This is a genomic window from Paenibacillus sp. LS-5 (genome assembly GCF_056121505.1).
In genome coordinates, this window is the sequence record NZ_JBWAVA010000029.1 from 1 (window position 1) to 45,101 (window position 45,101).

The window sequence follows — 45,101 nt, forward strand, 5'->3', positions numbered from 1 at the left end:
TTGCTTAAAAATAGTATATCAAGATGGACGTTAATCTCCAATACAAAATCCTTGACAAGTATTAGCTGGTTTTTGTGCCTGCTTTATGACGCGGTCTCCATTATTTTTTTAACTTTCCCGCCGCTTTTCCCTTATTCTCGGCCGCTCTGAATTTCACTATCCGGCTGATCAAATCGAGTGGAAGCGGCTCGTCCAGCGGAAACTGCACAGAACCCTTTGCCCCTTTGTACTGTGCCAGCTCCTCCTGGAAAACCTCAATTCCGCGCGGAGTCGGGTAAAATCCGATATGCTTCTTGAAAGCCGCGAAATGCACCAGATTGCCATGCAAGAAGAAGGTTGGCATCTGGTAGCTTATCTTCTCCACAGCATCCGGGGCAGACTCATGAATAACCTTTCTTACCGCTTCAAGCTTCCCCCGCACTTCAAGTGGGGCCTTGGTAATATAATCGTCTATCGACTCATAGGTGATTTTAACGGGTTCCATTACCTGCTCCTTCCCGCTTCCCGAGTTTATACATTGCATATGGAATCTATATGACTCGTCACAACGCTAAGAATCCGCTGCTTGTCCAGCCGCTCAGGATCCAGCATCGCATGCAGAGCCAGTCCGTCAACCAGCGCATACAGCCGTTCAAGTTCATTGTCCTTATCCAGGTCCTGCCTCAGCAGTCCCTGCTCATGCAAATAATCCACAAACTTTTGGATACCGGAGTATACCCCATCGTCTACTTCAACATAGTGCTCCCCCGCATACTTGCGATGAAAGACAAAAGCAAACCATACCTCCATCTCAGCCAGGGTACTGTCATCTACAGGAATCAACTCCATCAGAGCCCTCGTAATCAGCTGTTTGGGCGGAAGATCAAGAGCAAGCAGGGCATTGATTCTGATATCGACCCGGTCCTTAACAAGATTCATGGCAAAAACAATCAGCTCATGCTGTGTTGAGAAGTAATGGCGCAGAGCGCCCAGAGAAACTCCGGCTTCCTGCGCAATATTCCGTACTGTCGCCCCTTTCATCCCCTGATTCATGATGACGCGCCAGGTTGCTTCTGCGATATGTGATTTTCTCTCCGAATGATCTACAATTTTTGGCATGTCCATATTGTAGCACGAGAAAAAATTAAGCGCAATTTAAATAATACATTTGTATTATTTAAATCCAGCTGATATAATCCAATGTGTTAAAACCATTATTTTACACAAGGGGTGGAATATGAATCTGGTTGCCTGGGCGATTGTCGCCTGCGAGGTTTTGTTCTGGGTTGTCATTCTTGCCGGTTTCTCGGCGCGTTATCTATTCAAGCGAAGAAAGCTGGGGCTGTTTTTCCTCGCCCTAACCCCGGTTCTGGACTTCATTCTGCTAGTTATTGCAGGAATTGATCTGTACAATGGTGTTTCTGCCACCACGGTCCATGCGATTGCAGCCATTTATATTTCCGTATCTATCGTGTTCGGCAAAAGTATGATTCGTTGGGCGGATGAACGCTTCCGCTATTATGTAAGCAAGCAGGGACCTGCTCCAGTCAAACGATATGGTATGGACCATGCCAGGCATTACTTCAAAGGCTGGGTGAAGCATGTGCTCTCTTTTCTGCTTGGGGCAGGGATTCTCTATGGTCTTATCCTCTGGATCGATGACCCCGCCCGTACAGAAGCATTCCTAAGCATCATTTCCATATGGTCTGTTGTCGTGGGCATTGATCTGATTATCACAAGCTCTTATTTCATTTGGCCAAGGAAAGCCAAGAGCTAAACCTCCAACCGCTTCAACAACCCAATCTCCGGACACTTACAAAAAAGAATAGACCCCACTTTAGATTGTTTAGTGTGGTCTGTTCCTCTGTTTCTCATAGGCTATTCAGCAAAGCTGCTCTCCATCATCCGTCTCAATACCGTAGCAACCTCGGCTCTGGTTGCCGTTCCTTTGGGATCAAAGAGATTACCCGCTTTGCCGCTGATGAAGCCATAGTCTTGAATCGTTGCGACAGCTTCCCTGGCCCAGGCTGAGATCTGACCTTCATCCGCAAAAGCAGAAGAAGTACTCAAATTCCCTACTGGCAGCTTCGAAAACTTCACATAATGATTCAGAATGACCGCCAGTTCTTCCCTCGTAACGGCCCGTTCCGGGTCAAAAGTATGGTTGCCTGTCCCCTGAACGATGCCTTTGGATGCAGCCCAGGCCACATAGGGTGAATAATATTTGGCTGACGCAACATCGGTGAAGGCCGCTCCGATAGACAGCTCCGCGCCGGACATTTTGCCCAGGATGGTGGCAAGCATTCCCCGGGTCACGGTCTGATTCGGTGCAAAGGAGTTACCTCCCACACCCGATAACCAGCCTCTCGCCGCACTATAATCAATACTGTCCTTCGCCCAGTGATTCAAGCTATCGCTGAACCCCTCAGCATGATAACCAACGGCAAAGGTCGAGAAGTGACGGGTTCTGAACTCAACCGTTTGTGTAGCCTCCCGATATGTGCTGTCTACAGGTACAGCATTTCCACTGCTGTCTATATACCACACTACGACTGCATTAGTGTTCTCTGCCGCTTGTCGTGCATAAGGGACTTGAATCTTAACCGATTCTTCTCCAAAGCTTGTAATGCCGGTTGTCCCGCTGGTGATGGTGAACGCATACGCGGGTCTGCTGCCTACCAGGTCCCGGGTATTGCTAGTCCAACCCGTCCCGGTAGCCTGTGCAACACTGAACTTAACCGATTGGCTTGAGGCCGCCTTGCTGATGGCTCCAATAACGTTGCTATTAAACGTAATGGAAGCAACCCCGGTGCTTAATTTCAGATCAGCCTGTGTGTCAGATGACAGCTTCGCCAAAAACGCGCTGCTGAGCTCGAGCGTTCCTTTTGAGGCTCCCGGTAAAGCTTCTCCGCGTATTTCCACCACCGCTGGATTCCCTACTTTTCCGCTTGTCTTCGCATTATCCAGCAGTTTCTGGGCAGCTTCATCTGTTAGTATGCCTGTTGCTTCCCCTGTCTCCGTATTCAACTTCATAGCTGCCACAGCTACCGTATCCGTAACGGATGCCCCGGCTTGCGGCGAAGCACTTGGGCTTGGGGGTAATGTAACCGGTATTGAAGCTGGGGCAGGTGTAGGTGCCGGCATTGCCGATACCACTGGTGATGTCGATACCGCCGGACTTGGAGATGCGGTTGCTCCCGGGTTTGGCGTAACCGGCGCTTCTGGTTCTTCCGGTGTGTACTTACCTTCTGGTATCTCTATGATAGAGACCGTTCCCGATACCTCATTGGCAACCAGCAACAGCGGATAACCTGTCGGGCTATATGCTGCCGCTATGAAATTCTGGCCTTCAGGAGAGACATCCCCGGCAACCTGGTAGACTGGTTTGGTTCCGGACACATCTACCGAGTGCTCCAAATCTCTTGTATTCAAGTAGTCGTAAAAGACAGGACTACTAATGTCGGACAGGTCAAACATCATATTGCCGCCGACCCGCTCCAGTCCAATAAATGCATACGGCGTACCGTCCACAATACCAACCTTGACATCCTCGGGCTCAGGGCCTTTTTTGGCGCTTCTTTTCTCAAAAACAAAGTCGTCATTGGACCAGTTAAACCCCTTTGGAAGCACAGTCGCCGTTATTTTCTCGAAGTCCGCTCCACTGTCGTAGACCAGAGACATATCCTCCGCATTCCAGACCGAGAAGGAACGTGCGCCAAAAAGATAAGTTTTCCCGCTTACAAATCCGGTTCCACCCGTTCCCACTTCATAACCGGAAGTATCAAAAGTGGTTACCTTCATGCTTTTGGTGGCATCACCATCCTGGCCTTTACCCAGCGTAACATCCTTCTCATTGGTATAACCTTTCCAGTCCCGGGAATCCCCTTCATTCGCCGTAATCACATAGGTTTTACCTCCAGTGGCATAGGTGGCAATTCCATCAGGATTGTACATGCCGAGAACATTGGCTTCGGCTTTGATATCGATTTTGCCGTCTCTGCGCATATCCAGCTCGTTGCCGGGAACACTGTGGTCCTTAAAACCTAGCCCCTTTATTCTTGTAAAAGCACCCGTCTCCAGATCCAGCGTGGCTAGGGAATTGGCTTCCTGCAAAGAAATAAATGCCTGCTTGCTGTCTGCAGACACGGCTATATATTCCGGCTCAAGATCTACAGAAGGGGCAGTCTGCTTTTTGAGAATCACGTTATCCGCTAAAAGCGCATTCCGCGCTTCGCTGCCGTCGAAGCCGGTGAAATCAATCACCTTGGCTGTTTTTGCCGCCAGATTGATAAGTGTTACAGAGCCTTTCGGGTCAACAGCAGGGGAAGTATAGCCTTCTCTGGGTTCCCCTTCATCAGCGGATAGCAGATAGTGGTGGTCCGGTGTGAAGGTGACCATATCCGGCTGAACACCTGCTGTATAGTGCGTAAGGTAATTCCCATCATAGTCGAGCAGCAAGACTGCGCCGGATTTCTTATAATCCGCTTCCTGGACAGCAATTGCAATCATGCCCAATTCTGTACTGATATCAATACTGGTAATATCTCCGAAGGTGAAACCGTTAATCATTGAACTGACGTCAATCCGTTTCTCCAGCACAAGCTGGGTTTCCTCTCCTGTCTTCAGAGGCTTCAGGCTGACAATATCAATCTGTTTCTCCTTGCCGTTAACCAGATAGAACTTCTGGTTATCGCTGTTGTATTTTACAATCTCCGCAACTCCGCCTTCCAAATCAGAAAAACCAGTAGAGTAGCTGCCGATTTTATTCATCGTCTTGCCATGCTCCCATACATAGGTAGCGGGTGTCACTGTAGCCGGGTCATACACTGCGCCTGTGGCAGTACGAGGGGATACATCTTGGAAAGAATCGGTTGTATAGATCACGGCCCCTTTTTCAATGGTTGCGGCAGATACAGCATGAACAGGATAGGATGCCGGTAGCGTCATCAGCATGACCGAACCCATGAATACGCTTAAAATCCGTTTTGGATGTTTGATTAACATATGTACCTCCCTAGTTTGTAATCTCTTTAACTTTAAGAGACATATGTAAAATCACGGGTAATACATTGTTAATTATCAATATATTTTATGTTAACAAAACCGTTGGCATTGCTTCCTGCAAGAATAAATGGCAACACAAAAACAGACCGCAACCCCTGAAAGGATACGGTCTGTTTCTTCAAATAGGATTCACTGGAATGAACCAGCGGGATTAATCCAACCCATGCTCTTTCCGGATGCTGTACAATCCCTGCAGCAGCAGTTCCGACGGATCGCGGTTCAACTGAAGATGGATTAAGAGCATATGCAGCGGAATGGCACAGACATTATTGCCTTCGGTTACCGCAGGGAATCCGGCTTCAAACACCGGACCGTGGGTCTCATTCCAGGCCAGTCCTGCGTGAACCTGCTCGGGAGCAAATTCTTCACGTACGGCTGCAATACAATGCGGCACAAGTAGGTTATCGATCATGGCCTTGGCCTCTTCTTCACTGGTTGGCGGCGGTATGAGGGCTTTGCCTCCCTTGACCTTCATCAAGTCGATGAAGAACGAAGCCATCCAAATATTCGGACTGTTGTTCGTCTGGAATCTGTTAATCAGCTCGCGCAGGAAAAACCCGCAAGAATAGACATCCTTCGCCTCGTCCATAACATGAAACACAAATATCGGGCCGTAAGCATCCAGATTCATTACCTGGCCCTGAACCTCATTGAAATGCATCTTCAGCGCAACAATGCCATTATGGTGAACAGCCTTTACAAGCTCAGCCATTTGTTCGTCAGTCATCGTTTGCTCTGTGCCGGTTGATTCTTCGCCTGTTTCTTCGTTGCTCATTGCTTCGTCAGTCGTTGACTTATTGTTCATTTCATATTCACCCCACTTCCTATCATACCATCCCAAGGCTGTAAGCGTCATCTTGTTATGGACAAGACATGTAATAGACAATATTGTAAATAAAAATGTAAATTTGTGCTTTACCACACTCATGCATCCAGTGTATTTTCAGACATCATTATAATTACTGTGTCTTACTGGTTGTCTGCTTCCCAGCGCGCCACTTCCTCACGCACCCGGGGAGCCACTTCCGTGCCAAACAACCTGATCGCTTCCATCACCTCGGCATGAGGCATCGAACCATGTGGTACATGCAGCAGAAACCTTGTAATCCCTACATGCTTCCGTAAATGAATGATTTTATCTGCTACAGTCACGGGGTCTCCCACATATAAAGCTCCTTCGAAGCTGCATGCCGCGTCATAATCTGAACGGTGATATGGCGGGAGGCCTTTCTCCACCGCTCTGACATTCGTACGGGCATGGGTAGATGGATAGAACTGTTCCATGGCTTTTTGCGTATTCTCGGCGATAAATCCATGCGCATGGGCCGCAACTGGCAGCCGCAGACTACCATGCCCTGCCCGGACTGCGGCTTCTTTATAAGCCTGGACTTGCGAAGCAAACTGTAAGGGACGGACAGGTCCGATCATCGCCAGCGCGAAAGGCAGCCCGAGTGCACCTGCACGAACCGCAGATTCGGGACTTCCTGCGCTGGCGATCCATACGGGCAAAGGCTGCTGCACCGGACGCGGATAAATCTCCAGATTATGTATGGCGGCTCTATGCTTACCTTCCCAGTTCACGCTCCCGGACTTCTGGAGCTTCATCAGTAAATCGAGCTTCTCCTCGAATAAGGTTTCATAGTCTTTCAGATCACAGCCGAATAAAGGAAAGGACTCTGTAAAAGAACCACGGCCGACCATAATCTCTGCGCGTCCGTTCGATAGACCGTCCAGCGTGGCGAAATCCTGAAAGACACGCACCGGGTCGGCCGACGACAGGATCATCACAGCACTGGTCAACCGGATCCTGGACGTGAGGGATGCCGCTGCGGCCATCACAACTGCAGGTGATGATGCGGCAAAATCCGGACGGTGATGCTCACCCACCCCGTATACATCCAATCCCACTTGATCCGCAAGTACAATCTCATCTACCACTTCACGCAGCCGCTCCGCGTGGCTCATGGTTTCCCCTGTGATCACATCAGGCGTTGTTTCGGCAAAAGTGCTGATTCCAAGTTCCACTTTTTTGTTCCCCCAAGCTATTCTCGAATTATAATCACTATATTGTATATCTTCATGTTTGAATATTCAAAATTTAAATTTCGCCAGACTCCTCCAGTTCCAAACTTCCCCTCCGTCACTCCCTCTTTATATTGGTTTGCACCTTCAGCTTAAGTAGACATACAGGCAACAAAAAAAGCAGAGTGGGCTATGTCGTGAGGACTGCCCACTCTGCTTCTATTATACTTCTGATCAGGTAGCCTTAAGGCTTGGCGACCAACTCGGTTGCCAATTTCTCAGCCCCGTCAAATATGGAGTAGCTGTAGCCCCAGAACTGGTTAAAATCGATCTTATAAATCGCCTTGTTCTTGATGGCTTTCAGACTTTGCAGTGACGGATCAGCGTAAAATGCCTTTAACGTCTGTTCCGGATCTACGCCTCCCGTATACACGGAGAGCAGAAGCACATCCGGGTTAGTGGCGATCAGCTGCTCTTTACTAATATCCCCGGTAACGGTACCGAAGCTGTTTTTGAGTCCCAGGAGACCTAAGACATCCCCTGCAAAAGTATCCACATTCCCGCTGTAAATGCCGATTGCCCCGTTTCCTGCGTCGTTCACATAAGCAAAGGTCTTCTCACCACTCGCTGCAGTATTATCCTTAAGTGTCTGTGCACGCTCCTTCAATTCATTGATATAGGCGGCTGCATTCTCCTGCACATCGAAGATTTGACCGATCTGTTCAATATCCTTGTACAAGCTGTCAAGTGTAGCACCCTTAACACTGGTGTTCTGCACGAACGTCTTAATACCTAGTTCGTTCAAACCCTCTACAGTCCCAACGCCCCAATCCGCATCCGCATAGAGGTCACTGCGCCCCAGTACGAGATCAGGACTTGCTCCAACGACGAGCTCTTTACTGGCATATTCCTTGGAGATCACTGGAATCTTCTTGAATTCCTCTTGTACCGCAGGATCACCCGCACCATAAAGGGCAGCCACACCGACCATTTTGTCGGTCAAGCCCAGCTTGATCAGCAGTTCAGCGGCTCCCTGGGTATTGGCTACCACTTTTTCAGGTGCCTTGTCAAAAGTCTGTGATTTGGCCTTCCATTCCGTTCCTTCACCATTATTGGTGTAGTTCTCAATGGTGATCGGGTAGACCGTCTTAGTGCTTGGAGCAGCTTCCTCTGTGCTTGTTGGACTGCTTGCGGGTGCAGCCGATTCCGAAGCTCCATTCGCATTCTTGGTGCCCGATGAACACGCAGCTACCATTACCGCCATTACCAATACCGCCAATAGCGGCACATATCTTTTGAATACATTCTTCATTTCCCTAGTCCCCTTTTCTGTATGTACATTTGTATATCCTGCAGGTTTATTTACCGAGCTGATATCTGGCAGGTAGTACAAACGTAGAATATAGAATATGAGAACCATTGTCAATGATAATAATTCTCATTGACAATGGTTCTCAATATGGCTTATATTTTAAATTAAATATATTCAATAAGGAGCCCTATGAATGCCATGCACACTGAAGTAGCTGCGCAGTTCGAACCCAAAAAATCCATTATCCACACCCGCTATGGCTTTATGACCGTTATTGGCATCCTGGTTATAATTACATTATTGTCAGCAGGCGCGGCCGTCTCCTTTGGACAGGTAGACATTCCTGTGTCCCAATCCTACCGGATTCTGCTCCAGCACCTTACAGGTATTCAAATCGGAGATGTACAGGAGCTGACCTCTGGTTCCTTTGTAGATATCATCTGGAAGATCCGCTTCCCCCGCGTCCTGATGGCTATGTTCATCGGAGCCGGACTCACGTTATGCGGTACCATCATGCAGGCGGCTGTTCAGAATCCGCTTGCTGATCCATATATTCTTGGTATTTCTTCCGGCGCTTCTCTCGGCGCAACCTTCGCCATCCTGATCGGCTTTGGTTCCATGGGATTGTTGGGTCAGACCGGGGTTGCCTTCTGGGCCTTCGCCGGTGCGGTCGGCGCTTCCCTTCTGGTCTTGATTCTGGCAAGCGCAGGCGGCAAAATGACCTCCGTCAAGCTCGTCCTGGCCGGCATGGTCATTAATGCGTTATGTACCGCCTTCGCCAATTTCATTGTTTATTTCGCCAATAATGCAGAAGGCATTAAGACCGTTACGTTCTGGACGATGGGCAGTCTGGCTGCGGCAAGCTGGGACAAACTCCCGCTCATCTCGATATCCGTCCTTCTTGCTGTTTTCTTCTTCCTCATGCAATTCCGCGTCCTGAACGCGATGATGCTGGGCGATGAGGCTGCGGTCACCCTGGGCATTCATCTGGGTGCATACCGCAAAGCCTATATGATGATTACTGCGCTGATTACAGGCGTGATGGTAGCAAGCTGCGGCATGATCGGATTCGTGGGACTCATCATCCCCCATTTGGTCAGAGGACTGGTTGGCTCAGATCACCGGAGACTGCTGCCTGCGTCCGTTCTGTTCGGAGCAATCTTCCTGATCTGGACAGATGTGATTGCCCGGACGATTGTACCCAATGTTGAACTCCCCATAGGGATCATCACCGCCTTAATCGGTGCACCGATGTTCATGTACATGCTGATCAAAAAAGGCTACGCGTTTGGAGGGAAAAGTTAATGAACTTGAGCGTTGATCACCTAAGCGTCTCTTTTGCCGATGCGAATATCGTAAAAGATGTATCCCTGAAGGTCAGAAACAAGCAATTTGTCGGGCTCATTGGTCCGAACGGCTGCGGCAAATCCACACTCCTCAAGAGTATTTATAAAGTGATCAAGCCGCGCCAGGGTGATGTATTCCTCTCTGATATGAATGTCATGAAATCAAGCCCCCGAATTGTGGCGCAAAAGCTGGGTGTCGTTGGCCAGTTCAACGAGCTCAGCTTTGACTTCACCGTGCGTGAAATGGTGGCAATGGGCAGAACCCCGCATAAAGGAATGCTGGAAACCGATAACCAAGAGGATTTCAACATTGTCTCAGGCGCTCTGCGCAAGGTCAATCTGGAAGGCCATGCAGGCCGCAGCTATAATTCACTATCCGGTGGCGAGAAACAGCGTGTCATCCTCGCCCGTGTTCTGGCCCAGCAGCCGGAATTCATGATTCTGGATGAGCCGACCAACCATCTCGATATTAAATACCAGCTGCAAATTCTGAATATCGTTAAAAAGCTCGACATCGGCATTCTCGCGGCGCTTCATGACCTCACCCTTGCAGCGGAATACTGCGATTATCTGTATGTCATGAAGAAGGGCCAAGTGGCCGCCTGCGGGAAGCCAGAGGATATATTGACGAAGGAATTAATCGGCCAGGTCTTTGATGTGGCCTGCGAAACTTACCGCAACCCTGTAACCGGGGCGCTTGGCATTGCTTATCTGGAGACACGGTAGTTGAAACAACCTTCTCAGCCCTTCAGCTTCCCAATCAGGAGCGGGAAGGGCTTATTCGTGTTTTGGGACAACCCTATCAGCATTAGAGCTGAATCTCCGTCTTAAATACAATAAGCGCTCTTCCCCCCAACTTTACCAGTGAAGGTTCTCCGTGCTCCATTTCTACAGTTACACTAACGATGCCGCTCCGACCGGTCGCTGACCCCTGTTCCCCCCGGAAAGAAAAGGAGGCACCATTGTGCTCAACCAATCCATGTTTGACCAGATATGCCCCAAGCGGACCATGGGCGTTACCTGTTACCGGATCCTCGTCGACCCCAACAGCGGGAGCAAACATTCTCCCATGCGTCAATATACCGTCCATTTCTGAATCCAGAGTGAACACAAAATATCCGTTGGAGCCCATCCTGCTGCTCAGTTCAGTAAGTGCACGCATATCCGGCTGCAAATGGTCCAAGGTCTTTCTGCTTTTGATTGCAACCATCACTTTGGAATGTCCCGTGGATACGATCTGCACCGGACACCTTGGGTCCATATCCTCTTCCCGCAAACCTAAGGCTTTCATTAACTGTTCACGGTCACCGTTTGTAAAAGGCCCCGAGAACTCAATGCTGCCTTGCGTCATAATGACAGAATAATCATTGTCTTCCTTGATAATCTCAACCGGTAACACTCCGATAGCAATCTTGTGTATGACCATGCCAGACTCCAGTTTCTTCTCCTTAGCCCGGACGTAATGAGCTGCAACGGTCGCATGTCCGCATACCGGAACTTCGATTCGGGGTGTAAAATAACGGATCCGCACCTCATGATCCGGCCCATCCGGCGCCATTACAAAAGCGGTTTCTGAATTGTTCAGCTCCCGGGCGATTTTTAGCATCTCCTGCTCCGAAAGTCCATCCGCGTCCAATACTACTCCCGCCGGATTACCTTTGAAAAGTTCAGTGGTAAACGAGTCTACTTGATATAGGTTGTAAGTTCTCAACTTTATCAGCCCCATTTCTGAAATATGGTAACAAAAAAAGAAACGGCATTTCTGCCGTTTCTCCAGTGATGGACTCTCAGGGGCTCGAACCCTGGACAAATAGATTAAGAGTCTACTGCTCTACCAACTGAGCTAAGAGTCCTCATTATTGGTCGAATCATATCGCCTTCAGGTAACCCGGGGAAGACTTGAATAATTCTCTCGTATAAAAGATTATATCACTTTATAAAAAACAATACAAGGTTTATTTATTCGATTTTTCCGAAAAGAATCATTCAAGGTTTCGTAGTCCTCACTTTTATAGTCGAAATAACATCAAGATTGTCTGTTGCTGGCTCTGTAATTGGATCTGTGGCTGTAATAATAGCCGTATGTGGTTTGAAATCTAAACTTATCAAAAAGTTATTTATATCTTATCATCAATTCCTGTTATCGTTTCGGAAGAAGTGGTTTCGTTCCCATTATCATTTGAAGATACGTCATTCTCCTTATTCGATATTTCAGAATGTGTGGTTATAGGTTTGGCTCCGCCAGCATTTGTTGAACAAGCAGTGACGATTAGTAGAAGCATCAGTATAAACAGATAAATGATCACTTTACCTTTCTTCATGATTTACTCCTTTTAGGCTCACAGAACCGAACGCAAAAACCTGCCCGTATGAGAAGCTTCGACTTCAGCCACCTGCTCCGGTGTGCCTTCAGCAACAACATACCCTCCGTCATGTCCGCCTTCAGGGCCCATATCAATGATATAATCTGCAGACTTCATAACGTCCAGATGATGTTCAACAACGATAACGGTATGCCCATTATCCACCAGCTTGCCCAGAGACAGCAGCAGCTTTTGAATATCCGACAGATGCAGCCCTGTGGTAGGCTCGTCAAGGATATACAGATTACGGGCGCCCCGCTTGATTTTGGACAGCTCATACACCAGCTTGACACGCTGCGCTTCTCCGCCGGACAAGGTCGTCGAGCTTTGACCTAGCCGCATATAGCCAAGTCCGAGCTCATCCATAATCTCCAGCTTATGCTTCAGGTATTTGTGACCGCTGAAGAATTCACGGGCTTCCTCCACCGTCATCTCCAGGACATCGGCGATGCTTTTACCATGGACCTTAATCTCAAGCCCCTCTTCCGAGAACCGCTGCCCCTTGCACACCGGACAGATGGTCTCAATATCAGCCATGAACTGCAGATTGGTAACGATCACACCGTCTCCGGCGCATTGCTCACAACGGGTTCCGCCTGCATGGGTCAGACTGAAGTCAATTGGCTGGTATCCCCTGTCCACCGCCTCCGGCTGCATAGCAAAGAGATCCCGGATTTTATCATAGATGCCGATATAGGTTGCCGGGTTCGATTTGCTGTTTCTTCCGATAGGGGTCTGGTCAATGTTAATGACATTGTTCAGCAGATCCGCACCGAACAGAAAATCATGCTCACCCGCCACAATCCGCGCTGCAGTCTTGTCGATCTTCAGTTGCTTGAACAGAATCTCGTTAATCAGCGAGCTTTTCCCTGAACCGGATACCCCGGTAACGCAGATGAACACACCCAGTGGAATATCCAGATCCACATTCTTCAGGTTGTTCTCCCGGGCACCTTGAATGCTGAGGAAATCATCTCCCAGGCTTCTACGCTTCCCGGGGACGGGAATGCAGGCTTTTCCCGATAGATATCGGCCTGTCACGGACTGGGGCTCATTCATAATATCTTCGATGGTCCCGCAAGCCACGACCTGGCCGCCATGAATTCCCGGACCGGGGCCGATCTCGATAATATGATCCGCACTTTGTATGGTATCCATATCATGCTCAACCACAATTACGGTGTTGCCGATATCCCGCAGCTTCTTCATAGTGTCAATGACGCGGCTGGAATCGCGGGGGTGCAGGCCTATGCTTGGCTCGTCCATAACGTATAGCATCCCCATCAGCTCACTGCTGATCTGGGTCGACATTTTGATCCGCTGCATCTCGCCGCCCGAAATACTGTCGCTTCTCCGGCTAAGGCTGATATAGTGCAGTCCGATATCAATGAGCAGGGACACCCTGGTGCGGATCTCATGAATAATCGAAGTGGCCACATCCTGAATCTCTGCTCCAAACGTTAACCCTTCCAGCGAATGGAGCAGCTCCGGCAGCTGTTTGCGGCTTAACTGGTCGATATTTTCTTCTCCAAGGGTAACCTGGAGGCGCTGTTTTTTGAGCCTTGCTCCATGGCATTCCGGGCAAATCTTCTCGATCATACAATCCTTAATGAACGTCGGTTCAAAGACTTCCGAGGTAGAACTTTTCCGGATGTAATGCTTGTACCAGCTCTCCATTTCATGGACGAACCCCCAGAAAGGCCGGTCCCTCCCGATCATCCAGTTCTTCTTCGTAGAATTAGGGGGCTGGAGCATAGGGAGCACCTCGCCTTTGGTTCCGTAGAAGAGAAGATCATGAATTTCCTTCGGTAGATCGCAGAAAAGGGTGTCGAGACTGAATTGATATTTCTGGGACAAGCTGTACATCAGCACAGAACGGTAACTGTCCTTGCCTGCAGGGCTGAAAACCGTACTTTTCAGAGCTCCCTTGTTGATGCTTTTCTCTGGTGCCACTACCAGAAAACGGGGCTCTACCACGTAGGACATCCCTACCCCAAGGCAGGTATGACAGGCGCTTACGGGTGTGTTGAAGGAGAAATGGAAGGGCTGCATGTCGCACAGGAAGAAATGATGCTCCAGACAACCGAAATCCTGATAGAAGGACGGGTCTACCCCTCCCGGAACCACCACTTTGATCATAATATCCTCTTCGAGGGCCAACATCGCTGCTTCGATGGATTTGGTCAGTTGAATATAGGTGTCTTTCTTCAGCTTAAAGCGGTCAATGACCATTTCTATATGGTATTCCTGTGCTTCGTCCAGTTCTCTTTTTTCCGCCAGTGAAAATGGCTCGCCATCCACCAGCAGGTTCTTATAACCCTTATCCCGGAGCTGCTGAAAAGTAAAGCTGTATTCCTCTCCGTATACTTTATAGACGGGAGCCCGTAGCTCAACTACTGTTCCGATGGGCAGGGAGGAAATACGTTCAGCGATCTGGGCAGCAGACAGCTGTTTCAGGGAATGTCCGCATTCCGGACATTTGCCAACACCTGCCGTGGAATACAGCAGACGCAGATAGTCGTTAATGTCCGTAACGGTGCCTACGGTTGAACGCGGATTGGTATTGCTTTTCTTCTGTTCAATTGCGATGACCGGGGACAGGCCGCGTACATAGTCGACTTTTGCTTTTTTGAGCTGGCTGATCCGGCTCTTGGCGAACGTGGAGATGGAATCGAGAAACCGACGTTGGCCCTCCCCGTAAAGGACGTCAAAAGCAAGCGAGGACTTCCCCGAACCGGACACGCCGGTGATCACTGTTAACTGGTCCCGCGGGATTTCAACGGAGATGTTCTTCAGGTTGTTCTGTTTGGCCCCGGATATCTCGATAGTTGTTCGAATGGGCATGATGAAGCTCCTTTCGCACTTGTATTTATGGAATGTATAAATAGCCTGCTTCCTCAACAGCCAGCTTGCTTTTGGGCGTGATCCGAATCGTCTGAGTAACCTTCTCGATGATGCCTTGCTGAACCAAATAGTCCATGACACCAAGCAGCTGGTCACTCTGCACATGAAAATGCTTATTGATCAGCGTAACCGTTTTGATCTGCTGATCCCTCATGAACTCAAGCACCGGCTTTGAAAAGACAGGGAGATGCCGCTCCAGTATTCGGTCCAGGCAGTCTAATCCCCTCTCTATTTCCTCCACATTCATATGGTGGGACATCGCCTCCTGATAAAAAGGAACAAGAACCTCCGGATTCAGGATCTGTGCTCGCTGAATAGCCTCTCTGGATATGGCTTCACCGTGAATGCAGAGCTCCATATGGGCAACCGACTCTGCAGCTTTTAACAAGTAATACTGGGCATACAGCAGATCCTTTCGGACGGTCAGCCACTTCCGGGTCTTGTCGGACAAAAATACTAGCTGACCTGCAATATGAAGTGCCGAAATCGCTATATCATCACTGCCTATGGTCTTGAGATCTTCGAAGTATTCAACCAGGCTGTCATCCGTGGAATAGACCATCTTCCCCTTGGAGTAGTAGGATTGGGCAAAGGACCCGCCCAGCGCCCGGTCCATCCCCCGCTTGAAGTCGCTTCGGCCCACAAGATACACATTGATTAAGATACCGTCCTCGTCAATACAATAGGTTGTTGTGGTAAGGGGCTGGTCACGGACGACCATGGTCATGTCAATATCGCTTTTTTCCCAAATCACATCATAAGCCAGACTCCCGCTGAGAATAACGGCAATCACATTCGGATCACCGCTGACCTTGCCGATAAAGCTGTCCCGAGCGGCAATGTAGCGTTCTCTAAGCTCTGCCTGCGCTGCACTATCCATCCTTCCAGCCCTCCTCCTTTTTCTTATAAAATTTCCCTTTTCGTATTTTCCGTTTATGGTAGAATCATACTACACTGCGATGTATAGAAACGGACAAAAATTGCTGGGTTATCCCGCAAAAAGTTCAGCTTGCAAAGGAGCAATTATGGAACTCCATCTCCTCGAAACGATCAACCAAACCACTGATTATATCGAACATCATCTGCTCGATGAGCTAAGTCTGGACCGTATCTCCGAACAGGTGAATATCTCCAAATTTCATTTACTCCGCATCTGGAAAGGGGCAACCGCAACCGGCCTGATGGAATATGTACGTAGAAGGCGGATCGCCTTGTCCCTGGGAGATCTGATTCATGAACGGAACAGCATTGAGTTCATCTCCTCCAAATACTCCTTCGGCTGCGAACGCACCTATTCCAGAGTCTTCAAAGAGGAATTCAACATCAGTCCCGCCAAATGGCGGCGAAACCCCTCTCCACTGCAGATCATGGACAGGTTCAATGCCGATTTTCTGCATCGTGCCGGAGAAGGTCTTGTCTATTTCCATTCCACAAGCGTATTGCCGCCCTTTTCCATTGCAGGACCCGAATATCAGGTGGATGTAAATGACAATATGGCTAATCAAACGTCCAACCGGCTGGGTGTCGCTTTCTTTTATAAGGACCGTCCAAGAATTATCAATCCGGTCAACAAAAATATTTATATCGGGTATACCACCGTTCCGGAGCCGTTTCAGGGCTATACCTGGTACCAACCCTCAGTCGAAGTGAATCAGACCAGCATCATTCCACCGGATATGACTGTCAAGCATGTTGCCCCCCACAAGTACGGAGTGTTCACCTATATGGGACCTCATCGGCCGGAAGACATCAACTCGAAGTCCTTAAGCAGCATCTGGAAGCATATCTTCGAGACGTGGATGCCCACCATACAATTCGATCTGGATGAGAAATTCAGCTTCGAGCTCATCAATTACGCCAGATGCAATAAGCAGTACTGTGAATGTAATCTGTATTATCCGATTTCGAAGATATGAAGAAGGCCGCGGAGCTGCTAGAGCACAGCCTTCACAATGCGGTGATAATAACCAATAGTAAGAACAGCAAACATGAAGTAGATCACCGTATAGGCTATCATGGCAACTGCAGCCGGGAAGGTAAGATCGGACAGACTTAGCGCAGAAGCCGCTCTCACAGCAAAGATGGAATGCAGCAATCCAACCACCAGCGGCAATGCGAATACAAATATCTGCTTCCGTACTATGCCGCCCATAATCTCGCGTTCCCCGAACCCAAGCTGCCTTAGAATCGTATAACTCTTTCGCTCCTGCTCTGCTTCTGTCATCTGTTTGAAATACAGGATACTGCCAGTAAAAACTAGAAAAATCAGCCCAAGAAAAGCGGCGATGAAAATAATCAACCCGAATTTGCGGAGTGATTCCTTATAATAGGCATCGAAATCCGGACTGAACTCTTCTTCGCTGATATAGCTCGCATAGATCGCAGATGCCGCAGCACGCTGCTTCTTATCTGCAATCTGGTAAGTATCGAAGCGGAGCGATTCATATTCTCTTGAAGCCTGCATGTGCCTGCGAATCATCTTGATCGTCTCCAGGGCTACTACCAGCTGATGGCCACGTACGCTGAAGTTCATGGCATAGCTGTCTTCTGCCCGGATCAGGTTAATCCTCTGATGACCAGTGAGTCCACCCAATTCCAACATCCGGGGCGGAAAACCCATGTCCCGCTCCTCGCTGAACGCCCTCCTCAATCCATCGTAAAAGATGCCCTCACCCTGGCGGGGTACGGGAATATTAGCACCACTTGCCTGGAGCTGCTCAGCTGTAAGCAGCAGTATATCCATTCCATCCCCTTCCCCTTTGACGGATCTGCCTGTGAGCCGGATCGCCTCAACGGGCTGGTAAGCATAAGAGTATCCTGCTTTTTCAAGTTCTTCTTGAAAGGACTTGGCATCCAGTTCCTTATTTTCAAATATAAAATCGTAGGGGAGCAAGGCTCGTGACTCGCGCTCAGCCGAATAGTACAGTGAATAAGAGATGGCCACCATTGTAAGTGTCATTGCGGATAATACAGTAATCAGAGTCAGTGAGCTTGCATTGCCTTTCATCCGATGCATCATAGGGGCTAGCGACAAGCTGTTTTTCAGTCCGAGCTGGCCGTTTTTACCCTTACGGAACTGGTGGAATAACCAGCCGATTGTCACGCGAAACAACAGGTACGTCCCGAGTAGGGTCGTGCCGAGAATAACGAGCATTTGCAGAAACAGATGTGGTCCCAAGGTTTGACTGGAGAGCAGGTAACCCAGCACGATCAGTATAATTCCGAGTAGTCCCATCAGGGCGGACAGGAACGTCTTTGGCCGTTTGGGCTGATCACCCTGCCGGTCTGCATTGAATAGATCCAGCAACGTTGTACGGTAGACTTTGAACAGGGTTTGAATTAAGGTCAAGCTGATGAGTATAGCAAATACAATGATCGTCTGTAGGGCAGCTTTGCTGGAGAACGATAGTGCGACCTCACTTTGAATACCGGTCAATTTCAACAAAATGAGCACAAAAAGTCTTGAAAAGAGCGCACCACCAGCGATCCCGATGCCAAGCGCCCCTGCCCCAAGCAGAGTATGCTCCATAATGAGCAACCGCCCGACTGCGTGCTGCGTCAGCCCTACCAGCTGATACAGACCTATTTCCCTGCTTCTTCTTTTTAGAAAAAGGCTATTGGCGTAGACCATAAATATGACCACGATCGCAACCACCAGTACTCCGGCCGCATTGAATACGGTAGAAAACTGAATATCTGTAGAGGACGCCGCCATGACTATTGAGTCATTTTGTAATGAAGCAAACACAAAGTATAGGCCTGTACTGAAAATAAGTGCAAAGTAATACAGGTAATAATATTTAATATTTTTGCGCATACCGCGGATCAGGAGCTCAAACAGTGTCAATATGATCCCCCCCGAGCACAGCCTGAACATTCAATATCTCTTTGAAGAACGCTTGCCGCGTCTTGCTGCCGCGATACAATTCGGAATACAGGACGCCATCCTTCAAAAACACCACCCGGCTACAATAGCTGGAGGCTACAGGATCATGAGTCACCATCATGACTGTAGTGCTCTGCTGCCGGTTAATTGTCTCGATCATCCCCAACAGAGTTGAGGCTGCTTTGGAATCGAGTGCGCCTGTCGGCTCATCCGCAAATACAATGGACGGCCGGTGGATCAGTGCCCGCGCCGCTGACGTACGCTGACGCTGACCGCCGGATATTTCATGCGGATATTTGTGGGCAATCTCACTGATGCCAAGCCGAGCGGCAATTTCCTGATAATCTGCCTCCACTGCTGTCTTCTTCATCCTTCCGAGTGACACCGGCAGCAGGATGTTCTCTTTCACAGTCAAAGTGTCCAGCAAATTGTAATCCTGAAAGATAAACCCGATCTTCTTGCGGCGGAAAGCAGATAATTCGGCACGGTTCATTCTTGAAATCTCCGTTTCTTCGACGAATATTCTCCCTTCCGTAGCTGTATCAATCGTAGCCAGGACATTGATCAACGTCGTTTTACCCGATCCTGACGGCCCCATAATCCCGACAAATTCCCCCTCCACCACACGAAGATCTATGCCTTTCAGTACCTGCTGAACATTGCCTCTGGCTCCAAAAGATTTACGGACTTGCTGTGCCTGCAATATGGTTTTCAGCATATGATTTTGACTCATCCTGACAACTCCCTTGCTCTGATATCCCTTTCATGGTAGAGAAAAAGGCTTCTCCCGTCGCCCGGATCAGATGACAACGAGGAAGCCTTAAGTGACAATTTTATCATTTAATATATCTGTTAAATTACGTACGGATTCAAATGCGTTCATAGCCGTAAATGTCATCTGCACCACAGTACCTGGAGGGGGGCCGGATTGGACCGTTAATGAAATCCCAATTTTGGTTGCAACCGTTTGGGCTAAATAGAGACCCATTCCAGTGGCGGCATTGTACATCCGGCCGTTTCCTCCTGTAAAGCCTTTATCGAAGATACGCGGCAAGTCGTGCGCAGCAATGCCCGGTCCTTCATCTCTTATCGTCAGCCTGACCTGTCCCTCCGGTGTAAGTTCAGTCGACAGATGGATCATACCACCCTCCGGGCTATATTTGACCGCATTCGTCAACAATTGGCGGATAATAAAACGGCACCATTTGCTGTCCGTTCTGACCCGAATTTCTTCCCCTTCAAACCCGGCAGCTATATTTTTCTCCACACACCAGGAAGCAAGCTCGCGGAGTTCCTTCGCGGCAAGCCGCTGAATGCCTGTCTCCTCCAGCACATAATCTGATTCCAGTGACGGCAATCGCGAAATGTATAACTGCTGGTCAATCAGTAAATGGACACGCAGCCATTCCGGTTCGATTTGACGAAGTGCAGGACTGTCCCTGTCGGTATCGAGAATTAACTTTATTGCGGTCAGCGGTGTCTTTACCTCATGCACCCATGCCGCTATATAATCCTGCTCGACGGCCTGGGCCGTCTGGTTGTCCGAAAGCTTATGCATATACCAGCGTTCCATTACCCGAAGCAATTGATTGGCAGCGGTTTCCTGAAGGAAATGGGCAGACGGCAGTGCTTCAACCCAGCCCTCATGGATCTCTTCACCCAGTTCCGCCAGTGCCTGAGCATACTTCGTTTCTTTTCGGAAACGCCATTCCAGGAACACTGCCATGCCCAGAATCAGCAGCAGATTTAAATACAGCAGGGAATCACGCCTGATGGCAATGCCATCATCGATCCAGATCAGCAAATTCACAAACAACAATGAAAACAGATAAAAAAGAATCCAGCTTTTTCTGTCATTCAAATAGCGGAGCCGCAAGTAAATCCCCTTCATAGTGTAGCCGCCATATAACCCAGCCCTTTTTTTGTAACTATGGCTTCTTCCAGATGAAAAATCGCAAGTTTTTGACGGAGCCTGGTAATATTCGCTGTCAGCGTATTGTCGTTGACAAAGTGTTCATCATCCCACAGCTTGCGGATCAGATCCTGGCGTGAGATGACTTTATCCTTGGCTTTGACAAGCACAACCAGAATGAAAAATTCGTTCTTGGTCAAGCTTACGTCTTGCCCCTCCTTACGGAGCAGGCCGCGTTTCATATCAAGAATTGTGCCGTTCCATTCCATCAGATCGTCCGCTTCTTCTCTGTAATCATAGGTCCGGCGGAGAATTGCTTTAATATGTGCCAGCAACACGTCCATATGAAAAGGCTTCTGGATATAATCATCCGCCCCCATGTTCATCGCCATCACCATATCCATTGGATGATCCCGCGAGGACAGGAATAGTATCGGAACTTTCGACACCGCTCGGATCTCACGGCACCAGTGAAATCCGTCATACATCGGGAGCTGGATATCAATAATAACTAGTTGGGGCTGTACTTGAATATAGGTGGACATCACATCATCGTACCGTTCCGGTCCGGTTACATGAAAAGACCATTGCTCTAACCTGTCCTTAAGTGCACGAAAAATCGCCGCATCATCTTCTATAATAAAAATATTAAGATTCATAGCAGTTCAATCCTTCCTGGGGTCCCGTGCTTCCCCCATCATACCATTAAGGAAGCAGCATCGTGAACATCAGTGCAGCCAGCTCCTGCTTGTTAATTGCCCGCTGAGAGCCGTAATTGAACACACCATCCACTTCTGTTACCTCAGGCCCGTGAAGCTTCCAGGCTACTACAGAACTGACGGCATCTGCAGCCCATTTCGATGTGCCTGGCTCCAGTACCGCTGTAGAATCCGGTACACGGATTCCAGTTACCGTCAGCAAGCGGTAACAAATAGCCGCGGCCTCCTCACGGAGAATCGGACGGTCCGGTTCAAATCGCCCGTTACCCGTCCCATTTAATATGCCGGCCTCAACAGCAGCTTGGATATCTTTTCGATATTCAGAATGTTCAGTGTCTTTGAAGAGGTCAGGGTTAGAAGATCCGGGAATGCTCCACATCGCATTGAAGGCATGAATGAATGCTCCGCGGCTGACATACTGCAGCGGTTGAAACGGCTGAGTCAAATCATCGCTTAAGAACCCGAGTGATTTCAAACCGAGGATATAGCCCGCATAGGGGTGGCCTGTATCTACATCGGGGAAAGCCGGCAGCTGCTCCGGTATTTTCGCGGCATAGCTGTATAGATTAGTGTATTTCATATAAGTGATACGGCCGTCGGCATCCATCCGGAATGCAAGCGGATTGCCCTCACTATCCAAGAATAACAGATCGTCAATCTGCTGCAGCGTGTGGCTGCCAAAAACGTCGCTAACCTTCAGCGTGCCTTTGCCGGCCACTTCGACCCTGGTCATTAATTTGATTCGTAAATCGGAGTATAACCCTGCGAATTTAGCAAGAGTATCTACAGACTGTGACTTACTCCCCTTGGTTTCGTAAGTGGGTTCGCCCTTCGCATAATAATGATTCATAAATGCAGTAAACAGGTCGTTGCGCAAATCCTGATTGGTATTATACGTGATAAAAACACCTGTCTTCCGGTCGGGAAGAAGCCACATCAGCGAACTATAGCCCAGAATATCGCCACCTTTGGAGATCACAAGCTCACCATTTGTCTTGGACGGAATCACTGGCGATTCGAAACCGTAGGTCGTATCCGGCAAGTCAGGATGGATGGCCATCTGATAGGCCGACATGGCCTTAACCGATTCGGGAGAGAGGATCACCGTACCATTCGCCGCACGGCCCCCGTTCAGAAATGCTGTCATAAAAAGCGCCATATCGGAAGCGCTGGATAGCATGCTGCCCTCCGGCCATTCACTGGGTGAAAAACCATACACCGGGATAGGGCTGCCCGATTCGTCGTAAGATGGTACAAGTCTCCGGGTCAAATACGTCGTCATGCCAAAGCTACTTGAGGTCATGCCGAGCGGACCAAACAGATGCTTTTGCATATAGCTCCCGAAAGGCTCTCCGCTCACCTGCTGGACAATATATCCTTGCAGCCGTGAAGCGAAATTATCATACATGTAAGCCGTTCCCGGTTTGCGGATCACTGGAGGGAATACGTCGAAGATGCTTTCTTTTAAGGACACCGGCTGCTGGGAGAGGTTGGTCAGATAGCTGGCATCCGAAGGTTCACGTACTTCAAAACCGGTCGTATGCGTTAAAAGATTCTCTATCGTTACAGGGGTATCGAATGGATTCGTCACCTTGTAACCGTCCAGGTATTTTTCAATATTATCCTGAAGGGAGAGTTTCCCCTGATCGACAAGCTGCATAATGGCCGCAGCCGTGAATACTTTGGAGACGGAGCCGATCCGAAAGGTATCCTTCATCCCCGCTTCCTCCGGCTTCAAGGCTGGAGCTGAACTCCCGTAGTTTTTGGACAAAAGCACATGACTGCCCTGAACAACGGATACCGCAGCATTCCTGGCTTTTCCCTTAACTGCATCCCGGGCAAAAAAAGCGTCGAGAAATGCCTTTACTTCCTTCGCATCCTGAGGTCCGCCGGTATAATCTCCCTTGGAATTCCTGTCGGGTAACACATGCTGCTGGACGGAAGCCGACGGGGCTGGTTGAGGTTGCTGCGTCGCAGCCCATGCTTCACCGGCAAAACTCAGCATCAGCACAGCGGTCAGGCAGCTGCACGTACAGCGTATTCGTTTCCTATTCTGGTTCAAACCTAATCCTCTCCTTGCTTCTCTTGAATTTGGGTTTACCCATTTAAGAAAGAACGGGCCGTCCCAACACACCTAATTGTATGGCTAGCCACCCATACTGTCGTGCGATTCAGATGATAAGCAGGAGCGGGATAGTGACAATGTTGTCACATTGGAATAAAAAAAACTTGTATTGGGTTCGCGTGGTCCACTAATCCGTCCGGTTACTTACTGCAGTTTTCTTATACAGATTATCAAACAGGGATTCTGTACATAGCTCCCCCAGCTCAAAATCGCTCTTCCCTTGCTCCCGGATGTTCTCCGCAAATTTGGCGACCGTATTCAGGACTCTTGTGCTCTGCACCGGATAATCGCCTACAGAGCTTTCCGCTGACAGCATTACAGCATCGGTCCCGTCCATTACGGCTTGAGAAATATCGGTTACCTCTGCACGTGTTGGAACCGGGTGTTCCACCATGGATTGAAGCATCTGAGTAGCAGTGATTACATAGGTCCTGGATTGCTTGCACTCGCGGAGAATGGCTTTCTGAATGAAGGGAATTCGTTCGAAAGGCAGCTCTACGCCAAGATCTCCGCGCGCAATCATGATTCCGTCGGACGCCTCCATGATGGATGAGAAATTCTGTATGGCATGAATGGTTTCGATTTTGGATACCAGACCCGGTTGACTATATTTCCCCAGCGCAGATACAAACGCCCGAATTTCCATCAGATGCGATGACTCACGGATAAAAGAACAAGCAATCCAATCCACATGATGCTCCAGCAGGAACTGAAGATCCTGTTTGTCTTTTTCAGTAATGGCCGGCAAACGGATTTTCGTTCCTGGAAGGTTGATACCTTTATGGCTGCTGATTGTTCCACCGACAATAACCTTTGTAATAATGCTTCCCGGATGCTTATCCGTCACCTCAAGCTTAACTTCCCCGTCATTGATTAAGATCGCAGCACCCAGTTGAATATCCTCCATCACCACAGGATTATCGAGTGCGGCTCGCTCCTGGCTTCCCGGTTCATCCGACTGATCGAGGATAAAGCTTTGGCCTTCCTCTAATCGAACAGCCTCCCCTTGTACACTCTTCAGACGGATCTTCGGTCCCTGCAGGTCCCCCATAATCCGCACGGGTTGTCCTGTTTCAGCGGCGGCGGTCCTCAACACTTCAATTACCCGTGCATGCTCTTCATGGCTCCCGTGTGACATATTGAGCCGGGCGATGGTCATACCGCTCAGCAGTAACTCCTTAAGAATAGCTGGGGATGAACTAGCCGGGCCTATCGTGCAGATCAAATCAATACTCAACTGAACTCAACTCCCATATCTGATTGGCCTTCATACCTTACCTTAGTTTGCATTGTACGTTTAATCTAACTAAACTATACATGAATGATAACCGTTGCCATTCACTTTACAGAAGGGAAGGGACACACTCATGAATACGAAACAATTAGAGCGGATTCACACAGGAAAGGGTTTTATTGCGGCTTTGGATCAAAGCGGAGGCAGTACTCCAAAAGCCCTGCTGCAATATGGCATTCAGGAAGGCCGCTATGCCACTGAAGAAGAGATGTTTGCACTGGTGCACGAGATGAGAACGCGAATTATCAAGAGTCCGGCTTTTAATTCCAGGCACATTTTGGGTGCTATTCTTTTTGAGAACACGATGGACCGCTCCATTGACGGTCAATTCACGGCTGATTATTTATGGGAACAGAAAGGCATCGTGCCTTTTCTGAAAATCGATCAGGGTCTGGCCGAGTCTGATAACGGGGTTCAGCTCATGAAACCTATCCCCGGTTTGGATGATCTTTTGCAGCGCGCCGTCCAGAAAAATATCTTCGGAACCAAGATGCGCTCACTAATTAAGGAAGCGAATCCTACCGGCATACAACAAGTCGTAGAGCAGCAGTTTGCCGTTGCTATCCAGATTGCTAATGCCGGTCTGGTGCCGATTATCGAACCGGAAGTAGATATCCATAGTAAGGATAAAGAGCAAGCGGAGAAGCTTTTAAAACAAGAGATCTCTGCTCAATTATCTGCTCTCGGTAAAGACGTGAAGGTTATGCTTAAACTTTCAATTCCTACTGCGGATAATTTCTATAGTGATTTAATAGAAGATCCGCATGTGGTAAGGGTTGTGGCTTTGTCAGGCGGCTACACTCAAGCGGAAGCCAACGACAAGCTTGCACATAACCATGGGCTGATCGCCAGCTTCTCCCGGGCCTTGTCCCAAGGGCTTAGTGATCAGCAAACCGATGAAGAGTTCAACGCCATGCTCGAACAATCCACCCAGGCCATCTACGAGGCCTCCATCACTTAAGGGGGGGCACCCGATATGATACTGCGTCTGAATTGGATTACACTCAGGGTCCGCAACCTGGAAGCTTCCCTCGATTTCTATCACAGGATTCTAGGGCTTCCTATTGAACGCAGATTTGAGAGCAGAGGAAGACAAATAGTTATGTTAGGTGCAGAAGGACAACCCAAGATCGAGCTGATTCAGGGAAATGAGAAGGTTATGATACCTGAGAGCGGCGTCTCTGTTGGTTTCGAGGTGACTTCACTGGATGAGGCCATCGATCATTTAAAAAGCCAGGGTATCCCGTTAGCACGCGGACCGATCATGCCCAATCCTCACCTGAGATTCTTGTATGTACTGGACCCGGACGGCTTCGAGGTGCAGTTAGCGGAGCACAGGTAGACCAGTGGTTGAAAAAGAAAGACCGCCTCCAATGGAAGGCGGTCTTTCTCTTGTCCTGGATTCTTCAGCTACCATTTGCTATCTTTATAAATTCTCCGTCCTACGCCTGCAAAAAACTCTATGCCTTACAACCGGTTTTTGCGTGACAGCACATAGTAGACCGGGAGTCCGGCCAGCGTTATGCCTATTCCTATAAGTGAGCGCAGCGGATCACTGATAATTGTGCTGCCCAGAATATATAATCCGCCCGCTACCCCAATAATAGGAGTAACCGGGTATAAAGGCACGCGGTAGCGTCCTTTTGCCAGCGGTATTTTTTTGCGCAGGATAAATATACCAAACACGCCCATAGTAAAGAAAATCCACAACACAAACACCAGCAAATCCGTCAGCGTATCAAAGGTTCCCGAGAAAATATAGATGACCGCCAGCACACTTTGAAAGATAAGCGCATTGGCCGGAGTCTGAAACTTGGGATGGATGCTGCGGAGCACCCGCGAGAACGGAATCTGGTTGTTCTCCCCCATCGCCTGAGGCACCCGTGCAGCAGTCATCAAATAACCATTTAGCGCACCAAGCACGGACACAATAATACCCGCAGTAATAAAAGCTCCACCGCCATTGCCGAATAATGCCTCTGCCGCATCCGCCCCCGGAGTCGGGGAAGAAATGATCTGGTCGTAAGGCAGTGCCTGAAAGATGGCAATATTGAATAATACATAAACGGCGATTACAAAAATAACCCCGATGGAAATGACTTTGGGCAGCGTCTTGGCCGGGTTCTTGATCTCTCCTGCCATATTCGTCACACCGATCCAGCCGTCATAGGCCCAGAGCGTGCCCAGAACAGCTGCTCCAAAGCCCGCTCCCGCTGCCGACGCCCCTATCCCACCAAAGCCAGGAGCCAAATTCGAGAATAAGCCCACTCCTACTATTCCCGCCACCGGAATCAGCTTGCCAACCGTTGCAACGGTCTGGATAATCCCACCGAATTTGGTCGCAATGATGTTCATGATTAGAATGAAAGCCAGAATAGCAACGGCCAGCAGCTTCTGCTGCCATTGATTCAGCGGCAAAAAATAGCCGGAGTATGTAGCAAAGGCAATCGCCAAGGCCGCAACGGAAGCCGGATAGGAGATTACAGCCTGCACCCAGCCCAGCAAATAACCGAATACTCCGCCATAGAGTTCTCCCAGATATGTATACAGACCTCCCGACTTCGGAATGGCGGCTGCAATCTCTGCTACGCTCAGTGCTGAAGCCAGAGTAATGATACCACCAACCCCCCAGGCCAAGATACTCATCCATGGGGTACCGGCATTATTCAGCACAATCCCTGGTTTCAGAAAAATCCCCGAACCGATAATCATCCCTACCACAAGGGCCAGGGCTTCAAAGAATGTTACAGTTTTTATAAGCGGCTTTGTATTCATTCTGACATTTACTATCCTTCCTGTTGCTAGATTGTAGCGTATTTTAGATCGATCATAACTGACTGGAGGGAAGATCCGGCTAAGCCTGTCCCAGGTGAATAAGACTGTCCAGCGCATTTTGGATGGCCTGTTTTTCTTTCTTGAGCACAGCTTCACCCTGCAACCGCTCCAGTAAACCTCTTACTTGTAATGCCTCCATCTCGCTTCCAAACAGCGGGTAACCTTCCGGCAGACTGGATAAGGCCGAAATTACGATCCGGCGCTGAACATCCTTGCCCTCAAGCCACTGAATCACGTCAGAAGCTTCTGGCTGCGAGTGAATATACAGCGTATCCCACCCGTCAAAAGGGAACGATACCTTATCCTCCATCCACTTCAGTACCTGCTGGCTGCGGAATGGCTGCAATAAGGAATTCGCTTCATAGCCACTTAACTTGCTATGCTTCCCTTGCTTATCCAGCTCTTCAACTACACGCTGCAGCCCTTCCCCTGCCGGTAAGCATACAGACGAGAGATAAGATCTCACCTGACGACTCACCTTAAGAGGAGGCTCATTTCCCCACAGGGTCCGTACGAAGTCAGCAGCGTATTCCTTAAGCAGATCACCCGCGTAACACAATAGCTGTGACCGATTGTTAAGGTTTGCCTCCTCCACTGCTCTTGTGACCCACGCTTGCAGCACCGCTTCCTGTGAATAACAGGCAAAGGCCGCCTCTACCTCCGGATGAATTCCGTTCATTTCCGTATACAAGATCAGTAGTGGCAGCTCCTGCTTCGCCTGCTCCACGGTGAGGGTCAGATATTGGTGCAGCCAGGCCATCCAGCGCATACCGTTACTACCGCCTGGATTCAGCCCCTGTTCATCGCAAAAATCCGGGTATTGCCATTCCTCCGCCCCCACACATCCCAGCTCGGTAACCCGCTCCAAAAAATCCGTTATGGTTGGAGCCAGCACCCGGAATTCTGCTGTCTCGTGAGCCCAGTGGACGACGGAGGTTCCAGATGGGCTATGCAGGTCAAGCACCAGCTCATCTCCGTTCCCGGCAAGATGAAAGCTCAGATTCCGCTTCTGCCCATCCATGCTCTTATCGGCAAAGTCGGAGAAATCCAGCACTTTGAGATCCCAGCCTACATCACCGCTCACCTCAAACGGCATAATCGTCTCACTCGGAAGATACCAGCTCACCTGAGCCTTAGCGGCGCCCTCTTCCAGCAGCGAGCGAAATTCTTCGGGCAGCAAAACTCCAAGACGAGTTTCCACTGTCTCAATGTCCTTTTTCTTCGCTGGTGGATCAAAGTAAATATACGTATCTGCAGACTTCAGCTCCAGTGCCTGAATCAGCTCCCGCCACTGACCTTTCCATTTTTCTATAGGTTTGTGCATTTGTGCGTCCCCCTTCTCTTGATTTTATCATGAAGCTGTGGAACTGAAAGCGAACAACTTCATTCCTCCTGGACCCATTTCGGGTAAGTTTGCTTATAAAAGAAACTCTCCGTTGTAACCTACCAATATAGGAATAAATCCTCTCTCCCAAGATTCCCCATATTCTGCTATGCTAATATAATCATAGAGAAGAAGCAGGAGGCGCAATTTGAATGGATGCATTTCAATATGAGCTTACTTCAGAGACTGGCATCAATCTGAGATATGAATATGGAGGGGAGTACTTCACATTCAGCCTTTATCGGGATGACAGGGGATGGGTCCTTCATCCCTTTGATGGCATCCTGCTGAGGAACCAGACGATGTGCGCACTTGTCGCACAAGAGCTGTTCAAACACAAGCCTTTTCAGGTAATGCTGGCGAAAGAAGGTATTCTCTTCACCGATATCCGTTCCACCGTTAACCTCGACAATGTGAACACTCCGATTGCCGCACGCAATGAGCGCAATGATCGGGAGTCTCGTGATAACCCGGCTGATGACCTGATGGAATTTGTTCAGCAGCATTCGGTTGAAGAGGTCATTGAATACGAGTGCGGTCTTATTGGAAGCCGCATCTCCTTTTATAGAGAGATCCTGCAGCGTATGTTCATGGACAACCTGGGTCCCTCAGATCCGGAGTTCCAAAAGGTACTGGATATCGTACGTATTTACGAACATTCCTTGGACAAGCTATCCAATCTGAACGGCCCGGATCTTGACGCGGGAAGACGTGGCAGATTATAAATCTCTTGAAAGGCTGATTCTAATGACACTTGAGCTTATAAAGGGACAAAAGTGTAACTTAACGAAAGACAATCCTCTCCTTACCCGGATTATTGTAGGAATGGGCTGGCACAATACGAGATCTGAGGTTGAAGTTGATTTTTCCGCCTTTTTGCTTACGCCTGCCGGGACTGTAACTAAAGATGAAGACCTTATTTTTTATGGCAATTCTTCTACTTCGAACCAATCCATAGCTGTATTGCTGTCGGATAAAAAAGCCTATGCAGGCTTAACCGATAACACACAAATCGCTGTCGAGCTCAGGCAAATTCCTGCAGACTACGAACGGATTGCTTTTGCACTAACGATATATGAGGCTGAAAAGCGGCAGCAGAACTTCTCGCTTCTGGACGATGCGTATTTACGGATTATTAACGCTGATGATGGAACGGAACTTCTCCGCTATAACCTAGGTAAAGGTTTCTCTGTAGAGACCGCCATTGTCACGGGAGAGATCTATAGATACCATAATGAATGGAAATTCAGCGCTGTAGGTTCGGGATATGCTGGAGGTCTAGCTGCCTTATGCAAAAGCTATGGGATAGAGGTCAATGACATACTGCCCTCGGTTGTACCCGCCAGCCCAATAATTCAATCACAGCAGTCGCCACTTGTCCTCCCAGAACTGCGGTCACGGCCTAAGGCAGCGGGCAATTTGCCCCCTTCTTCACCAGCATTACCTCCAGAACCCCAATTAAATCTGAATACCATCCTCCTTAAGAAACGCGGGGAGAAGATCAATCTCCAGAAAGGGACTGATTCCCTGGGCGAGATACTGATCAATCTTAACTGGTATCAAAAAAAATCTTCGGGCTGGTTCGGAAGTAAAGGCGTTGACCTTGACCTTGGTTGTCTGTTTGAACTGAAAAATGGCATCAAGGGCTCTGTCCAAGCACTCGGTGAATCCTTCGGAAGCTTGAACAGGCCGCCTTATATCTCCCTTGACGGGGATGACCGCACCGGCTCCATAGCTACCGGCGAGAATCTGAGGATTAATGGCCATTATCTTTCCGAAATTAGCCGCATTGTTATCTTTGCCTTCATCTATGAGGGAATCACGAACTGGTCGGAGGCAGATGCGATTGTAACCATCAAGCAGCAAGGCGGTCCGGAGATCGAGGTCCGGCTGGATGAGCACAACAACAATAAGGGCATGTGTGCCATCGCTATGATTCGTAATCTGAATGATGAGACACTCAGCGTCGAGAGACTCGTAGAATATTTCGCCGGACACCAGGAATTGGATCAGTATTATAACTGGAATCTGAGATGGGAAGCCGGCAGTAAATAGCGGTCATTACAGATACAATGAGAAACCTTGCTTCTCAGTTCCTCTATCTAACGCAACAGTGTACCACTGAAAATCGTTAACTAATAAACTCCACTCATACTTACACTTTGGAATGTTGAATTGAGTTCACTCAATAGGCCGCGTTATAATAAAAGACATAGGTTGTGAAGCACACGCCGCTTTCATACAATGCCTGCCTGAATAATACTTCAGGACGGGTTGTTGTGGGCGGTTTTTTTGTGCGATAAATTAGACTTTGGTATATGACTTAAGGAGGAATTATTGATGCCACGATTTGAGCAGCAGTACGAGGAATGGATAAAAAGCAATATAGAGAACGAGAACAACCACAGGCGTATAGAATTACTTGGCAAAGGATTAGGTCACGGAACAGTTGAGTTTCTCCGCACAATATGGTTTCCGGCCATCGGAAATTTGGATCATCTGTTTCCGGAATGGGAGGTACGCGACTTTCATAACGGATACCGTTATTTGGATTTGGCGTATATGCCTGGGGGTGTGAAGGGCGGGATTGAAATCCAAGGCTATGGTCCACATGCCAGGGATCTGGACGTCCGAAGGTTCAAGGATTTATGCCGTAGGCACTGCTTGCTGGCTCTGGATGGCTGGACCTTCCTCCCCATCGCTTATCCTTCGATTGTGGAAGAGCCAAAGCAATGTCAGCAACTGGTGCTGTCTTTTATAGGCAAATTTATTGCGACAGATGTGTCTGCCTCGTTAACCTGGCTGCAAGCAGAGTCTCTGCGTTTCGCAAGACGTCTGCTCCGGGCGTTCACACCCTTGGAACTTGCGTTGCATCTCAAAGTCACAGATAGACATGCCAGACGGATCCTACACGAAATGGTCCAACTGCAGCTACTGGATATAGCAAGCGGCGGACAGCAGCGCAATCGTACATATCAGCTGAAAGTGTAGCTAGGTGAGGGGGTGGGTAAGAAAATGTATGGCTGGGTGGATCAGTGGAGCTGACTAATCAGGAGTCGGGGTTAGGTCGGACTACATTCTTATTGCCATCGTAATGGTGGAGGAGTTGAGTGAATCGTTACGGACCGAGGTGCCTTTATTCCCACCAAAAAGGCTATTTCGTCTATCTTACGGACTCAGATGCAGTTATTTGCTGATATTCCGTGCGAAACATGCCTGATCGAGGTAAATAAGCGCGGTACGGTCCGTAAGCTCTGCTGAACATGCCGATTTGAGAAGATAAAGTCAATGGGGTCCGTTACGGTACCATTGTTAAGAGAGCACAGTCGGGAAGCCTTGGTTAGTCCAAAAGCGGGGGGCCGGGGTTGGTGGGTTGGTGGGTTGGTGGGTTGGTGGGTTGGTGGGTTGGTGGTCGACAGCATTTGGTGCTGTCACTTACACTTGGCGAGCGTTTGCTAGGCAGTAGTTCCCCACTCCATTCACTGCCCCTAATCCACCTACTCCCCTGAACAATAAAAAGAACGGCATCTCTGCCGTTCTTACTGTGATGGACTCTCAGGGGCTCGAACCCTGGACAAATAGATTAAGAGTCTACTGCTCTACCAACTGAGCTAAGAGTCCAAGTATAAAAATTATTGGTGGAGCCAAGGGGGATCGAACCCCTGACCTCATCGCTGCCAGCGATGCGCTCTCCCAGCTGAGCTATGGCCCCATGAGACGTTTTAGAACTACAATATGTATTCTAAAAACTGACTTTATTTGTAATGTTCATGTCACTTAGAAGCTGATTTGTTTCGTAGGCGACTTCTATATAATATAAAAATTCAGGGTCCGTGTCAACACCTTTTTTCAAAAAGCTTGGAGGCGCCCCACGCTAACCCTTGTAATAAGCCGCCAGCAGGTCAGCGGCTTATTACTTTCACTTAGAAGGACTACAAACCCTCCAGCTCCCCGGTACTCTTGGACAACAGGCCTTTCAGCTCTTTCATGAACATGTTGATGTCCTTGAACTGGCGGTAGACGGAGGCGAAGCGGACGTAAGCGACTTCATCTACAGGATAGAGCTGCTCCATGACGAGCTCACCGATCTGGCGGCTCTCCACTTCAGCCAGGGCGATCCCCCGCAGCGACTTCTCGACCTCGGAGACGATGACCTCGAGGCGCTCAACGGAGACAGGACGTTTCTCACAGGCGCGGATCAGGCCTCGCAGGATTTTGTCGCGGCTGAATTCCTCGCGGCTGCCGCCTTTTTTGATTACAATCAGCGGTGTCTCTTCGATCATCTCAAATGTGGTGAACCGCCGACTGCATGATTCACATTCCCGCCTGCGACGGATTGACTTATTTTCGTTGGCCGGGCGTGAGTCCAGCACTTTGGTATTCGTGTGATCACAGTAAGGACATTTCATAAGCTTAATCACTTCCTTTTGCAATAGGTGTAACGCCCCGGTCCGGCAAAGAATCGGCTCTGAAGCGCTCATTCTAATTTCCATAAAACACCGTTTATTTGTTGTTATGAAGATGGCAAGTCCAGCACATAATACTGTTACCAACCGATAGGAGGTGAACAGTAATGAGCCAAAATAACAGCTCCAATAACCTGGTAGCTCCAAATGCACGCGGTGCCTTGGATCAACTGAAATACGAAGTTGCCCAAGAACTCGGTATCACCCTCTCCCCAGACGGGTACCAAGGCAATAAAACTTCTTACGAAAATGGTTCGATCGGTGGTTACATCACAAAACGTCTTGTAACCCTGGCTGAACAATCACTGGCAGGTCAGTTCAAATAAACATGTCTCCTAAGTTTGCCAAGAAGTATTATTCGACTTTCGGGTCGTGTAATACTTCTTTTTACATAATTCAGGGGCTTAATGACTATTCATTACTCCTCGCAGCCTAGAACTCATTATAGATCTCTGTATACTGTTCGTAATAATAAATAACACGCTGCACATAATGGCGGGTCTCACCAATCGGAATATCCTTCACAGCGGCTTCGCTGCCGTCCCACTCCCCTTCATCCATCCAGCGCTTGACCTTGCCGGGACCCGCATTGTAGGCCGCAATAACCGCTATACGGTTGCCGTCGAACTGCCGGGATAGTGAAGACAGATACCAGGTGCCCAGCTCAATGTTAGCCGATGGTTCTTCCTTAAGCCTATCCAGTGATACATCCGGAAGCTTGGCCTTTTCGAGTGCCCATTTGGCGGTATCAGGCATCAGCTGCATGAGCCCTATAGCCCCTTTTTTGGACTCCCGGCCTGTTTTGTAATTTGTCTCTACCCGAATGATGGCTGCCACAAGGAATGGATCCATCTCATAAGTAACGCTATGCGTACGGATCTCATTTTTATAGTAAATGGGATAAAACAAGGACATCCAGTTCGTACTCAAGAATAGAATGGCTGTAAAACCTATAAACAGCAGGAGCAGCACTCTTTTTTTACGCAACCATTTCATGACAGCCCCAGCCTGTCCCATAAAACAGCAACCTGCTGCCTTGTATCTTCCAGTTCTCCACTGTTGTCGATGACATAGGTAGCCTTCCTGCGCTTCTGTTCAATGTCCATCTGGGCACCTAATCTGACTTCCGCCTGCTCCAGGGTTAACTGATTGCGTTCCATCAGTCTGAACAGCTGAAGCTCACGGGGAACGTAGACCACGATGATGTGTTGAAAAAGATTGTCCAGGCGGGATTCATACAATAGCGGAATATCCACGATGACCAATCGCCGGGGGTCTTCCTGCTCCAAGGTATACATGCGGTTCTTAATCTCCAGGCGTATCGCCGGATGTGTAAGATCATTCAGGTTCTGCAGAGCCTCAGGATCGTGGAAAACAATCTCTCCCAGCTTAGCCCGGTTAAGCGTCCCATCCGGCAGCAGAATTTCTACTCCAAACTTGTTCACGGCTGCGTCCAGAACGGGAGACCCCGGCAGCATTACCTCTCTGGCAATGACATCGGCATCAATCAGCCGCGCCCCCTTATCCGCAAAGATTGCAGATACGGTGCTTTTTCCGGAGGCAATGCCCCCGGTTAAGCCCATAATCATGTACTCACCTCATAATAGCTTCATTATACCCATTGCAATTAATAATAACGCAGGCAATGCAGCTGCATGCCTCATCCAATAGCTTCCCGATAATTTCAATCCCGTCTTCATTCCAAACAGCAGAAAAGTTCCGCTAAACAGGGCAATCATCAGTGAGGTATAGACGGGACTGAATCCCAGCAATGCCGCTCCAAGTCCCGCACCGAACGCATCCAGCGACAATGCAATTCCAAGCACCATCGCTTCCATCGAAGAAATACTGCCCGAAGCGTCCATATCGGCTGAAGAAGGTGTACGAAGAATCTGGATCACTACACCCAGATGCCGCAGCTCCAGCGAGAAGACCGCAGATCTCGGCGGTTGTTCGTCTACTGTTTCAAAAGAATACGCAAGTTCATTGTTCCCGGCAAGAGCAGCAGCCGTCTCCCGTCTGGCCTCCCCATCGGCCTTCCCGCCAGCAGCTTCTTCATTATGGCTGTTCTCCTTCTGCGTCAGCATCTGGAATAAGGACCAGCAGCCCATCAAGACGAGAATAACCGCTCCAATACTGGATGCGGCATGAGGAGAGACCACCTTGGCCAGCAGCACACCGACCTGCATGGAGATACCAATGACGATACCCGAGCACAACGAGATGATCAGGATCGAGAGCAGCGGTATTTTCATTTTACGCAGCCCATATGTAATACCAACACCAAAACCGTCCAGACTCAAGGCAAACGCCAGCAGCAGCAATGAAAAAAATGGGCTGAGCACCCGTAATCCCTCCCGTGAAGAACCGGCAGCCCACCCAGATGACTCCGGGTAAGGCTCCGTTCGCTCTAATCAGCATTCTTCACACAGTATATGGGCGGAACAAGCAGTGAGTGCCTGACTTTTATAGCTGCATGGACAACATTAGCGTAAATCGGGAAATACGGCAGTGCCAAATCTTACGGTATAACGCTTACTTTACAATCTCATTTGGCGGCTGACAGCTTGGACAATAATGCGTGCCTCTTCCTCCAACCACACTCTTCTCGATCAGTGTGCCACAGCTCGCACAAGGCTGATCTTTGCGACCGTAGATGAGCAGCTGATGCTGGTAGTTCCCGCTCTCTCCCTGGCCGTTGACATACGATTTCACCGACGATCCCCCAGCATTTACAGCCTCCGTCAACGTAGCGACAATGGCATGATGGAGCTGATCAAGCTGGCTTCCGGTTAGCGCTTTGGCGCCTGTCTCCGGGTGGATACGGGCACGGTGCAGCGCCTCATCTACATAAATATTTCCGATGCCGACTACATATTCCTGATTAAGCAGCAGCGGCTTGATTTTGGTGCTTTTGCCTGAGACAATTTCCTTGAACCGTTCCGGTGTAAAAGAAGGCTCAAGCGGCTCCTCCCCCAGCTTCTTCAGCGGCGGCAGCAGCAAATCCTCACCAGGCTGGAATAGATGCATAGTGCCGAACTGGCGCACATCCGTGTACCTCAGCTCCGTACCATCCGTAAAATGAAAAATGACATGAGTATGCTTGTCCAGCGGCTCATCTCCCTGATAAAGACCGTAGCGGCCTTCCATCCGCAGATGAGACACCATGACAAGACCATCCAGCACAAAACGTAAAAACTTTCCTCTTCGCTCCACTTGTACTACTGTATGGCCTGCCAGCATGCCTGCAAAAGCCTGAATATCGTCCGGCCGTTGAATGATCCGCGGCAGCCGGACGGTGACGTTCTGTATCTGCTTGCCTGTAATTAAGGCATTAAGTGTTCTTTTGACAGTTTCTACTTCCGGTAATTCCGGCATAATGACTCACCTCCACTTCATTATACCGGATATACGGTTCTTGCGGGGGGCTATTTCGCCTCATACCAGTTACTTCCATAACTTACCTCTGCTTTGAGTGGTACGGAGAGCTTGAGTGCTCCTGCCATGACCTCCGGAAGCAGTTTTTTCATCAGCTCCAGCTCATCCTCAGGCACCTCAAACACCAATTCATCGTGTACCTGTAGCAGCATGCGGCTTCTGAGTCCGCGCTGGTGCAGCGCTACGTCCATGTGAACCATAGCCAGCTTGATAATATCCGCCGCTGTCCCCTGAATCGGGGTATTCATCGCCGTACGTTCGGCAAAGGAGCGGAGATTGAAGTTCTTCGCATTAATCTCCGGCAGATATCGCCGGCGTTCCAGTAATGTAGTCACATAGCCCTGCTTGCGCGCTTCCACTACAATATCATCCATATACTGGCGTACACCCTTGAATACCTCGAAATACTGCTCAATGAAGTGTGCTGCCTCTTTACGCGGAATATTAAGATTCTGGGACAGGCCGTAATCGCTGATACCGTACACAATCCCGAAATTGACCGCTTTGGCGGAACGGCGCATATTGCTGTCCACTTGGTCGGCGGTAACCCCGAACACATCCATTGCTGTTTTGGTGTGAATGTCCATGTCTTCCAGAAAGGCTTCCTTCATCCGCTCATCACCGGAGATATGAGCCAGCACCCGTAATTCAATCTGCGAGTAGTCTGCCGCTAGAATCGACCAGCCCGGTTCGGAAGGCACAAAGACCTTGCGGATCTTGCGGCCTTCCTCCAGCCGGATCGGGATGTTCTGCAGATTTGGAAACTGGCTGCTGAGCCGTCCGGTAGCCGCAATCGTCTGGCGGTAGAAGGTATGGACCTTACCGGTCTCTGCAGAAATTTCCTTAAGCAGACCTTCTACATACGTGGACTGAAGCTTGGCAAGGGTGCGGTATTGCAGAATCAGCCGCACCGCATCATGGTAGAGAGCCAACTTCTCCAGTACCTCTGCATCCGTGGAGTAACCTGTCTTCGTCTTTTTGACAACAGGCAGGCCCAGCTTCACGAACAGGATTTCCCCCAGCTGCTTCGGCGAGTTGAGGTTGAACTCGGTTCCGCAAATCGAATAAATATCCGATACCAGCCTGGAAATCTGATTCTCAAACTCTTTGCCGAGATCAATCAGATCCTGTTTGTTAACGGCAATCCCCTGCTTCTCCATATCAGCCAAAATACGGGACAGCGGCATTTCCAGATCAACAAACAGCCCGGTCATATCCGTGTCCGTCAATTCCTGCTGCTGCTTCTGCACGATACCGAGCACGGTAGCGCTTTTGCGGGCGATATGGTTGCCCAGGATTTCAAGCTCCGGAATTCGATATTTGGCACCCTTGCCGAACACCTCTTCATCCGGGGACAGACGAGGCAGGCCATATTTGGCAGTTAGATCGTTCAGATTCTGATTGGCTTCCGTCGGGTCCAGCAGATAAGCGGCTAATTGCACATCATTAGCAGCTCCGGCAAAAGCAATCCCCTGCCAGTGCAGGGCCAGATCTGCACGATGCAGATCATATCCGCTTTTGGGCGCCTTCTCATCCCCAAGCCAATCCCGCAGCTTCGCTGCAGCCGGGCTCTTCAGCAGAGGAAAAGGAACGAAGAAATGCTGTTCCGGAGAGGACAAACCCAAACCAATCACTTCTGCTCGGTGCGGATTCTCGCCGTTTGACTCCACATGCAGCGCAGAGATACCCGGTAATGCATCTAACAGTTCAGGCAGCTCCGCTTCGCCAACGATGGTGATATCCAGCTCTGCAGCAGGAGCTGCCTCCAGACCCTCTTGGACTCCGCCAACAGCAGCATAGGCGCTCAGCGACAGGCGCTCCAGCAGGGACTTGAATTCCAGCTTGGCCAGCGCCGGACCCGCGGTATCCTTATTAATTCCGGTGAAGACCATATCCTCCCAGGCATGCTGGAGTGGAACCTCACGGTAGATCGTCGCCAGCTTCTTGCTCATTACTGCGCTATCCGCATGTTCCTCCAGCTTTTCCTTCATTTTTCCCTTAAGCTCATCCGTTCCGGCCAGTACGCCTTCAACTGACCCGAACTGCTGCAGTAGCTTCAGTGCAGTCTTCTCTCCAACTCCGGGGACACCAGGAATATTGTCGCTGGCATCACCCATCAGGCCTTTGAGATCGATAATCTGATGCGGCGTCAGATCATATTTGTCGCGTATTTGTTGAGGCCCGTACATTTCTACCTCGGTAACCCCTTTACGCACCAAAGCCACAGTCGTATGATCCGAAGCCAGCTGCAGCATATCCTTATCTCCCGACACAATCATGACCTGACGGCCGGCCTCGTCGGCTTCCCGGGATATACTACCGATAATATCGTCGGCTTCGTATCCTTCTATTTCAAATTGCGGCACGCCCAGATTTCTGAGCAGCTCCTTAAGCATCGGGAACTGTTCGGAGAGCTCGGGTGGAGTCTTTTGCCGGCCGCCTTTATAGTCTTCATAACCTTCATGACGAAAGGTGATCTTACCCGCATCAAAAGCTACAATCATGTGTGTGGGCTTATGCTCTTCAATTAAGCGCAGCAGCATGGTCGTGAATCCGTATACTGCATTGGTCTGCTGTCCTGCGGTATTCGTTAGTGGCGGCATTGCGAAAAATGCGCGGTAAATAATGTTATTGCCATCGATTAGAATCAACTTGTCCATTTCTGCACCTCGCCTTTATCTTGCATACTTCTTACATTTTAACATATGCCCTGCGTAAGCAGAAACGCCGAGCGGGTCATTAACAGCATAGAAATGCTTTATTCACATAAAAAAACAAGCTTCCTATGAAGAAAGCTTGCTGTCTTAAGAAATTTATTCATTCACTATTGATTCAGATCGGGACGTTTGCCCGTTACCAGGTAGACTACACTCTCGCCAATGTTGGTGGCGTGATCTGCAATCCGCTCGATATAACGGCCGACCAGCGTCAGCAGCATTGCCTGATTGAGGAACTCCGGTTTTTCGACCATAAAGGCATAGAGCTCATTGATCATCCCGCTGTACAGCTGATCCACTTGATCGTCATCCTGGGCCATTTTGTAGGCCAAATCCGTATTTTCGTCCAGGTACGATTGGATGGCTTCCGTAATCATAACCGTTACCAACTCTGCCATACGTGGAATATCCACAAGCGGCTTAATGAGCTGCTGACCTTGGATCCGCATAGTTACCTTGGCCACATCCAGGGCCAGATCGCCCATACGCTCCAGGTCACTTGAGATTTTGAAGGCAACAATAATACGGCGAAGGTCCTTGGCCACCGGCTGCTGGGTAATGATGAGCCTCGAACCGATTTCCATAATTCTGTCTTCCATGGCATTAAGCCGCAAATCCGCCTTCACAATCTCCTGTGCACGATCAGTATCCAGGTTCTGCAGAGCAAGCACCGCGCCTTCCAGCGCATCCGTCACATGCTCACCCATCTGCTCCAGCAGACTGCGCAGCTCTTCCAAATCTTTATCGAATTCTTTTCTGCGAATCATTATAAAAGCGATCCTCCTCAAAAACGTATGGTCAGCCTGTCATTTCCGGGAACTTGCCGGTCTACCAGATCAGCCGAAGCGTCCTGATATATAGTCTTCAGTGCGGGAGTCCTTGGGATTCGAGAATAACATCTCCGTATCCGCAGCCTCCACAATTACACCGTTCAGGAAAAATACGGTCCGGCCCGATACCCGTGCGGCTTGATGCATATTATGTGTGACCATGACAATCGTATACTTATCCTTCAGTTCCTGCACCAGTTCCTCAATCTTAAGCGTGGATACCGGGTCCAGTGCGGAGGTCGCCTCATCCATCAGGAGAATATCCGGCTGTACCGCGAGCGCTCTGGCAATACAAAGACGCTGCTGCTGTCCACCGGAGAGGCTGAGTGCCGATTTCTTAAGGAAATCCTTAACTTCCTCCCACAGGGCGGATTGGCGAAGGCTCTGTTCCACCAGCACATCAAGCTCCGCTTTGCCGCGGACTCCGTGCAGACGTGGTCCGTATGCCACATTGTCATAGATCGACTTGGGGAATGGATTAGGCTGCTGGAACACCATGCCCACCTGCTTGCGCAGGCTTTCCACTTCTACCTCGTCGCTGTAAATATTTTTACCGCTGATGTTAACCTTACCTTCAATACGTGTACCGGGGATCATGTCGTTCATTCGGTTAAGTGTACGCAAAAGGGTGGACTTCCCGCAACCGGAGGGCCCGATAAAAGCGGTCACCTGTTTCTCAGGCACTTGAAGGTCCACGCTTTTCAGCGCTTGAAATGACTCATAGTAGAGATCTAGCTTCTCTATGTCAATGATGGATTTCATTAGTTTTTGTGTCTCCTTCTCATCATCTTCGTACCCCATGATAAGCTTTCAGTGTAAATAGAGTTGAAGAGAATTGTTATCAGATTGTAAAATCCTATGTAAGGTTTGGCAGTTGCAACTTGATCACTTAATTCATTTAGCCAATAAGAACAAAAAGCCCTCACAACGTGAGGACTTGCCACAGTTATCCTACAGACCAGACTCATATCAGTCCATAGCTTTTACCAAAACGCCAGATATTTATGCATTCAATTAACAAAGGACGCTGTTATATCACATAACCGGGATTCTTTTTTTGTTCACTACTAGTTTGTAGCCCACCCCGCGAATCGAATCGATATGCACGGATTCCGGGTCCAGCTCAAGCTTCTTCCGCAGGGAACTCACATGAACGTCCACCGTCCGTTGCCCTCCGATGTAATCAAAACCCCATACGGCATTCATCAGATCATCACGTGTAAGCACAACCCCTGGCTTGCGGGCCAGATATAACAGAACCTCGAATTCCTTCGGCCGCAGATTGATGCTCTGACCACCCAGCAATACCTCATACCGCTCAGGGTAAATCTCCAGCTGTCCCAGGATTATAGTAGAGGCGGGTACTGCAGTATCCGGCTGAACTTCTTCGGCCAGACCGGAAATCCGCCGCAGCACTGCACTGACACGGGCAAGCAATTCAGATACACCGAAGGGCTTGGTTATGTAATCATCGGCACCTGACTTCAGCCCCCGAACCACGTCCTCTTCAGCATTTTTGGCTGTTAGCACGATTACAGGCGTGCGAATGCCTTGACCGCGCAATTTATCCAGAATATCAATCCCGTTCATTCCAGGCAGCATCAGATCCAGTACGATTAAGTCAAAAGGTTCTCTAGTCGCACGGTCATATCCTGCCGTTCCATGATCCTCAACGGTGACCTCATAGCCTTCCTGTGTCAAATTATACGACAGCAGCCGGGACAGTGTCGGTTCGTCTTCAATGACAAGCAATCTTTGTGCCATAGTTTCCCCCGTCTTCATATGTTTTCAATTTTACAAAACTGCAGGCAAGCCCATCATATCACCGGAATGTTAAGCCGGTGTAAAATAGCAAAGGATTTATATTATTTCAAGTTCTATTATTCATACTAGCGATTTAAAACCTTGCTGACAATCCGGCAGCGAACAAATCCGCTCCCTATGATCACCTGCCTAGTGAGAACCTTCCTGCAAAAGTGGAAATTCAAGAATAAAGGAACTGCCGATTCCGAGGTCGCTTTCAACAGAGATCGATCCGTGATGCAGCTCAACCAGATGTTTGACTATCGACAATCCAAGACCGGTTCCGCCGGAGCTTCTGGATCTGGCTTTGTCCACCCGGTAAAAGCGTTCAAATATCCGTGGCAGATCCTTCCGCGGAATTCCCATACCGGTATCTCTTACAGTAAAGTTAACAGTCTCCGTCCCGTCATCGTTCAGGGTGTTAACCACAATTACATTTACGCTTCCGCCTTCATGAGTGTAGTTAATCGCATTGGACAACAGGTTCATGAAGATCTGGCGCAGTTTATCTTCATCGCCCTCCATGAACAGCTCAGCAGGCACATCCGCACGCAAGCTAATATTCTTCTTTTCGGCTACTTTGCTAAGTGTTTCGAGCACGGAATCGAAGAATTCAATCAGATGCACCGGCGAGCATTCTAGCTGGACGCGCTTGGATTCGATTTTGGAAAGTTCCAGAATGTCTCCGATCAGGCGGTTCAGCCGTTCATTCTCATCATAGATAATCTGCAAAAAAGAGCGTGCCGTTTTCTCATCAGAGACCCCACCGCCAAGCAGTGTCTCAGCAAAACCTTTGACTGCGGCGACCGGAGTCTTCAGCTCATGGGATACATTGGCTACGAACTCGCTGCGCATTTTCTCCAGCCGGCGGATTTCTGTTACCTCCTGCAGCAGGAAGAGCATCCCCCGGCTGGAACCGTCTTGAATCATCGGGACGCCATCCAGCCGTACGATCCGCTCCGCAGGGTTATAGAAGCTCCGCTCTTCATGGACCGGCTCATTACGGGAGACGCCCTCCTCGATCAGGCGTGTAAGCTCATAGTGATGTTTCAGCTCCTTGTAGGAACGACCCGTCATCTCACTATTCTTCACATCCAGCAGCCGCTCGGAGGCCCGGTTCAAGAGTGCAATTTCACCCTCTGCATTGATCATTACTATGCCGCCCGTCATATTGTCCAGTACGCTCTGCAGCAGATCCTCATTATTCCGGATCGTCTTGAGCTGGTCCTGGAGGCTGTCTGCCATCGCATTAATGGCGTTCGCAAGCTGACCAATCTCGTCTCTGCGGTTCATCGGAACCCTTGCATCATAGTCCAGGTCGGTAATCCGCCGCGCTACTCTGGTAATCTGCTCAAGCGGTGAGGTCATACTGGAGGCAACCTTATAGCTGACAAATGTGGCTGCAATGAACAGCAGTACCAGCCCGCCCGCCATGATCATCCAGGCACGGCTTAAGCCCTCTGTAACTGCATCCAGCCCCATAGAGAGACGGATATATCCATCAAAACCCTGATCAGACACTACGGCTCCGGCTACATACAACATTTCCCGGTTAAGCGTATCACTGTATCGGATCGCACGCCCGATCCCTTCTTTTGCAGCGAGTACTTCCTCTTCGCGAGTCGAATGGTTGTCCATCTCCATCGGATTTTTCTCCGAATCGCCAATGACCTTGCCGTCCTTCAGAATAAATGTGATTCGTGAATTGGTTAACTTAGCGATATGCTCTGCCTGCTGAGTATAATAGCTGACTGCATTCGGGCTGTCGGTGTCTGTAAATTGAAGGGTGCCAGACAACAGGTTAATTTCCCGGGACATATTCTCTTCCAGCGCGGAAATATGTGAATCCTTAAACAGCTTGGCCATGGTAATACCCGCGCCGATCATGGATATGCCAATCAGGGCCATTAATATCAATGTTAATCGAATGCGAAACGGTCTCATGAAATGTATCCTCTTCCTTATCCATTGTGTCCTTGAGAACATCCTACCTTCATTTTCGATAAAATACCAGTTCCTGTAGCGATTATCAACGCTGTGTAAAATCGATATTGTTTTTTTCAAAATCCTTTTATTTAACAACAACAAGGAGCGGCTCTGGATTGAGCCGCTCCTTGTTATGAATCCCATCATGCTTCCTAAGTGTTTCTGTCAGCAGCTTTATTGCTGCTACAGATCCTTCCAGCGCTGCACGGTAAGATTGACGGTCTGCGCTCCGCCAGCAGGTGTGAGCGTCCGGTTCGCAATATCCGCCCCGCTTGTGCTAGTCTCCACTGAAGCCCAGCTCCCGCGTGTTACCTTGTATTGAACTGCCGTTCCAGCCGGCAGACTTAAGGTGATGGAATATATGCCATCACTTCCTTTGGTCAGCTGGTACGCAGGGTCCGCCGCATTCCAGCTATTGAAGCTCCCCGTTAAATACACCGGTCCGCTTGCTGGAGTTGTACTTGGAACCGTGACCTTGAAGGTCACACTGTCCGCTTGCGGCACACCTGATGTGATACTGCCGTTCACCAGACTCCATGTGCCTGCTCCGAAGTGATAATTACTGCCTCCGTTGCTGTCCCAGGTGCCAGCACCGTTATTGAAGGCTGCGGTTAAGCCGGTTGCACTCCCAAGCTGGATCGTAGCCATCTTGTAGCCACTGTAAGAAGACGCCTGCATCTGCACTCCCGGAGATGTAGTCCAGACTGTAGAACCAT

39 protein-coding genes and 3 tRNA genes are annotated in these 45,101 nt (G+C 49.3%); 10 read left to right on the forward strand and 32 right to left on the reverse strand.

Going from position 1 to position 45,101, the window contains the following annotated elements; genetic code table 11:
- Nucleotides 1-100: 100 nt before the first annotated feature.
- Nucleotides 101-484 (reverse strand): iron chaperone, encoded by a 384-nt coding sequence (locus AC0MA3_RS25505; protein WP_474658223.1) that lies wholly within the window; start codon nt 482-484, stop codon nt 101-103.
- Nucleotides 485-510: 26 nt separating this feature from the next.
- Complete coding sequence (locus AC0MA3_RS25510) at nt 511-1,104, reverse strand: TetR/AcrR family transcriptional regulator (protein ID WP_474658224.1); 594 nt, start codon at nt 1,102-1,104, stop codon at nt 511-513.
- Between the two features lie 112 nt (nt 1,105-1,216).
- Between AC0MA3_RS25510 and AC0MA3_RS25515 the strand changes: the two genes are divergently transcribed.
- Nucleotides 1,217-1,756, forward strand: a complete 540-nt coding sequence (locus AC0MA3_RS25515) for a hypothetical protein (protein WP_474658225.1) — start codon at nt 1,217-1,219, stop codon at nt 1,754-1,756.
- Between the two features lie 101 nt (nt 1,757-1,857).
- Here AC0MA3_RS25515 and AC0MA3_RS25520 read toward each other — a convergent pair whose 3' ends face one another.
- The 4 genes from AC0MA3_RS25520 to AC0MA3_RS25535 all read right to left on the reverse strand — a co-directional run bounded on the left by AC0MA3_RS25520 (nt 1,858) and on the right by AC0MA3_RS25535 (nt 8,377).
- On the reverse strand, nt 1,858-4,983 hold the full coding sequence (locus tag AC0MA3_RS25520; protein WP_474658226.1) for a choice-of-anchor I family protein: 3,126 nt from the start codon (nt 4,981-4,983) through the stop codon (nt 1,858-1,860).
- A gap of 211 nt (nt 4,984-5,194) precedes the next feature.
- A complete protein-coding gene (locus tag AC0MA3_RS25525; protein WP_379153983.1) occupies nt 5,195-5,848 on the reverse strand; it encodes a hypothetical protein in 654 nt (217 codons plus the stop codon).
- Nucleotides 5,849-6,012: 164 nt separating this feature from the next.
- Entirely contained in the window at nt 6,013-7,068 is a 1,056-nt protein-coding gene (locus AC0MA3_RS25530; protein WP_474658227.1) for an LLM class flavin-dependent oxidoreductase, read from the reverse strand.
- A 241-nt stretch (nt 7,069-7,309) separates the two neighbouring features.
- The gene (locus AC0MA3_RS25535) at nt 7,310-8,377 is read right to left on the reverse strand and encodes an ABC transporter substrate-binding protein (RefSeq protein WP_474658228.1); all 1,068 of its coding nucleotides are present in this window, start codon (nt 8,375-8,377) and stop codon (nt 7,310-7,312) included.
- Between the two features lie 264 nt (nt 8,378-8,641).
- Between AC0MA3_RS25535 and AC0MA3_RS25540 the strand changes: the two genes are divergently transcribed.
- Both AC0MA3_RS25540 and AC0MA3_RS25545 read left to right on the forward strand, forming a co-directional pair.
- On the forward strand, nt 8,642-9,682 hold the full coding sequence (locus tag AC0MA3_RS25540; protein ID WP_474658254.1) for a FecCD family ABC transporter permease: 1,041 nt from the start codon (nt 8,642-8,644) through the stop codon (nt 9,680-9,682).
- Nucleotides 9,682-10,449, forward strand: coding sequence for an ABC transporter ATP-binding protein (locus AC0MA3_RS25545; protein WP_474658229.1), 768 nt, complete (start codon nt 9,682-9,684; stop codon nt 10,447-10,449). Before AC0MA3_RS25540 ends, AC0MA3_RS25545 begins: the two co-directional genes overlap by 1 nt.
- 82 nt (nt 10,450-10,531) lie before the next feature.
- On the opposite strand, the gene AC0MA3_RS25550 is transcribed toward AC0MA3_RS25545, so the two are convergent.
- The 5 genes from AC0MA3_RS25550 to AC0MA3_RS25570 form a co-directional block, all read right to left on the reverse strand.
- Complete coding sequence (locus tag AC0MA3_RS25550; RefSeq protein WP_474658230.1) at nt 10,532-11,434, reverse strand: PhzF family isomerase; 903 nt, start codon at nt 11,432-11,434, stop codon at nt 10,532-10,534.
- A 69-nt stretch (nt 11,435-11,503) separates the two neighbouring features.
- Nucleotides 11,504-11,576 (reverse strand) — tRNA-Lys (locus tag AC0MA3_RS25555).
- A 264-nt stretch (nt 11,577-11,840) separates the two neighbouring features.
- Nucleotides 11,841-12,044 carry a hypothetical protein gene (locus AC0MA3_RS25560; RefSeq protein WP_474658231.1) on the reverse strand — a complete coding sequence of 68 codons (204 nt, stop codon included), beginning with the start codon at nt 12,042-12,044 and terminating at the stop codon, nt 11,841-11,843.
- Between the two features lie 18 nt (nt 12,045-12,062).
- On the reverse strand, nt 12,063-14,930 hold the full coding sequence (gene uvrA / locus AC0MA3_RS25565) for an excinuclease ABC subunit UvrA (protein WP_474658232.1): 2,868 nt from the start codon (nt 14,928-14,930) through the stop codon (nt 12,063-12,065).
- Between the two features lie 25 nt (nt 14,931-14,955).
- The gene (locus AC0MA3_RS25570; RefSeq protein ID WP_474658233.1) at nt 14,956-15,870 is read right to left on the reverse strand and encodes a nucleotidyltransferase; all 915 of its coding nucleotides are present in this window, start codon (nt 15,868-15,870) and stop codon (nt 14,956-14,958) included.
- A 145-nt stretch (nt 15,871-16,015) separates the two neighbouring features.
- Between AC0MA3_RS25570 and AC0MA3_RS25575 the strand changes: the two genes are divergently transcribed.
- Entirely contained in the window at nt 16,016-16,906 is an 891-nt protein-coding gene (locus tag AC0MA3_RS25575) for an AraC family transcriptional regulator (RefSeq protein WP_474658234.1), read from the forward strand.
- A 17-nt stretch (nt 16,907-16,923) separates the two neighbouring features.
- On the opposite strand, the gene AC0MA3_RS25580 is transcribed toward AC0MA3_RS25575, so the two are convergent.
- The 6 genes from AC0MA3_RS25580 to pyk all read right to left on the reverse strand — a co-directional run bounded on the left by AC0MA3_RS25580 (nt 16,924) and on the right by pyk (nt 24,869).
- Nucleotides 16,924-18,837, reverse strand: a complete 1,914-nt coding sequence (locus AC0MA3_RS25580) for an ABC transporter permease (protein ID WP_474658235.1) — start codon at nt 18,835-18,837, stop codon at nt 16,924-16,926.
- The gene (locus AC0MA3_RS25585; protein WP_474658236.1) at nt 18,824-19,609 is read right to left on the reverse strand and encodes an ABC transporter ATP-binding protein; all 786 of its coding nucleotides are present in this window, start codon (nt 19,607-19,609) and stop codon (nt 18,824-18,826) included. Before AC0MA3_RS25585 ends, AC0MA3_RS25580 begins: the two co-directional genes overlap by 14 nt.
- Before the next feature lie 87 nt (nt 19,610-19,696).
- Nucleotides 19,697-20,767: a sensor histidine kinase gene (locus AC0MA3_RS25590; RefSeq protein WP_474658237.1), complete on the reverse strand. Its 1,071-nt coding sequence runs from the start codon at nt 20,765-20,767 to the stop codon at nt 19,697-19,699.
- Entirely contained in the window at nt 20,764-21,447 is a 684-nt protein-coding gene (locus AC0MA3_RS25595) for a response regulator (RefSeq protein ID WP_474658238.1), read from the reverse strand. Before AC0MA3_RS25595 ends, AC0MA3_RS25590 begins: the two co-directional genes overlap by 4 nt.
- A gap of 46 nt (nt 21,448-21,493) precedes the next feature.
- Entirely contained in the window at nt 21,494-23,569 is a 2,076-nt protein-coding gene (locus AC0MA3_RS25600) for a serine hydrolase (protein WP_474658239.1), read from the reverse strand.
- A gap of 190 nt (nt 23,570-23,759) precedes the next feature.
- Nucleotides 23,760-24,869, reverse strand: a complete 1,110-nt coding sequence (gene pyk, locus AC0MA3_RS25605) for a pyruvate kinase (RefSeq protein WP_474658240.1) — start codon at nt 24,867-24,869, stop codon at nt 23,760-23,762.
- A 130-nt stretch (nt 24,870-24,999) separates the two neighbouring features.
- On the opposite strand from pyk, the gene AC0MA3_RS25610 reads away from it, so the two are divergent.
- Both AC0MA3_RS25610 and AC0MA3_RS25615 read left to right on the forward strand, forming a co-directional pair.
- On the forward strand, nt 25,000-25,887 hold the full coding sequence (locus AC0MA3_RS25610; RefSeq protein WP_474658241.1) for a fructose bisphosphate aldolase: 888 nt from the start codon (nt 25,000-25,002) through the stop codon (nt 25,885-25,887).
- A gap of 15 nt (nt 25,888-25,902) precedes the next feature.
- A complete protein-coding gene (locus AC0MA3_RS25615; RefSeq protein ID WP_379154009.1) occupies nt 25,903-26,268 on the forward strand; it encodes a VOC family protein in 366 nt (121 codons plus the stop codon).
- A gap of 125 nt (nt 26,269-26,393) precedes the next feature.
- On the opposite strand, the gene AC0MA3_RS25620 is transcribed toward AC0MA3_RS25615, so the two are convergent.
- Together AC0MA3_RS25620 and AC0MA3_RS25625 are read right to left on the reverse strand one after the other, a co-directional pair.
- The gene (locus AC0MA3_RS25620; protein WP_474658242.1) at nt 26,394-27,701 is read right to left on the reverse strand and encodes an APC family permease; all 1,308 of its coding nucleotides are present in this window, start codon (nt 27,699-27,701) and stop codon (nt 26,394-26,396) included.
- A 79-nt stretch (nt 27,702-27,780) separates the two neighbouring features.
- On the reverse strand, nt 27,781-29,085 hold the full coding sequence (locus tag AC0MA3_RS25625) for an SMI1/KNR4 family protein (protein ID WP_474658243.1): 1,305 nt from the start codon (nt 29,083-29,085) through the stop codon (nt 27,781-27,783).
- A gap of 212 nt (nt 29,086-29,297) precedes the next feature.
- Between AC0MA3_RS25625 and AC0MA3_RS25630 the strand changes: the two genes are divergently transcribed.
- The 3 genes from AC0MA3_RS25630 (at nt 29,298) to AC0MA3_RS25640 (ending at nt 32,136) form a co-directional block, all read left to right on the forward strand.
- Nucleotides 29,298-29,870, forward strand: a complete 573-nt coding sequence (locus tag AC0MA3_RS25630; protein ID WP_474658244.1) for a hypothetical protein — start codon at nt 29,298-29,300, stop codon at nt 29,868-29,870.
- Nucleotides 29,871-29,892: 22 nt separating this feature from the next.
- A complete protein-coding gene (locus tag AC0MA3_RS25635) occupies nt 29,893-31,200 on the forward strand; it encodes a TerD family protein (RefSeq protein WP_474658245.1) in 1,308 nt (435 codons plus the stop codon).
- 285 nt (nt 31,201-31,485) lie between these two features.
- Entirely contained in the window at nt 31,486-32,136 is a 651-nt protein-coding gene (locus AC0MA3_RS25640) for a transcriptional regulator (RefSeq protein ID WP_474658246.1), read from the forward strand.
- 557 nt (nt 32,137-32,693) lie between these two features.
- Here the strand turns inward: AC0MA3_RS25640 and AC0MA3_RS25645 are convergent.
- The 3 genes from AC0MA3_RS25645 to nrdR all read right to left on the reverse strand — a co-directional run bounded on the left by AC0MA3_RS25645 (nt 32,694) and on the right by nrdR (nt 33,554).
- Nucleotides 32,694-32,766: transfer RNA gene (locus AC0MA3_RS25645), tRNA-Lys, on the reverse strand.
- A gap of 15 nt (nt 32,767-32,781) precedes the next feature.
- A tRNA-Ala gene (locus AC0MA3_RS25650) sits at nt 32,782-32,857 on the reverse strand.
- Nucleotides 32,858-33,077: 220 nt separating this feature from the next.
- The gene (gene nrdR, locus AC0MA3_RS25655) at nt 33,078-33,554 is read right to left on the reverse strand and encodes a transcriptional regulator NrdR (protein ID WP_074084047.1); all 477 of its coding nucleotides are present in this window, start codon (nt 33,552-33,554) and stop codon (nt 33,078-33,080) included.
- Nucleotides 33,555-33,718: 164 nt separating this feature from the next.
- Between nrdR and AC0MA3_RS25660 the strand changes: the two genes are divergently transcribed.
- A complete protein-coding gene (locus AC0MA3_RS25660; protein WP_074084046.1) occupies nt 33,719-33,937 on the forward strand; it encodes an alpha/beta-type small acid-soluble spore protein in 219 nt (72 codons plus the stop codon).
- A 106-nt stretch (nt 33,938-34,043) separates the two neighbouring features.
- Here AC0MA3_RS25660 and AC0MA3_RS25665 read toward each other — a convergent pair whose 3' ends face one another.
- The 10 genes from AC0MA3_RS25665 to AC0MA3_RS25710 form a co-directional block, all read right to left on the reverse strand.
- Nucleotides 34,044-34,607 (reverse strand): lytic transglycosylase domain-containing protein, encoded by a 564-nt coding sequence (locus tag AC0MA3_RS25665; protein WP_474658247.1) that lies wholly within the window; start codon nt 34,605-34,607, stop codon nt 34,044-34,046.
- Nucleotides 34,604-35,200: a dephospho-CoA kinase gene (coaE, locus tag AC0MA3_RS25670; protein ID WP_474658248.1), complete on the reverse strand. Its 597-nt coding sequence runs from the start codon at nt 35,198-35,200 to the stop codon at nt 34,604-34,606. Before coaE ends, AC0MA3_RS25665 begins: the two co-directional genes overlap by 4 nt.
- 9 nt (nt 35,201-35,209) lie before the next feature.
- A complete protein-coding gene (locus AC0MA3_RS25675) occupies nt 35,210-35,956 on the reverse strand; it encodes a manganese efflux pump (RefSeq protein ID WP_474658249.1) in 747 nt (248 codons plus the stop codon).
- Between the two features lie 190 nt (nt 35,957-36,146).
- Nucleotides 36,147-36,989, reverse strand: coding sequence for a DNA-formamidopyrimidine glycosylase (gene mutM / locus AC0MA3_RS25680; RefSeq protein ID WP_474658250.1), 843 nt, complete (start codon nt 36,987-36,989; stop codon nt 36,147-36,149).
- A 50-nt stretch (nt 36,990-37,039) separates the two neighbouring features.
- Nucleotides 37,040-39,709, reverse strand: coding sequence for a DNA polymerase I (polA, locus tag AC0MA3_RS25685; protein ID WP_474658251.1), 2,670 nt, complete (start codon nt 39,707-39,709; stop codon nt 37,040-37,042).
- 164 nt (nt 39,710-39,873) lie between these two features.
- On the reverse strand, nt 39,874-40,533 hold the full coding sequence (gene phoU / locus AC0MA3_RS25690; RefSeq protein WP_379154046.1) for a phosphate signaling complex protein PhoU: 660 nt from the start codon (nt 40,531-40,533) through the stop codon (nt 39,874-39,876).
- 69 nt (nt 40,534-40,602) lie between these two features.
- Nucleotides 40,603-41,358: a phosphate ABC transporter ATP-binding protein PstB gene (gene pstB, locus AC0MA3_RS25695; RefSeq protein WP_379154048.1), complete on the reverse strand. Its 756-nt coding sequence runs from the start codon at nt 41,356-41,358 to the stop codon at nt 40,603-40,605.
- Between the two features lie 273 nt (nt 41,359-41,631).
- A complete protein-coding gene (locus AC0MA3_RS25700; protein ID WP_379154051.1) occupies nt 41,632-42,360 on the reverse strand; it encodes a response regulator transcription factor in 729 nt (242 codons plus the stop codon).
- 189 nt (nt 42,361-42,549) lie between these two features.
- The gene (pnpS, locus tag AC0MA3_RS25705; RefSeq protein WP_474658252.1) at nt 42,550-44,343 is read right to left on the reverse strand and encodes a two-component system histidine kinase PnpS; all 1,794 of its coding nucleotides are present in this window, start codon (nt 44,341-44,343) and stop codon (nt 42,550-42,552) included.
- Nucleotides 44,344-44,568: 225 nt separating this feature from the next.
- Nucleotides 44,569-45,101, reverse strand: a 533-nt coding sequence (locus tag AC0MA3_RS25710) for a carbohydrate binding domain-containing protein (RefSeq protein ID WP_474658253.1), incomplete at its 5' end; no start/stop codon positions are given.

Bases quoted from the DNA above. Each gene is read 5' to 3' on its own strand.
- AC0MA3_RS25505 (WP_474658223.1), bottom strand. From the start codon at position 484: ATGGAACCCGTTAAAATCACCTATGAGTCGATAGACGATTATATTACC.
- AC0MA3_RS25510 (WP_474658224.1), bottom strand. From the start codon at position 1,104: ATGGACATGCCAAAAATTGTAGATCATTCGGAGAGAAAATCACATATC.
- AC0MA3_RS25515 (WP_474658225.1), top strand. From the start codon at position 1,217: ATGAATCTGGTTGCCTGGGCGATTGTCGCCTGCGAGGTTTTGTTCTGG.
- AC0MA3_RS25520 (WP_474658226.1), bottom strand. From the start codon at position 4,983: ATGTTAATCAAACATCCAAAACGGATTTTAAGCGTATTCATGGGTTCG.
- AC0MA3_RS25525 (WP_379153983.1), bottom strand. From the start codon at position 5,848: ATGAACAATAAGTCAACGACTGACGAAGCAATGAGCAACGAAGAAACA.
- AC0MA3_RS25535 (WP_474658228.1), bottom strand. From the start codon at position 8,377: ATGAAGAATGTATTCAAAAGATATGTGCCGCTATTGGCGGTATTGGTA.
- AC0MA3_RS25540 (WP_474658254.1), top strand. From the start codon at position 8,642: ATGACCGTTATTGGCATCCTGGTTATAATTACATTATTGTCAGCAGGC.
- AC0MA3_RS25545 (WP_474658229.1), top strand. From the start codon at position 9,682: ATGAACTTGAGCGTTGATCACCTAAGCGTCTCTTTTGCCGATGCGAAT.
- AC0MA3_RS25560 (WP_474658231.1), bottom strand. From the start codon at position 12,044: ATGAAGAAAGGTAAAGTGATCATTTATCTGTTTATACTGATGCTTCTA.
- uvrA (WP_474658232.1), bottom strand. From the start codon at position 14,930: ATGCCCATTCGAACAACTATCGAGATATCCGGGGCCAAACAGAACAAC.
- AC0MA3_RS25570 (WP_474658233.1), bottom strand. From the start codon at position 15,870: ATGGATAGTGCAGCGCAGGCAGAGCTTAGAGAACGCTACATTGCCGCT.
- AC0MA3_RS25575 (WP_474658234.1), top strand. From the start codon at position 16,016: ATGGAACTCCATCTCCTCGAAACGATCAACCAAACCACTGATTATATC.
- AC0MA3_RS25585 (WP_474658236.1), bottom strand. From the start codon at position 19,609: ATGAGTCAAAATCATATGCTGAAAACCATATTGCAGGCACAGCAAGTC.
- AC0MA3_RS25590 (WP_474658237.1), bottom strand. From the start codon at position 20,767: ATGAAGGGGATTTACTTGCGGCTCCGCTATTTGAATGACAGAAAAAGC.
- AC0MA3_RS25595 (WP_474658238.1), bottom strand. From the start codon at position 21,447: ATGAATCTTAATATTTTTATTATAGAAGATGATGCGGCGATTTTTCGT.
- AC0MA3_RS25610 (WP_474658241.1), top strand. From the start codon at position 25,000: ATGAATACGAAACAATTAGAGCGGATTCACACAGGAAAGGGTTTTATT.
- AC0MA3_RS25615 (WP_379154009.1), top strand. From the start codon at position 25,903: ATGATACTGCGTCTGAATTGGATTACACTCAGGGTCCGCAACCTGGAA.
- AC0MA3_RS25620 (WP_474658242.1), bottom strand. From the start codon at position 27,701: ATGAATACAAAGCCGCTTATAAAAACTGTAACATTCTTTGAAGCCCTG.
- AC0MA3_RS25625 (WP_474658243.1), bottom strand. From the start codon at position 29,085: ATGCACAAACCTATAGAAAAATGGAAAGGTCAGTGGCGGGAGCTGATT.
- AC0MA3_RS25630 (WP_474658244.1), top strand. From the start codon at position 29,298: ATGGATGCATTTCAATATGAGCTTACTTCAGAGACTGGCATCAATCTG.
- AC0MA3_RS25635 (WP_474658245.1), top strand. From the start codon at position 29,893: ATGACACTTGAGCTTATAAAGGGACAAAAGTGTAACTTAACGAAAGAC.
- AC0MA3_RS25640 (WP_474658246.1), top strand. From the start codon at position 31,486: ATGCCACGATTTGAGCAGCAGTACGAGGAATGGATAAAAAGCAATATA.
- nrdR (WP_074084047.1), bottom strand. From the start codon at position 33,554: ATGAAATGTCCTTACTGTGATCACACGAATACCAAAGTGCTGGACTCA.
- AC0MA3_RS25660 (WP_074084046.1), top strand. From the start codon at position 33,719: ATGAGCCAAAATAACAGCTCCAATAACCTGGTAGCTCCAAATGCACGC.
- AC0MA3_RS25665 (WP_474658247.1), bottom strand. From the start codon at position 34,607: ATGAAATGGTTGCGTAAAAAAAGAGTGCTGCTCCTGCTGTTTATAGGT.
- coaE (WP_474658248.1), bottom strand. From the start codon at position 35,200: ATGATTATGGGCTTAACCGGGGGCATTGCCTCCGGAAAAAGCACCGTA.
- mutM (WP_474658250.1), bottom strand. From the start codon at position 36,989: ATGCCGGAATTACCGGAAGTAGAAACTGTCAAAAGAACACTTAATGCC.
- polA (WP_474658251.1), bottom strand. From the start codon at position 39,709: ATGGACAAGTTGATTCTAATCGATGGCAATAACATTATTTACCGCGCA.
- phoU (WP_379154046.1), bottom strand. From the start codon at position 40,533: ATGATTCGCAGAAAAGAATTCGATAAAGATTTGGAAGAGCTGCGCAGT.
- pstB (WP_379154048.1), bottom strand. From the start codon at position 41,358: ATGAAATCCATCATTGACATAGAGAAGCTAGATCTCTACTATGAGTCA.
- AC0MA3_RS25700 (WP_379154051.1), bottom strand. From the start codon at position 42,360: ATGGCACAAAGATTGCTTGTCATTGAAGACGAACCGACACTGTCCCGG.
- pnpS (WP_474658252.1), bottom strand. From the start codon at position 44,343: ATGAGACCGTTTCGCATTCGATTAACATTGATATTAATGGCCCTGATT.